Genomic DNA, 56866 nt, shown 5'->3' with positions numbered 1-56866 from the left:
ATTTCATAGCACAGGTTCACGCCCTCCTCGTCACAGGCATTGAGGATCGGCAGCCAGCGCTTGGCCAACTCGTCGAACGCCGAGTCGATCAGGCCCGCAGGGCGCTGCGGGAACGGGAACAGATAGGGCCAGGCAAACGAGCCGGAGAACGTGCCCATGTCCGTCAGCCCCAAGCGCCGGGAAGCCTTGGCCGACAACCGCAAGCGCTCGAGCGCCCACTCGGTCTTGGCGGCTGCATTACCCTGCAGCGCAGGCGGGGCGAACCCGTCGCACAAGCGGTCATAGGCCGGATGCACCGCCACCAGTTGCCCGAACAGGTGGGTGGTCAACTCGCTGATCACCAGGCCATGCTCTGCCAAGGTTCCGCTGACCTCCTCACAATAATCCTGGCTGTGCGCCGCCAGGCTCACATCGAACAGGCGCTCATCCCAGGCTGGAATCTGCAGCGCCTTGAATCCACGGTCCGCAGCCCAGGCCGCGATGGCCGGCAGACTGTTGAACGGCGGTGCAACGTCACTGAATTGCGCCAGGTGCAGGCTCGGTCCCTTGAGGGTTTTCATCGTTCACTCCATTTGTTTGTCGATCGACAAAGAATAGAGACGCTGAGCAAAGTCCGTCAATACGCCGACTTGCTTTTTTTGTCGATCGACCAATAATAGCGACAGGCCACACGCCCCTTCCCCCAAGAGACCCCAACCCATGGCTGGCAGACCCCGAGAGTTCGACCGCGATCAAGCCTTGCGCAACGCCCGCGATGTATTTTGGCGGCGCGGCTTCGAAGCCACGTCCATGTCCGACCTGGTCGAGGCGCTGGGCATCGCATCGGCGCGGATCTACGCCGCGTTCGGCTCCAAGGAAGCACTGTTTCGCGAAGCCGTCGCCCTCTACGAAGCCGCCGATGGGGCCTTTGCCGACGTCGCCCTGGCCGGGGAAAGCAGTGCGCGCGATGCCATCGAGCGCATGCTCAGGGACGCCGTCGAGCTGTACACCCTGCCCGGCCGGCCACAAGGCTGCATGGTGGTGTCATCCGCCACCAACTGCTCGCCCGACAACGACGGCATCCGCGAGTGGCTGGCCGGGCACCGACGCAACAGGACCCAGTCGATCATCGAACGCCTGGAGCAGGCAGTCCGCTGCGGCGAGTTGCCGGCCCGCACCGACGTCACGTCCTTGGGCGACTGCTACGCAACCCTGCTGCACGGGTTGTCGGTCCAGGCGCGAGACGGGATCGCCAAGGCCCGCCTGCTGGCGATGATTCCCATGGCGCTGGCGGCCCTGGATGCGGCGGTCGATAAAGCGCAGCGCTGATGTCGGCACAACTCACTTGCCAACCCGCCACGGTGACGCTAGTGTCTGGACCATGAATCAGCCCCGCACGACCTCAACCACCTTTACCACGACCGCCCAGGGCGGGTCGTCTGAGGTGCCGTGAGCGGCTAAGCACACGTTATCCCAAAGGCCCCGCCAGCAATGGACGGGGCCTTTTTATTGCGCCGCTGTCGCTGGTTTTACGACAAGGAAATGCCGCATGCACGCACTGTTGATTCTCGATATGCAAGTGGGCCTGTTCCACGGCCCGGACCCGCTTTGGCGCAGCGCCGCGCTGCTGGACGCGGTCAATCTGTTGCTGGACAAGGCGCACCAGGCCGGCGCGCCGGTGTTCCTGGCCCGGCATGTCGGCCCGCCGGGGTCGCCGATCGAACCGGGCAGCCCGCTGACTTGCCTGATCGATGAACTGCGGCTACAGGGCGATGAAATGGTCTTCGACAAAAGCCGCCCCAGCGCCTTTGCCGCCACGCCTCTGGTCGCCTGGCTCCGGGAGCGTTGCGCGGAGGGCGTGGTGATCGCCGGACTGAAGACCCAGTACTGCGTCGACAGCACCTGCCGTGCCGCCCGCGACCTGGGCCTGGACGCCGTGCTGGTCGAGGACGCCCACAGTTGCAGCGACACCGAGGTCTTGAGCGCCGAGCAGATAGTCGCCCACCACAATGCAACGCTGGCGGGGCCCTTCTGCCGCCTGGTAAGCGCCGCGGACTGGAACTTCCAGCCATAAGAAAAGGACAGCTGCCCGATGAACAGCCAGGTACGCCGCGCCCGCGCCGAGGACGCAACCGCTATCAGCCAAGTGGTGATCGCGGCGCTGCGCCACTCCAATGCCCAGGACTATCCGCCCACGGTCATTGCCCAGGTGGTGCAGCACTTTTCCCCGGCGGCGATCCTGCAATTTCTGGCGCAGCGCCAGGTTTACGTGGCGACCCTGCAACAGCGGGTCGTCGCCACGGCCAGCCTTGACCAGGACGTGGTGCGCAGCGTGTTCGTCGACCCGGATCACCAGGGCCGTGGCATTGGCCAGCAATTGATGGAAGTGATTCACACAGCGGCCGCCGATGCCGGCGTCGAGCAGTTGCGCGTGCCCTCCTCGCTCACCGCCGAGGGTTTTTATCGCCGACTCGGCTATGAAAAGGTTCGCGACCAGCAGCATGGCGCCGAACGCACCATCATCATGGGCAAGCGGCTGATGTGAACCCGAGGCCCCTCTGAATCTCTACAGCCGCTAAAACTTCCAGGGCTACCTCGACAAGCTGACGCTCGGCGGTGGTGCGCGCGGGCAAGGAAAAGGCTGGCAGGTCCTGACCCACCGGGCCAAAGCCATCGGCTTCTATAACGCCTCGGACTACGGCGACCCGCGCAATGTGCTGGTGACCCGCCCCACGACTTTCAAGCCATGGCCCACACGCCGAGCGGACACGGGGTGTCAGCTCGGCTCAAGCACCGGGCACCGGGCACCGCTACAAATACGGCTGGATATTGGCCATGGCGCGCTCGACATACCACTGTTTTTCTCCCACCGGGGCCACGTAGTGCACCGCATGGCTGGCCGCCTCCAGACCTTGCAGGCGGGCGATGATCCAGGCCGCCAGGTAGGTTGACGCCAGGCAGCCGCCGGCGGTCGCCACGTTGCCCCTGGCGAAGAACGCCTGGTTCAACACCTCCACCCCTGCGGCCTGGACCCAGGGTTTGGTGGTCAGGTCGGTGCAGGCCGGCACCCCTTCCAGCAACCCCAGCTTGGCCAGCACCAGGGTCCCGGAGCACTGCGCCGCCAGCAGTTGCCGCGTCGGGTCCAGGTGCAATTGGCCCATCAGTTGACTGTCCTCGACCACTTCCCGGGTCAGCGCACCGCTGCCGACAATCACCGCATCCGCCTCGTTCGCCTCCTGCAGCGTGGCCTGGGACTCGATCACCAGCCCGTTCATCGAGCGTACGCGCGGCGTCGGACTGGCAATCGACACACGCCAGCCCGGGGTCTTGATCCGGTTGAGCAGCCCGAGGGCAATCAGGGAGTCGAGTTCGTTGAAACCTTCAAACGTCAGAATCGCGATATGCATGGCCGGGTCGTCCGCTGAGTGGGCTGGGGTGCGCCTGTTGGGGGCGGTTGTGGGGTCTCAGGCTATGGCCAATAATCAGTACAATCAAATTATTGTACTGGATACAAGTCCATGGCCCGTTCCCGCTACAAGTCCCTGGTGGACGCCTTCGCCGCTGACATCCGCGCCGGCCGCCTGACGCCCGGCACCCGCCTGCCCACCCATCGCCAACTGGCCACCCGCGAAGGCCTGGCCCTGGCCACCGCGACTCGGGTGTATGGCGAACTCGAAGCCATGGGCCTAGTCAGCGGCGAGGCCGGCCGCGGTACTTTTGTGCGCGAGACCGCGCTGCCCGCCGGGCTGGGAGTCGACCAGCACGCCGTCGCCGCGGGCCTGCTCGACCTCAACTTCAACTATCCCGCGCTTCCCGGCCAGGCCGAACTGCTGCGCGGCGCCTTGCGGCAACTGGCGAACTGCGGTGACCTGGAAGCCCTGCTGCGGTATCAGCCCCACGGTGGTCGCCCCCATGAGCGGGCCAGTGTCGCCCGGCACCTGCGTTGTCGCGGCCTTGCGGTCAGTGAGGAGCAGGTGCTGATCGTCAGCGGCGCCCAGCACGGCCTGGCCGTCACCCTGATGGGGCTATTGCGGGCCGGCGATGTGGTTGCCACCGACGCCCTCACCTACCCCGGGTTCAAGGTCCTCGCCGAAAACCAGCGCCTGGAACTGGCGCCGATTGCCGCCGCCCATCAGCACCCGGACCTCGACGCCCTGGCGCGCCTGTGCCAGCAACGCAAGGTGCGCGCCGTGTATTGCATGCCGACCCTGCACAATCCGCTGGGCTGGGTCGCCAGTGCCGACTGGCGCCAGCGCCTGGTGCAGATCGCCCGCCAGCACGACCTGCTGATCATCGAAGACGCCGCCTACGCCTTTCTTGCCGAAGACCCGCCACCGCCCCTGGCCGCGCTGGCACCGGAGCGCACTGTCTACGTCTCGGGGCTGTCAAAAAATGTCGCCACCGGCCTGCGGGTTGGTTTTGTCGCGGCGCCCCTGCCGTGGATCCCGGCCCTGGAACGCAGCATCCGGGCCACCGTCTGGAACACTCCAGGCGTGATGACCTCGATCGCCTGCAACTGGCTCGACGACGGCACCGTGCTGCGCCTGGAACAGCAAAAACGCGAGGATGCCCGCCACCGCCAAGCCCTGGCCCGCGCCACCTTGCGCGGCCTGCCGTTCACCAGCCACCCCAACGCCTACTTCCTGTGGTTGCCCCTGGGTGAAGAAGTGCGCGCCGACCAGATCGCCATGGCCCTGCTGCGCGAGAACGTCTCGGTATCGACCGCCGAACCCTTTGCCACCTCCAGCCACGTGCCCCACGCCATCCGCCTGGCACTGGGCTCTCTGGCGCTTGATAGCCTGCAGACTGCCCTGGAAACGGTGAAGCGGGTGGTGGACGAGCATTCGTATTAAGCCGGCTTGAGCCCGCAAGCCTGCGGCTCCACCACCCCGCGCGCCTCCAGCATCCGCACAAACATACTCAGGCTTTGCGACACCGTGCCCCGGCGCCACACCAGCCAGGTGCGCAAGTAGCGGAACGACTCCGACAGCGGCCAGATGCTCACCGTGCTGCAACCGGGCATGCTCTCGAGCATGCTGCGGGGCATCAGGGCCAGGCCGGCGCCGGCGCTGACGCAGGCGAGCATGCCGTGGTAGGACTCCATCTCATGGATCCGCCCGGGCACAGCCGCGTCCTTGGCGAACCAGCTTTCGAAGTGGTGCCGGTAGGAACAGTTGGCGCGAAACGCGTAAATGCTCTCGCCATTGACCTCCCGCGCACGGTGGATCGGCGGGTGATTGAGGGGCGCGATCAGCACCATCTCCTCCTCGAACGCCGGCACCCCCTCCAGTGCCGGATGCAGCACCGGCCCGTCGACGAAGGCCGCCGCCAGGCGCCCGGACAGTACGCCGTCGATCATGGTCCCGGAAGGGCCGGTAGACAGGTCCAGCGCTACCTTGGCGTACTGTTGGTTGTAAGCCGCCAGCAATCCGGGAATACGCACCGCTGCCGTGCTTTCCAGCGAGCCCAGGGAGAACGAGCCCTGGGGCTCTTCCCCGGCGACCGTCGCCCGTGCTTCCCCGACCAGGTCGAGAATCCGCCGCGCGTAGTCGAGAAAACTCCAGCCGGCCGGCGACAGGCGCAAGCGACTTTTCTCGCGGATAAACAGATCCACCCCCAGGTCCTGCTCCAGTTGCTTGATCCGCGTCGTCAGGTTCGAGGGCACCCGATGGATGTGCTGCGCAGCGGCACTGATGCTGCCGTGCTCGGCCACGGCCTTGAAAATCTCCAGCTGAACCAGATCCAAGTCATTCTCCATTCGTGAACGATAGACTCAGCATTATTCAGTTTTCAGCAGCCAAGTGCCAGCGTAGCCTGCATCCATTCCCACCCAGCAGGACGGTGCCATGACCCAGATTTCCAGCCTCACCCATGCCCTCTCGATCAACCCCGCCACCGCCGAACAGATCGGCCACTACCCTTATCAGTCCCCGGCCGAGCTGGATGCCGCGTTGGCCCGGGCCAGTGCCGGGTTCGCCACCTGGCGCCGTACCCCGTTGGCCCAGCGTGCCCAGGCCTTGATCGCCCTGGCCCAGGCCCTGCGCGACAACGCCACGAACATGGCCCGGATGATCACCCTGGAAATGGGCAAGCCGCTGACCCAGGCCCGTGGTGAAATCGAAAAATGCGCCCAGCTCTGCCTGTGGTACGCCGAACACGGCCCGGCCATGCTCGCTGCCGAGCCGACCCAGGTGGAAGGCGGCAAGGCGCGCATCGAGTACCGTCCACTGGGGCCGATTCTCGCCGTGATGCCGTGGAACTTCCCGATCTGGCAGGTGCTGCGCGGCGCGGTGCCGGCCTTGATCGCCGGCAACACCTACGTGCTCAAGCATGCACCGAACGTGATGGGCAGCGCCTACCTGCTGCGTGATGCCGTGCGCCAGGCCGGGTTTGCCGAGGGCGTGTTCGACGTTATCAACGTCACGCCCGACGGCGTCTCCAGTGCGATTGCCGACCCACGGATCGCCGCCGTGACCCTGACCGGCAGCGTGCGTGCCGGCATGGCCATCGGCGCCCAGGCCGGTGCGGCCTTGAAGAAATGCGTGCTGGAACTGGGGGGCAGTGATCCGTTCATCGTGCTCAACGACGCCGACCTCGATGAAGCGGTCAAGGCGGCGGTGATCGGTCGCTACCAGAACACCGGGCAAGTCTGCGCCGCAGCCAAGCGCCTGATCATCGAACAGGGCGTGGTCGAGGCGTTCACCCGCAAGTTTGTCGAGCTGACCCGCCAACTGGTGGTCGGCGACCCCTTGGCCGCCGAAACCTACATCGGCCCGATGGCGCGTTTCGACCTGCGCGACGAGCTGCACGAGCAGGTGCGCGAGACCCTGGAACAAGGCGCGACCCTGCTGTTGGGGGGCACCAAGGCCGAAGGCCCGGGCAACTACTACCCGCCGACGATTCTGGCCGACGTCACCGACCAGATGACCGCCTTCCGCCAGGAACTGTTTGGCCCGGTGGCGTCGATCATCACCGCCCGCGATCCCGCCCATGCGCTGGCGCTGGCCAACGACAGCGAGTTCGGGCTGACGGCGACGGTCTTCAGCCGCGACCTCGAACGGGCCCGGCAACTGGCGGACGAGCTGGAGACCGGTGGCGTGTTCATCAACGGCTACAGCGCCTCCGACCCCCGCGTGAGCTTCGGCGGGGTGAAGAAAAGCGGTTTTGGCCGGGAACTGTCGCACTTCGGCGTCCGCGAGTTCTGCAACGCCCAGACCGTGTGGCTGGATCGCCGCTGAGGGCAACAAAAAACCCGGGAGCACCAGGCTCCCGGGTTTTTAGCGGTGCAAGGGGCTAACGATCAGTCCTTATCCTGGTTCAAGGCTGAGCCAAACACCCCGTGGTAGAACTCCCCGACCCAGGGACCAAACTCCGGTCCGTGGTTCTGCTGCAGGTCGATGTTGTACTGGCTGAACACACCGTTGACCAACTGCGGTTCATTGATCATGAACCAGGGTCCGCCGCTGCCGCCCGCCGTCAACTCATCGTGTTTGACCACGATGGACGGCGCGGCACTGGGCACCTGACTGCCAATGCTCTGCCATGGCACCTGGCCGTCGAACGGGAACAGCACCGTGGCTTGCGCCGGATAACCGGTGTTCCTCCAGCAACCGGCAACCATGCCCCACTGCACGCCCACCCAGCCGACCACATCCCCTACTCCGCGGCCATCGGGGCCGGGTTTGACCTTGCACAGACCCAGGTCCCAGGCCGGGCTCTGGGTGTGCTCCCAGGCTGTCGGCCAATTCCAGTTCTCCACTTGCCAGCCACCATAGGGGGCGTTGCCGTTGTCATAGGCAGGGACGAAATAGAGATTGCTGGCGTGATGCCCATCGAGCAGCAGGCAGTGGGCCGCCGTCAAGATCCCGTGTCGATGCACCACCACCGCCGACGCGGTGCACGGCCTGCCGTTCATGTCGAAGAACAGCTTGCCGACGGTACGCTGCGGGAACTCATGCAGATGCTGGACCCGCGAAGTGTCTGGTCCCAGGTGCACACTCAAGCTGCCCGTGGACGGCGTTGTCCCCCCGGCCAACAGACTGTTGGCGTCGCCGCCAACGATCGACCGGCCCGCCTCCGGCAGCGGGTATTCATCCAGCGCGTGAGTGGAGCGATCCAGTGGCTGTGCGCTGGCCATGCGTTCGGTGGTCCAGAGCGCGGCAAGGTCTTCGAGCGACTCGGTAACGCTCGCGGTAAAGTCCTGGGCATGCACGGCGGTAGCCAGCCATGGGCCCACCGGGTAGAGATTGGCGTCCACCAGGTACCAGACGATGTTCCAACTGTAGCCTCGGTCGTAGTCGCTCTTGACGAACACATCGCCAGTGCTGCGACCAATGACCTGCTCACTGACTTTATGCCAGTCGCCGCCCGTGCCATCGTCCCAGTTGCAGATGATGTCCCAGCCGACAATCACCTTGGTCGAGTCACGAAAGGAGAACACATGTTTGTTCCAGCCGATCCGCCACTTCGCCTCGACATGGTCCGAGACGCTCTGGATATTGACCCCCGGCATGTCGCACTTCTGGAACCCGAAGCTCCAGCGCACCGTGCCCTTGTCGGCGTCGAAGTTCTGGTCCTTCTGTGGCTCGTTTTTACCCGCCGCGACCACCTGGGTGTAGAACACCTGGCGGTTGTTGATCTCGCGCAGGCCGTTGAGCAGGCGATTGGTTTCCTCGGTCAACAGCTCGATCATTTTCGAGTCTTTGGGCAAGGAGGCTTGCTGCGCCTGGATTTTTGATTCCAGCCGGTGGTACGGCTCCTCGACCAGCCGCCGACCGAAGTCCGGACAGCTACTGAACAAGGCGCGCGCCAGCCAGAAACGGTTGTAGAGAAAGCTCAGCTCGGAAAACACCACCGGGCTGACCGGCACTTCGCCGGAAATCGACGGGTCGATCACTCGATAGTGCTGCAGGTAGGTTTCCAGCTGGTTGGCTTGCAGCGACTGGTTGAACCACGGCAGCAACTCAGTGACGATGGTCTCGGCGGTCCAGCCCGTTTTCGGTGGCGAGGGGATCGCGCTGTTCACCCCGGTGGCCTTGATCCGCACGGAGACGCTGGCGTTGTGTTCCTTGGAGATTCGCTCGAAGCTGGAACTGCCCTCGACGCTGAACACCTGGGGCACATCGGCGGCCATCGCGGCGGTGAACTTGCTGCGTTGCTCGGCGCTGGAGAAACGGCACTGGTAGATCGCATACAAGGATGAACCGGCCCGGTAGCCAGCGACAAAGTAGTCGCCGTACTTGCTGCGAAAATCCTCGCCCGGGGTGACGTTCAGTTCGTTCTTCTGCGCCAGCGCGTACTGGCTCTCCTCGATCGATACCTGGGCCACCAGTGTCACGCTCAGCTCGGAAACCGCCATCTCGTTGAGGAACGAGGTACTGGCCGAGACATTCACCCCTTCCAGGTTGTAGGCGGCCTTCACCGAGCCGGAAATCATGCTCTGCAAGTCGCTCTCGGACTGCACCAGCGAATAGATGAATTCCGTCGACTTCTGCCCCGCCGGGGTCACCGTGAACGGCTTGACCGCCGAGGCACGCAATTGACCGGTGATGGCATCGACACCCAAGCCGAGCTGGTAGCTCTTTTGCCACGGCTGGCCCACCACCGTGGTGTTGAGCAGGGAGGTCACTGGGTTGCTTGAGATCTGTTTCATGGGTCGTTCTCCTTAACAGTTTGAACCACAGAATCGTCACTGGCGCCCCGACACCCTTGCGGTGCACGTAGCGCGTCACCACCCTGGCAAGCTTGCGCCAGGCCTACAAGCAATGGCGCATGAGCACTGCGCACTTCGCGTGCGTGGCGCTCAGTAGCCGCTGGCAGGGTCCTGCAGAACACGCATCAGGTGCGCGCGCGCCCGATCGCACAGGTCGGGAAACGGCAGCTCGGCCGGCCATGGCGTCGGTTGTCGGTGCTGCTCCATGCCACCACGCCCCAGCAGCAGCCAGTCCGCTGATACGTCCAGGTACTCGCACAGGGTGATGACATTGGCCAGGGTCATGGGCCCGCCCTGGCACCAGCGCGATACCGCGCTCTCGCTGACCCCCATGGCGGCAGCCAGCGCGTAATGCTTGTTGATGTGGCGCTGCCCCATCGCTTTACGGATACGTCGTCCTCGATTCAGTGACATGTCAGCCTCGCAGCAGTGAATATCCTGTAGCCGCCCACAGCCTTTGGGCAGGAGCGGTCCGGGCTCCTGGCACGACGGCGAAGACCCTGTCGGGAAATCTGGCACGAAATCCGATCGCCAGTGAGCGATCACGAGGAGAAATGTGCGGCAGCTGGCAAAGCGCGGGGGGAGAGACAGCAAAAACAGAGGGGCAACGACTCATGCTGATCCGTTGGGCGATCAGCATCTGCTACAAGAGCGGCGCAAATCGCTTGAGTGATCGGTATGGCGGCCAGGCCGGGAATGGCTCCCGGCCCGCGCGCAACGCCTTAGTGCTGGAGGATTTTCGACAGGAAGCTGCGGGCCCGGTCCGAGCGTGGGGCGCCGAAGAACTCTTCGGACTTCACGTCCTCGATGATCTCGCCACCATCCATGAACACAATGCGGTCGGCCACTTTGCGGGCAAAGCCCATTTCATGGGTGACGCACATCATGGTCATGCCCTCGCGGGCCAACTGGACCATGACGTCCAGCACTTCGTTGACCATTTCCGGGTCGAGCGCCGAGGTTGGTTCATCGAACAGCATGGCGATCGGGTCCATGGCCAGGGCCCGGGCAATGGCGACCCGCTGTTGCTGGCCGCCGGACAACTGGATCGGGTACTTGTGCGCATGGCTCTTGAGCCCGACGCGTTCCAGCAAGGCCATGCCCTTTTTGGTCGCGGTGTCGCGGTCGCGGCCCAGCACCTTGATCTGCGCCAGGTTGAGGTTGTCGATGATACTCAAGTGCGGGAACAGTTCGAAATGCTGGAACACCATGCCAACCCGCGCACGCAGTTTCGGCAGGTCCACCCCCTGGCCCGTGACAGGCTGGTTCTCGATAAAGATCTCGCCTTCCTGCACCGGCTCCAGGCCGTTGACGCATTTGATCAGGGTGCTCTTGCCGGAACCGGACGGCCCGCACACCACCATCACTTCACCTCGCGAGAGCTCGGTGGTGCAGTTCTTCAGGACCTGGAAGTTGCCGTACCATTTGCTCAGGTTTTTCATCTGGATCATGCGGTTCTCCCTACATTTCTTTTCAGGCGTTTGGTCAGGCTGGAGAGCAGGTAGCAGATCACCAGGTAGACCAGGGCCACGAACAGGTACAGCTCCACCAGGCGCCCGTCTCGCTGGGCGAACTTGCTGGCCGCGCCGGTGAAGTCGGCGATGGACAGCACGTACACCAGTGAGGTGTCCTGGAACAGGATGATGGTCTGGGTCAACAACAACGGGGTCATGCGGCGCAGCGCCTGGGGCAGGATCACGTAGATCATCGATTGCGCCGGACGCAGGCCCAGGGCCGCCGCGGCCTGTCGCTGGCCGCCACTGACGCTCTGGATACCCCCCCGAATGATCTCGCTGTAATAGGCCGCCTCGAACATGCAGAAGGTCACGAAGGCGGTGACCACCGGGCCGATCTGCACCGGGCGTTCGGTGCCGAAGGCCATCTGCAGAAGCAGGGGCATCAGGAAGTAGAACCAGAAAATCACCAGCACCAGCGGGATGCTGCGCATCACCGTCACATAGCCCAGGGCAAAGCCGCGCAGCACGCGGTTGTGCGACAGGCGCATGAGCGCCAGGAAGGTGCCGGCGACGATGCCGACCGACATGGCCACCAGGGTCAGCAGCAGGGTGAATTTCAGGCCATTCCACAGGGCCGGCATGGCCCGGACAATGACGCTTGGGTCTAGATCAAACATGACTACCTCGTCGCGCCGCGAATGGCCAGGGAACGTTCGATATGACCCATGACAAAGGTCACCAGCAGCGAAATCACCACGTAGATCACGGTGGCGGCGGTGAACGCCTCAAAGGTGTTGAACGAGTATTCACTGACGTTGCGCGCCTGTGCGGTCAACTCCATCAAGCCGATGGTCAGGGCCACCGATGAGTTCTTCAGGGTGTTCAGGGCCTCGGAGGTCAGCGGCGGGAATACCACGCGGATCGCCTGGGGCAACAACACCTGCAGGTACATCTGGGTCGGGCGCAGGCCCAGCGCCAGGGCCGCGCCCCGCTGCCCGGCGGCAACCGACTCGATACCGGCCTTGAACAGCTCCGACAATTTGGCCGAGGTGAACAGGGTCAGCGCCACCACGGCACTGAAGAACGAGGGATAGGGCAAGTCCTGCTTGAGATAGTCCCCCATCGACACCGGCAGCAACTCGGGCACCACGAAGAAGCAGATGAACATTTGCACCAGCAGCGGGATGTTGCGAAACACCTCGGTGTACAGGTTGCACAGCCATACCAGTGGCCGCAGCGTGCTGGTGCGCAGGGTGCCGACCAGGCCACCGATCAACAGCGCGAGAATGAACGCGACCAAGGTGGTCGCCAGGGTCCAGCTGGTGCCGGTGACCAGCCAGTGCAGATACGACGAAGTTTCTCCGGGAGCGAAATCCCAGAACACGCTCCAGTTCCAGTTGTAATCCATCAACCACCAACCTTTCAGAAAAAGCACAACGCTTGCACGCTGAACACGCTCTCCCCTGCGCAGGAGCTGGCAAGCCAGCACCCACGCCTTAAAAAGCGCATCAGTTCATTGGCAAACCGGCATCAGACCCCGGTGTCGTTCGGGTGCGCGATAGCTTGTTTCAGCGCTTCGCTCATCGGCAGGTTGATCACGGCATTTTTCGGCGGGATCGGCTGCTCGAACCATTTCGGGTACTGGGCATCGATCACCCCGGTGCTGTAGAGATTGCGCAGCACGTCATCGGCAAAGGACTTGAACTGCGGGTCGTTCTTGCGGATGCCGATGGCATAGGGTTCGGCGGACATCGGCTCGGGCAGCAAGGTGTAGGCGTCCGGGCTGCGGCTTTGGGCGATGGTTGCCATCAACTGCACGTCGTCGTTGATGTAGGCCACGGCGCGCCCGGTTTCCAGCATCAGGAAGGCTTCGCCACCGTCCTTGGCATTGAGGATTTTCAGGCCCAGCTGTTTTTCCCGATTCAGGTTCTTGGTGATCCACTCGCCGCTGCCCCCGGTAATCACCACCACCGCCTTGCCCTTGAGGTCGGCCACGCTGTTGATGCCGGCGGTCTTCTTGACCGCGTACTTGGCGCTGGCCACATAGCTGGTGAGCAGGAAGCCAATCTGTTTCTGGCGCTCGACGGTGTTGGTGGTCACCCCACATTCCAGGTCGATGGTGCCGTTGATCAACAGGGGGGTGCGGGTCGCCGCGACGACCGAGACGTACTCGGTCTTGAGGCCCGGTTCGCCGACCTTGACCTTGATCTGGTCAACGATTTTCTGACACAGCTCGATGCTGTAGCCGATCGGTTGCTGGGCATCGTTGAGGTAGGAAAACGGCAACGAGGCGTCGCGGTAACCGAGGGTGACGGTGCCCGATTCCTTGATTTTCTTCAGGGTTCCGGTGAGGTCATCAGCCTGTGCAACGCTGGTGCCCAGACAAGCAGCGACGACGAGGGCAAGCAGCTGTTTCTTTTTATCGAGCATGGGGATCTCCGACTTTTGTTATGGCAGCTTTGGCACAGCGAAAGGGCGAAGCGTTTCAGCGCAAGGCATCCAGCGCTTCGCGGATACGAACGACCGCTTTTTGTAGGTTTTCCCGGGAGGTGGCGAACGACAGCCGGAAGTACCCCGGCAGCCCGAACGCCAACCCCGGCACGACGGCGACACCGGCATGGTCGAGCAGGTAGGCCGACAACTCGACGTCATCGATGATCACCCGTCCGTCCGGGCTGACCCGACCGAGCAACTGACTGCACTCGGGGAAGGCGTAAAAGGCCCCGGCCGGTGCGCTCAGACGCAAGCCGGCGCACTGGCTCAGGCCCTCGACCAACAGGCGGCCGCGCGCGGCGTACTCGGTGGCGCTGTGCTTGACGAAATCCTGCGGGCCTTGCAGCGCGGCGCGCGACGCCTCCTGGGAAATCGCGCTGGCGCCTGAGGTGCTTTGCGACTGGATCTTGCTGATCGCGGCGATCAGCGCCTTGGGGCCGGCGGCGTAACCGATGCGCCAGCCCGTCATGGCATAGGCCTTGGCCACGCCATTGATCAGCAGGGTGCGCTCACGCAGGTGCGGGCAGGCATTGGCGAAGGACACGAATGGCTGGTCGGCGAGCAGCACGTGCTCGTAGATTTCGTCGGACATCACCAGCACGTTGGGGAAGTCTTCCAGCACCTTGCCCAGCGCTTGCAGGTCGGCGAGGGAATAGATGGCACCGCTAGGGTTGGACGGCGAGTTGAGGACCAGCCAGCGGCTCTTCTCGGTCAGTGCGGCCTGCAGCGCCTCGGCAGTCAGCTTGAAGCCGACCTCGATGCCACAGGCAATCACCTGCGGGCTGCCGCCATTCAAGGTGACGATGTCGGAATAGGAGACCCAGTACGGCGCGGGGATGATCACCTCGTCACCGGCCTCCAGGGTGGCCATGAAGGTGTTGAAAATCACCTGTTTGGCGCCGTTGCCCACGGTGATCTCGTCGACGCTGTAGTCCAGGCCGTTCTCGCGCTGGAACTTGCTGACGATCGCCTGGCGCAAGGCCAAGGTGCCCTGGGGCGCGGTGTAGCGGGTATGGCCGTCACGCATGGCCTGGCAGGCGGCGTCGATGATGTGGGCCGGGGTATCGAAATCCGGTTCGCCCAGGCTCATGTCGACAATGTCGCGACCCTGGCTGGCCAGCTCCTTGGCACGCATGGAAATGATCATGCTCGGAGAAGAAGAGATCTGCTTGACGCGTTGACTTTCAAAACTCATGAAATGCCCGCCTTCCTTGGAGGTCCGCTGAAGATCATGGAGGATCGTCAAGCGCCTCGCTGTTGTTGTACGACGTAGTATGACATGCGTTTTTCTGATTTCGCAATCGCCAAGTGCCAGTGTTTTTTTTCCACGCAAAAAGGCCCGTCGCACCTCGATAACCAGTGGTTAGCGAGGTATGACAGGCCTGATGGGTCTAGATGAGGGGGTTGGGGAAGTCAGCCTCAAGCAGAAAAGAATCGCTGCCTGGGCTGACTAACTCTGAAAGAGGTACGATGACCTAACGACTTCTACCGGTAACAGCGGCCTTCAAACACCTAGGTCGGCGTATTGAGGCACACCACCTTGGGCTGGGTCATTTCTTCATAGGCAAAACGCACCCCTTCGCGCCCCAGGCTGCCGTACTTGGAGCCGCCGAAGGGCATCGCATCGAAACGGTAATCGGAGGAGTCGTTGATCATCACCCCCCCCGCCTCGATCCGCCGGGCGGCGCTCATGGCCGTGGCCAGGTTACCGGTGAAGATCCCTGCGTGCAGGCTGTACTCCGGCTCGTTGGCCAGGGCGATCGCCTCATCGAAGGTGTCGAAGGGTTGCAGGACCACCACCGGGGCGAACACTTCTTCGCGCCACAACCGGCTGGCGTGATCGACATTCTCCAGCACCGTCGCCCCATAGCAGGAGTCCTGGCGGCGATGGCCGCAGAGCAGCCTGGCGCCGTCTCGCAAGGCGTCGTTGACCACCTGCTCGGCATTCTGCGCCGCCTGCGGGGTGATCATCGGCCCGATATCGGTGCTCGCCAAGGCAGGGTCACCGGCGACCAGCGCCTCGGCCCGGCGCACGAACCCTTCGCGAAAGGCTTCATAGACCGACGCCTGGACCAACAGGCGCTGGGTGCCGATGCAGTTCTGCCCGGCAGCCCAGAATGCCCCGGACACACAGCTGTCGATCGCCGCCGGCAAGTCGCAGTCGCCCATCACGATCACCGGCGCATTGCCGCCCAGGTCCATGGCCAGCTTCTTCAGGCCGGCGGTGCGGGCAATCTGCTCGCCGGTGACAAAGCCGCCCGTGAAGGAAATCATCCGCACCTCGCGGGCGGCCACCAGCGCCCTGCCCAGCTCTGCCCCGCCCGTGGCGACCGTGACGACCGCCTCCGGCAGCCCGGCCTGCACCAGGTAATCCACCAGGCGCAGGGCCGACAAGGGCGCCAGCTCCGACGGCTTGAGGATCACCGCATTGCCGCCGGCAATGGCCGGACCAAGCTTGTGCGCCACCAGGTTCAGTGGGTCGTTGTACGGAGTGATCGCGACGATCAGGCCCAACGGCTCGCGGGTGAACCAGCCCTGGCGTGACTCGGAGCCTTCGTAGGCATCGAACGGCACCACTTCGCCGGCGTTGCGCTTGGCCTCCTCGGCCGACAACTTGAGGGTGTTGACGCAGCGCTTGACCTCCTTTTGCGCCTGCACCAGGGTCTTGCCGGCTTCGTCGACAATCAGCCGGGCAAAGCCATGGGCATCGCGCTCGATGGCCAGTGCGGCCTGTTCAAGAATCCGCGCGCGACGATGGCGCGGCAGCGCGGCGCAGAGGCGCGCACCCTGCCGGCCCTGTTCCAGCAGTTGCGGGACCTGGGCCGCACCCACCTTGGCAACCGTGCCGACGAGGCTGCCGTCAAACGGGTTCAACACATCGATAGGCGGCTCGACAACCGCCAGGGCCAGACGCGATAGGTTCACAGGCTTTCTCCTAGTGGGTGGCAACGGTTGAGTGCAGGCTGATGATGTCCGACAACAAGGCGTACGCGGTTTCCATACGCCCGGCGCCGGGCCCCGAGACCGTCACGGCGCCGAGCAATGGGCTGGTGAACGACACCGCGTTGGTGGCGCCGCTGATCGCGGCCAAGGGGTGGTCGTTGCGCAGCAGGCGCGGTTCGACCCGGGCACTGACCGAGCCGTCGGCCTGACGCGTGGCGGCGCCAATCAGCTTCCAGCGCGCACCCTCCTGGCGGGCCTTGGCGATGTCATCCAGGGTCAGGGCGCTGATGCCCTGGCAGCTGACATCACTGACCTGCAGTTTGGCGTCCAGTAATTCATTGGCCAGGATCACCACCTTGAGGCGCACGTCGTAACCTTCGACATCGGCGCTCGGGTCGGCTTCGGCGTAGCCCAGTTCCTGCGCCTGGCGCACCGCCTCGGCAAACCCCAGGCCGCCTTCCATGCAGGTCAGGACGAAGTTGGAGGTGCCGTTGAGAATGCCCTCGAATCCGTTGATCGCACTGCCGGCCAGGGTCTGTTTGGCCAGGCGGATCACCGGTGTGCCGCTCATCACCGAACCTTCGTATTCAAAGGCCACCTTGTTGCGCAGGGCCAGGGCCTTGAGCTCGGCACCGTGCAGGGCAATCGGTCCCTTGTTGGTGGTCACCACGTGCTTGCCCGCCTCCAGGGCCCAACGGCAGAACGAGGTGGCAGGCTCGCCGTCCACCGGATTGGTGAAGGTCGCCTCGGCAATGATGTCAGCCCCCGAGTCCTTGATCACCGCTTCGTTCAAGGCTTCGACCGTGCCGCCAGGAAGCTGGGCCAACGCCCCCTTGACCGACGGCAGCCGAGCCAGCACACCAGCGTCCAGACCTTCACGGCCCACCAGCGAGCCCAGGAACAAGTCGGTCACCCCGACGATCTTGAGGCTGAAACCCAGCTCGGTTTTCCAGCCTTCATTACGCTCGGCAATCATTTGGGCCAACGCCCGGTTGACACCACCGAAGCCGACCAGCGCCAGTTTGTATTCAGTCATTTTGTTATTGCCCTTGATCCGGGGGATGGGTTGTTGGGCACTAGATTAGGCGGCGGGCCTGGGCAGTGAAATAGGCCAATTTGCTCTATTTCCTGGGCGTTTTGCCCAGGGTTTGCGCAATTGCACGGACCGGTGTGGGGGGCTCCCAGAGTGTGGTTTTGGGTGTTCGCAGATTTTGTGTACAGCCACAAAATTTGTGTGGGAGCGGGCTTGCCCGCGATGGCGGTGTGTCAGGCAACATAGATGTTGGCTGTGCTGGCCTCATCGCGAGCAGGCCGCAAGCGGGCGCTCGCTCCCACAATGAATTTGGTTGCTCACAGATTTTGTGTACAGCCCGACTCGCCCTAAACCACCGACGACAACACAAACGAAGTCACGGTATTTTCCACCCCGGGCAGTGCCGAGATCTGGTTCCAGACTTTGTGCACCCGCTCGGGGCTGGCGGCGCCGACGCGCAGCATCAGGTCGAACTCGCCGCTCATCACATCGCACTGAATGACTTCCGGGATCGCCCGCAGCGCCTGCAGCACTTCGGCGCCGCGCATGCGGTCGTAACGGTAGACAAAAATCACCGCATTGATGTTCGAGGCGCCGGAATGGCCCTCTCCCGTGCGTACCGTATACCCCTGGATCGCACCGTCGCGCTCGAGTCGCTCGATGCGCTGGCGCACGGCATTGCGCGACAGGTTGACCTTGGCCGCCAGCTCCGCATGGGCTGCCCGGGCATTGAGCCGCAGCTCGGCGATGATGCGCTCATCGAGGGGATCGAGAATACGTTTCACCGGGCCTCCCGTTGCAGCGCGCCCACGCGTTGCTCAAGTGTGTGCAAATCATCCGCCTCGATCCGACATTCCCCATCGCCGCCCTGCTCCACCCTCGGGGCAGGCACCACGGGCAGGACGATCCCCAGCTCGCCGAGCAACTGCGCCGACTTGCCGGGAGCGATCTCGCCCAGGGTTACCATCGGCGCCACCAGGCTGCGGCGATAGAGCCGGGCCGCGAGCACTCCCGTCGCCGTGTGGGGATCGATGACGTAGCCGGTGTCGCGGTACAGCGCGCTGATTTCCTGCACCGTCTCGGCATCGCTGACCGCGTAGGAGTCAATGATCATCCGCGCCTGCAACCAGCACTCGTTGGCCATGCGCATGTCGCCACTGGCCTCGAACCCGGCCATCAGCGCACTCACCGCCTGGCCATCGCGCCCGTACAACGCCCAGAGCAATCGTTCGAGGTTGGAGAAAATCGACAGGTCCATGGCCGGCGACAGGGTCTTGTTGGCCTGCGAACGACCATAGTGGTTCTTCAGGAACAACTGGTGCAGCGCATCATTCTGATTGGTCGCGACAATGATCTGGGTGATCGGCAGTCCCATCTTCTGCGCAATGTACCCGGCATACACCTGGGCAAAGCTCGCCGCCGGCACACTGAAACCGATGGGCCGCTGACCACCCCCCAGTTGCAGCACCGCGTGGAAATAGAACACCAGTTGCGCCAGCACACTGACCCAGTTACTGGAGTTGAAGCTGACCGCCAACGCGTCGGCGCACGGCCACTGCTGGAACAGCTGGCTGACCAGGGTCTGGCACTGATCGAAGCTGCCGTTGACCGCGAACCGCTGGACTGCGGGTCGGTTCACCGCCTGCAACTGCTGCCACTGCTGCGGTGCCACGCCGGTCTGCGGATAGAGCAGCACCACGTCGACTTCTGCGCAGTGTTTGAACGCCTCGATGGCCGCCAGCCCGGTGTCGCCATTGGTGGCCCCCAGCACTACCGCCCGGCGCTGACGCTTGCGCAGGAAGTGTTGCACCAGTTGGGCCTGCAGTTGCGCGGCAAAGTCCTTCGAGGAACCGGTGGGCCCGTGGAACAGCTCCAGCACCCACTCGTTGCGGTCGACCTGGTGCAGGGGCGCAATCGCCCGATGGCTGAAGCCGCGGCAAGCGGCCTTGAGCAGCGGCCGCAAATCCGCTTCGGCAATTGCCTCGCCGATAAACGGCTGCAACACCCGCCAGGCCAGTTCGTCATAGGCCAGGGTCGACCAGTTGGCAATGTCCTGCGGGCTGAAGTGGGGAAGTTCGACGGGCACATACAATCCCCCATCGTCGGCCAGTCCGGATAACACGACCTTTTCGAAGTCAGCCTCTACGGCCCAATTGCGGGTACTTACATAACGCATGGTTGGCTCCGGCCATTCATTTGTGACGATGCGCCTGCTCCACCAGCCAGGTGGCAAACATGATCGCGTCGGGGTGTTCCTCGGTGCCGGCACCGCGCACCAGGTAAAACGACTCGCTGGCTTCGATGCGCTGGGCGAAGGGTTCCACCAGGCGTCCGTCCTCGAGCATCTCGAGCACCATCGACGAACGGGCCAGGGCAATGCCCTGCCCCAACTCGGCCATGCGCAAGGTGGAGATCAGGGTGTCGAACTGCATGCCGGTGGAGGAGTCGACGCTGTCGGCGCCGACCATCTTCAACCAGTAGCCCCACCCTTCTTCGTAACCCAGTACGTGCAGCAACGGGTGCTGGGCCACATCGGCCGGGACCTTGAGGGGCGAGCGCGCCATCAGCGCCGGCGAGCAGACCGGGAACAGGCTGTCCCAGGTCAGGCGCTGCGCCACCAGGCCGGGCCAATGCCCATGGCCCCAGCGGATCTCCATGTCGTCCTCGCCGTCCAGTTCCTTGACCCAGATGTTGCTGATGTAGCGGATGTCGACCTGCGGATGCGCCTGGCGGAACCCCACCAGCCTGGGCGCCAGCCAGTGCACGAAGAACGACAGGCTGCCGCGCACCTTGATCGGCCGGCGCTTGTGCTGGCCGAAAATTTCGTTGGTACCCACGGCCAGCCGAGTGATCGCGTCCTGCACCACGGGCAGGTAGGCCTGCCCTTCCTCGGTCAATCCCAGGCCACGGGGCAAGCGCTTGAACAGCGCCACCCCCAGATGGCTTTCGAGCTGGCGGATCTGCTGGCTGACCGCGCCCTGGGTCAGGAACAACTCGTCGGCGGCGTGGGTGAAGTTCAGGCAGCGGGCAGACACCTCGAAGGCCCGCAACCAGTTCAACGGGGGTAAGGTTTTTTGCTTCATGAACTGGACCTCTGTAACACCCCCGCACCGAGCGAATCTGCCCAGCCCGTCGACGGTTGCTAGAACGCATCGGACGGTTGTGCCAAGGGGGCAAGCGCCAAGCGGCGCTCACGGCTTTTGCGGGTAATGTAATACACGAAGTAGCACCAGGCGATGAAGGGCAGGCCGAAGTACAGGGCCACGCGCTGCTCGGGATCAAAGGCGATGCCGACGCAGGCCAGGCTGCAGCAGACCAACGCCCCCAACGGCACCCACGGGTAACCGCGGACCCGGAACTTGAGGTCACGGATGTCGCCGCCGTTGGCCACATAGTGCCGGCGAAAGCCGATCTGGCTGGCGGCGATGCTCATCCAGACCACCACCACGGCCAGCCCGGAAATCGACACCAATGCCAGGTAGATGGTGTCAGCGGCAAACACGCTGCTGAGCAGGGAGGCGGCGCCCCCGGCCATGCTCACGATGATCGCGTTGAGCGGCGTGCCCATGCGGGTCAGGGCCGAGAACTGCTTGGGCAGGTGCCCCTGGTCGCTGAGGGTCCAGAGCATCCGCGAGGCGGCGTACAACCCGGAGTTGGCTGCCGACAGCAAGGCCGTGATGATCACGAAGTTCATGATGTCGGCGGAGTACGGAATGCCGATGTAGGTGAACACCGTGACAAATGGACTCTCCACCAACCCGGCCTGCTCACGGGGCAGCAAGGTCGCGAGGACAAAGATGGTACCGACAAAGAAGATCGCCAGGCGCAGCACGGTGGTGCGGATGGCCCGCGGCACATTGCGTTGCGGGTCCTTGGTTTCACCGGCGGCGATGCCGATCAACTCGGTGCCGGAGAAGGCAAAGGCCACCGCCAGCAAGGTCATGGCAATCGGCATGAAGCCGGTGGGGAACAAGCCTTCACGGGTGAAGTTGCCCAGGCCGATGCTGTGCACCTGGTCGATGTTCAACAGGCCGAGGATCGCCCCGCCGCCAATCGCCAGGAACACCACCACGGTTATCACCTTGATCAGCGACAACCAGAATTCGGTCTCGGCAAACAGACGCACCGAAACCACGTTGGTCAGGAACACCACTCCGGCAAACAGGGCGCTCCAGATCCACACCGGGGTGTCCGGGAACCAGCGCGTCATGAGGATCCCGGCGGCGGTGAATTCCGAGCCGATGGCCACCGTCCAGGTCAGCCAGTAGAGCCAGGCCACCGTGTAGCCGGTGCCCGGGCCGAGAAAACGCGTGGCGTAGGTACTGAAGGAGCCGGTTTCCGGCATCTGCACCGCCAGCTCGCCGAGGCACATCATGACCATGTAGACCATCAGCGCGCCAATGATGTACGCAATCACCGCGCCCAGTGGGCCGGCCTGGTTGACGGTGTAGCCGGAGGTAAGGAACAAACCGGTGCCGATCACGCCGCCCAATGCCAGCATGACGATGTGGCGGGTCTGCATTTCCTGTTTGAAACCGGAACGGGGGTCGAGTTTTTGCTCTTTTATGGACATGGTTATTCTCATGAAAGGGTTTAGGGCACGCACTGGCGCCTGCGCACGGTTGCCCGGCAGAGGCGCACCCAGGTTTTATTGTTATGGCTCTTCATGAAGTCCCCACGGACGGACTCGCCGTGGGGCGGGTGATCCCTCAAACGTCAGCTTGCGACCTCGGCGCCAGACGGATGACTGGCGAGGTGTGCCAGGGATACGGGCGGCTCTTCCCGAACGCGCCGGACATAGGCGAACGCCTGCTGCAGGTCCGCGAGCAGGTCATCGGTGTCTTCGATGCCGACCGAGACCCGCACCAACCCTTCGGAGATCCCCAGGGCGAGACGCTCCTCCAGGGTGTTCTCGACGTGGCTGGTGGTGCGGGCCGGGCCGTAGATGGTTTCCACCGCCCCCAGGTTGCCCGCGCAATGGGCAAACCGCAGGCGTGGCAGCAGCACCTTGACCGTGTCCATGCCCCCCACCAGCACGAAGCTGACGATGGCGCCAAAGCCGCGCATCTGCGCAGCAGCGACACTGTGGTTCGGATGGCTGGGCAACCCTGGGTAGTTGACCGACTCCACCAGGGCTTCGGTGCACAGGTAATCCGCCAGGGCACGGGCGCTGTGCTGCTGTTGGCGCATGCGCAGCACCAGGGTCTTGATGCCACGGATGATCAGGTAGGCCGAGAACGGGTCGAGGGACGCGCCGTTGATTTCCCGGTAATGCCGGACCTGGGCCATCAGGGTTTCGCTGCCGCACACCAGGCCGCCGAGCACGTCGCCATGGCCGCTGAGAAACTTGGTCGCGCTGTGGATCACCACATCCACACCCAGCGCCAGGGGGTTCTGGTTCAGGGGGGTGGCAAAGGTGTTGTCGGCCACCACCAGCGCACCGACACGCTTGGCCGCGGCAACCAGACGCTGGATGTCGAGAATTTTCAGAGTCGGGTTAGTCGGCGTTTCCAGGTACAGCACGCGGCAGCCCTTGGCGATTTGCGCTTCGATCTCAACGTGATCGAAGGTCTCGCACAAGGTCACCTGCACCCCCATGCGCGGCAGGAATTCTTCGAAGATCTTGTTGGTGCCGCCGTAGCTGTCCTTGGTCGACACCACCCGGTCACCGTTGGCCAGGAAGGTGTAGAGCACGCTGCTGATGGCCGCCATGCCGCTGCTGAACGCCACCGCAGACTCGGCCTGTTCCAGTTGGCGGATCTTCGCTTCCAGGGTCTCCACCGTCGGGTTGCTCATGCGGCTGTAGATGAAGCCGGGCGCCTTGCCCAGCGCCACGTCGTACCAGACGTCGATGTCGTCGTAGGCGTAGGCGGCACTGGCAACGATCGGCGTTTGCGTGGCGTTGTAGGGATGTCCACCCTGCTCCCCGCCCCAGACCGCACGGGTCCCCGCGCCGGCTTGGGTGAGTCCTGCGCTGTCAGGTTTTTTATTCATAGAGACTACTCGCACTAAGGATGGCGAGCGTTCAGCCACTCACCGGGTATGGCGGCCAATATAGGGAAATAAGCCGCCCCCGAGAAACGATGGAATCGGTGGCAAAGGGGCGGTTTTTTTAATGGCTGGGCAGGTGCGAACTGCATCGGCTCGCTCTGCTGCGCCCCTGCGCACTCACGCCTGGTCCATAGCCTCGACCACGCCGTTGTCCTCTCCCAGAAACCCGCCGCTCTGATGCTGCCACAAACGCGCATAGACGCCGTTCTTGCCGAGCAATTCGCTGTGGGTGCCCTGTTCGATGATGCGTCCGTCATCCATGACGATGAGCCGGTCCATGGCGGCAATCGTCGACAGCCGATGGGCAATGGCGATCACCGTCTTGCCCTGCATCATTTCGTCGAGGCTTTCCTGGATGGCAACTTCGACTTCCGAGTCCAGCGCGCTGGTGGCCTCGTCCAGCAGCAGGATCGGGGCGTTCTTGAGCATTACCCGGGCAATCGCCACGCGTTGGCGCTGGCCGCCGGACAGCTTGATGCCCCGTTCCCCCACCAGGGTGTCGTAGCCGCTGTGGCCTTGCCGGTCGCTCAGTTGACTGATGAACTCATCGGCCTGGGCATTGGCCGCGGCGCGGCGGATTTGCGCGTCGGTCGCATCGGGACGGCCGTAGGCGATGTTGTCGCGGATGGAGCGGTGCAGCAGGGAAGTATCCTGCGTGACCATGCCGATGGCGCCACGCAGGCTGTCTTGCGTCACGTGTGCGATGTTCTGGCCATCGATGCGAATCTCCCCGCTGTCGACGTCATAGAAGCGCAGCAGCAAGTTGATCAGCGTGGACTTGCCCGCGCCAGAGCGGCCGACCAGGCCGATTTTTTCGCCCGGGCGGATGCTCAGGCTCAGGTCGTTGAGTACCTGGCGTTCGCCGTTGTAGTTGAAGCTCACCTTATCGAAGGTGACCGCCCCACCGCAGGTCACGAGCGCGCCGGCACCTGGCGCGTCCTGCACCTTGGTGCCCAGGGTCAGCGTTGCCATGCCGTCCTGTACGGTGCCGATGCTCTCGAACAGCGAGGTCATTTGCCACATGACCCAGTTCGACATGCCATTGATACGCAAGGCCATGGCAATGATTGCGGCCACGGCACCGGCGCCTACCTCACCGTGGTGCCATAGCCACAGGGCATAACCACCGGCCGACATGATCAACGCCACCACCAGTGCCTGGTTGACGATCTCGAACTGGCTGACCAGGCGCATCTGGCGAAAGCCGGTTTGCTTGAAATCCTCCATCGCTGCACGCGCGAAGTGCGCTTCACGATTGGAGTGGGAGAACAGCTTCACCGTCGTGATGTTCGTATAGGCGTCTGAAATGCGCCCGGTCATCATCGACCGCGCATTGGCCTGCTCCTGCCCGACTTTTCCCAGACGAGGCACGAAGTACCACATGGCCAGGCCGAACAACACGACCCAGGTCACGAACGGCAGCATCAGTTTCAGTGCGAAGCCGCCGGCCAGTGCAATGATCGCAATCAAATACACGCCGATCCCGGGGGCGATCTCGATCAGGGTGAACAGCACGTCACGCACCGCCAGCGCCGTTTGCATCACCTTGGTGGTGACCCGGCCGGAAAACTCATCGGAAAAAAACGACAGGCTTTGCCGCAGCATCAGGCGATGGAAATCCCAACGCAGGCGCAACGGCAAGTTAATCGCCAGGATCTGGTGCTGCACCATGGTGCGCAACGCCACCAATCCAACGCTGGTCACCATGACGATGCCCATGCCCCACAACACACGACTTTCCTGCGCCGCCGCTGCACCGCCTGCCTGCCAGGTCGAGAGCAGGTCCACGACCTGCCCAAGGAAGTAAAACAGCCAGGCTTCGTAAATCGACACACCGGCACTCAGTACCGCAAGCGCAAGGATGTAACCACGGGCGCCCCGGGTACAGGCCCACAGGAAGCGCGCCAGGCCGTTGGGGGGTGGTGGCACCTCATCGGGCGGAAAGGGGTCGAGCCTTCGTTCAAACGCACGAAGCATGGTGTTCTCCAGAACCATCAAGTTGAGGAGATTCTGCCACTGAACGGTTGCCTTGAGGGTTTTGCGACGGCTCGACTCGTCTTAACCATGACTCCTCGACGCCAGAAGGCCCCTGAGGCGATGGCGGAGGCTTGCCCACCTGTGAGCTGGCGAAGATGCGATGCAACGCGATGAGGTCAAGGCATTCGTGGAGTGGATGATGGAGGAAGCTACAGCTTGCGCACGCGTTGCCTGATATCTTTTGCGCGCACCGAATCGCGTCCACTCGACGCCCACCCCATCAAGGAAGATGAAAAACATGAAAATAGTGTTCATCGTTTCGCTAGGACTGTTCTCGCTGGCTCAGGCATCACTGTCGTTCGCGGACAATGCCAATGGGAAAAACCTCTATACCCAGCGATGCTCCATGTGCCACGGCACAGACATCAAGGGAACCGGACCGCTGGCCCATAAAAGCACCCCTCCTACACCCGACCTGACCACCGCCACGTTCAAACAACGCTTGCATGATTATCCGGGCGTCATTGTCTCCTCGATAATCCTGCGCCCCAATGGCGACTTGATTCCCAGGACCTTGCGTGAGAATGGTGTCAAGGTGGCGCCGCACGCTTGGAGCGTTAAGGATTTTCGCGATTTGAATCAATACATGATTGGTGTCATTTCAAACAACCGATGAGGGGAACACAAGAGCCGGGCGTCGATGCAACTGCAGTTCGCTGCATACAGCGTCGCGCCCCGACAAAAACATCGACCCCGTATAATTAACCGAGAGCGCCGTAAAGAAGTTGTATAGCCCCTTGAGTTCCACCGCAGGTATTTTATCCTGCGGGGCACATTCATCGGGAGAACACTATGAACAGCTCGGACTTGGGCATTATGGTCATTTCTATCATCGGATTGTTCGGGCTCGCATCTTTTATGTTTGAGCACTTGAGCAAACGTCATTCGAAAAACAAAACAGCAGAGGCACACCCTAAAACATCGACAAAAAGGGATCTCTCCAATAATAAACACCAAGCTTAGACCGACGCCCGTCCCTAGAACTTTTATAAGCGCGTTATTCTTTCGCCCCCCTTCTTTTAGTCATTGACCGGACATAAAACTTAGCGGCATTCGTCACCTGAGCGAATGCCGCGCGGTGCGTCCGGATTTGTCACTCAATACCCTGCCCGCCCGTCACCCGTCACCGGAGCGCGGGCTGGGTAGCGGGCACTCCACTGCTGGACTGCTCACGCGTATAAAGCGTCACTGAGGCGCGCAACTTGTTACCGCCGAACGCACACATGGTGTCGAACGCTTTGTGCGTCACGGGAATATGCTGGCAGTCGAGTGCCTGACGGTGCTGACTGTGATCGATGTCCGGGTCATGCAGGTACACGAAGTCTTCGTCGTAGTCAGTGACAATGACCCAGTGCGGGGCTTTGGAGCGAGTCAGACGGTAGCTGCTGATCAACACCAGAGGCTGACCGCCGGTCTTCAGGGTGTGCGCCAGGTCCAACTGGTGGCTGCTCACCTGCTCCACATCACTGTGTTGAAGTTCCGTGCAGAACTCTTCGTGTACCAGGCGAATGACCTCCTTTTTATGTTCGTCGCGCACCCCGTCGAGAAACAGCGGACCGGCGATACTCACTTGCAGGCGTACTCGAAACCCTCGACGCCAGGCCGCCAACGCCAACCCCTGGGGACTGCACCCGCCGTGCCCCGACGTCATGAACACCGTCGTGGCTTCACGCCAGATTTGCAGTTCGTCCCGGCGCTCGATAGAGCGCTCAGGTTGCAATGCCCTCATGGCCATCAACAGGCACGCCGGGCCGCAGGTAAATTCAGTGGTCTGTTGGTAGTAAGGCACCTGGAACTCGCGGTTTTCCCGATGTTGCACAATGCGCTTCTCCAAACGCAACGCATGGGCATGGTCTTCGTAGTAGTCGTGAACCACAGCAAAGCGTCGGTAACCGTTGCGCTCATAAAGACTGAGCGCCACGGGATTGTCCGGCCGCACTTCCAGTCGCAGGTAGGCGCAGTCGTGAGCGCGAGCGCAATGCTCGGCCTGATCCAACAGCTGTTTGCCAAGACCCAGGCCGCGGCTGTGGGTGGCGATTGCGATTGAATACAGACGTGCCAGGGAGGTGCCACGGTGGAACAGGACCAGGCAGTAGCCCATCAGTTGACTGCCGTCTTGCGCCACGATCAGGCTGCCATGGGCTCGGCTAATCATCCACTGGAAACTGCGCGGCGTCAGTCGATCAGAGGTAAAGCATTGGTTCTCCAGGTCCAGCAGCGACTTCAGATCATCCTGTGTCGCGTTGCGAAATAACAGACTCATAAGCCCACCGTAAAAGTTGCGTAACGAAACGAGACTTTTTAAAAGTATCGTGCTTAATAGATAAGGACTTGTTCTCCAACGGACCTTTTCATATGTCAGCGGTACAGGGCGGCTTGCGTGAAGTATCAGAGCAAAATCGGTTAACAGCAATATCAAACCTGACTTATTTACCGGACTCACCGGGAAGATCCAGCCAGGTGATTATTATTGTCGAACGAAAGGAAGACTGGGCCTCTTACTTCCCCTCGGAGGATGTGATGAGTGCGCAGGAATACCTGGAACAGCCGCTTGAGCGCGAAGCCGGCAAGCGCGTGCAGGTTATCAACCTGTGCCGAAGTTATAAGTACCTAGGGCACGGGTACTACTGTTCACTGCTGGCAGAAGCACGCGGCCATAAAGTTATTCCGTCCGTGCGCACTATCAGCGAACTGACCAAAAAATCACTGTATGGCCTGGCGCTGGATGACCTGGGCAAAACCCTGGACAAAGCACTGAACAACCATATCTACAGCAATACCGAAGGGTTCACGCTCACCCTGTACTTCGGTAAAACCAACCTTGAGCCCTTGCAGGAACTGGCTCGACAAATTTTCGAAATATTCCCGTGCCCGATCCTCCTGGTGGAGTTCCGTAAAAGTAATAGTTGGCGCATCGACGGAATAAAATCCGGGGTCCTGCAAAAATTACGCGAAGACCAGGAAGATCAGTTCGCCAACTCGCTGGACAGCTTTAGCCGCAAGGTATGGCGAATGCCACGCTCCCCCCGCGTGGCCCGCTACGACCTGGCCATTTTGCATGACTCGCAAGAAGCGCTGCCGCCCTCCAACGCCAAGGCGCTGGAGAATTTCATCCGGGTCGGCAAAGGCTTGGGGATCGATGTCGATCTGATCGAGAAGAAAGACTATTCACGAATCGCCGAGTATGACGCCCTGCTGATTCGCGAAACCACCAGCGTGGATAACCACACCTATCGCTTCGCCAAGAAGGCGGAAAGCGAAGGCCTGGTGGTGATGGACGATCCGACGTCGATCCTGCGCTGTACCAACAAGGTGTACCTGACGGATCTACTCAAAAGCCATCAATTGGGTATGCCGGCAACCGAGATTCTCTACAAGGAACGACCGGAAGACTTTGAACGCGTGGGTGAACGCCTGGGCTTCCCATTGGTGCTGAAGATTCCCGATGGCTGCTTTTCCCGTGGGGTGATCAAGGTCGAGAGCCAACAGGCCCTGCTGGAAGCCACCGCCGAACTGTTCGAACACTCGGTGTTGTTGCTGGCCCAAGAGTTCTTTTACACCGAGTACGACTGGCGCATTGGCGTGCTCAATCGCAAACCGATTTTTGCCTGCCAGTACTTCATGTCCAAAGGGCATTGGCAGATCTACAACCACAAAGCCAAGGGCCAGGACATCAATGGCGAATGCCGCACGCTTGCGGTTCACGAAGCCCCAAGGGCGGTGGTCGAACTGGCGGTGAAGACCGCGAATCTGATTGGTGATGGTTTGTACGGGGTCGACCTGAAGCAGTCAGGGAGCAAGGTGGTGGTCATCGAGGTGAACGACAACCCGAACATGGACGCGGGCATCGAAGACGCTTACTTGCAGGAAGACCTGTATGCCCTGGTTCTGGAAGAGTTCATTCGCCGTCTCGAACTGAAACGTCGTGGCCAGGCGTGGTGAATGCGGCTTGGGCAGCGGTTTGCGAGACGCTGAATTCCTCAATCGATAACGCCATAGGCCAGACGTGATCAAGAGTTTCAAACTCGCCAATGGGGCGCTGGTATCGGTTGAACACCTGGATGCCGATGTGATGTTGTTCAGCAATCCCGATGCGGCAGAACGGGATCTGCTGCGCAGCGATTTCAAACTGGATGATCACGCGCTGGCGTCGGCACTGGATCCGGACGAAGTTTCACGCATTGAATTCCACCCGGACAATTTGTTTTTGATCTGGAAGCGTCCGGAAAGCTACTCGGGCGGCGATAGCCTGAACTTTGAAGTGTCGTCGTTTGGCTTGCTGTTCTCTAAAACGCGCCTGGTGATCATCGCGACCGATGATTCCCAGTTGACGGGCCTGGGGGACCGGCACCCCTTGCACACGCCGCAGGATGTGTTGCTGGACATACTGTTCACCAACCTCCACCACTACCTGGGTCACCTCAAAGTCATCAAGATGGTGGCTCGGGAGTTGCAGCAGAAATTCAACGCCTCGATGGAGAATCGGCATCTGATCCAGATGTTCAATCTCAGCGAAAGCCTGATCTATTACATCAACGCCATTCACAGCAATGGCGCGGTCCTGACCCGGCTGCGCAACCATGCAGAAAAAGAGCACTTCAGCGCAGAGGCGATCGCGCTGATCGACGATCTGATCATCGAGAACACCCAGTGCAACAAACAGGCAGAAATCTACTCCAGGGTATTTGCCGGTTTGATCGATGCACGGGGCAATTTGATGAACAACACCATGAACAACCTGCTGCGCAAACTGACGCTGATCAATGTGGTCTTCCTGCCTCTGAACCTGATCGCCAGCATCGGAGGCATGTCCGAGTTCAGCATGATGACTTCCGCCGTCCCCTGGTGGATTGCCTATCCGCTGTTTCTCACAGGAATGCTGGTTGCAGGGGGCATGATGGTCATCGCGCTCAAGCGTCTGACGCGTGGTTCATCCAGCATCAATGGCCCACATTGAGCGCCGCCCCCTGCCCCCTCGGCTACAAGGTGAGGCTTCACATCTCAACCTGTGTACCCAACTCTATCACTCGATTCAGGGGCAACTTGAAGTACTTCAGATTGCTATTGGCATTCTTCAGCAAAAACGCGAACAGGCTTTCTCGCCAGCGGGCCATGCCGATGCGCTTGGTCGGGATCACCGTTTCCCGGCTGAGGAAATAGGTCGTGCGCATCGGGCTGAAATCCAGTTCTGGCAGGTGACAGAGACTCAGCGCCAAGGGGACATCGGGCTCCTCGATAAAGCCAAAGTGCAGGCTGACCCGGAAGAAGCCGTCACCATACGCTTGAACCTCGAACCGCTGTTGCGCACTCACACGAGGGCAGTCCTCAGACACCACCGTGAGCAATACCACCTGCTCATGCAACACCTGGTTATGCAGCAGGTTGTGCAGCAACGCATGCGGCACGGCGTCGGACCTGGCGGTCAGAAACACCGCCGTACCCTGGACCCGATGAGGCGGCTGCGTACGGATGCTGGCGATGAACAGGGGGAGCGGCAGCGCGGATTCGTCCAGCCGTTCAACAATGATCTTGCGACCCCGCTTCCAGGTGGTCATCAAAATGAACAGGCCAATGCCAGCAATCACTGGGAACGCGCCGCCCTGGAAAATCTTTGGCGCATTGGCCGCGAAATACAGACTGTCCACCAGCAGAAAACCGAGCAGCATCGGGATGGCCAACCAGCGCGGGGTTTTCCATAGCAGCAGGACAACCGCCGAGGACAAGATGGTTGTGATCAACATGGTTCCCGTCACGGCGACACCATAGGCGGCCGCCAACGCACTGGACGACTCGAAACCGATGACCAGCAGCACAACACCGACCATCAATGCCCAGTTAACCGTGCCGATGTAAATCTGCCCTTGCTCCTGGCTGGAGGTGTGCTGGATAAACATGCGCGGGATGTAACCCAACTGGATGGCCTGGCGAGTCAGGGAGAAAGCGCCGGAAATCACCGCTTGAGACGCGATGATGGTCGCCAGTGTGGAGAGCGCGACCATCGGCAGCAGGGCCCAATCAGGCGCCAGCAAATAGAACGGGTTGCGCACCGCTTCCGGGTCTCCCAGGATCAACGCGCCCTGGCCAAAGTAATTGAGCACCAAACCAGGCAGTACGAGCATGAACCACGCGCGCGAAATCGGTTTACGGCCAAAATGCCCCATGTCGGCATACAGTGCTTCGGCACCGGTCAATGCCAAGACGACAGCCCCCAGAATCGCCACCCCCATTCCCGGATGAACCACAAAGAACTGCACTGCCCAGGCCGGATTGAGCGCTAGCAACACCTCCGGGCGCTGCAATATCCCGAAGACCCCAAGCGCCCCCAACACGACAAACCACAGGACCATGATTGGACCAAACAGGATGCCGATGCGAGCCGTGCCGTGTTTTTGTATCAAGAACAGCGCCACCAGCACGATCACCGACAAGGGCACGACCCAGTGCTCGATCCCGTCAAATGCCAGTTGCAGCCCTTCAACCGCGGAGAGCACCGAAATTGCCGGGGTGATCATGCTGTCCCCGTAAAAAAGTGCCGCACCAAACAGACCGAGCAGCACCAGTACCCTGCTCATGTGCGGATAAGGCGCTGCCGCACGGCGGGCTAGCGCCGTCAACGCCATGATGCCGCCTTCGCCCTGATTGTTGGCACGTAGAATGAACAACACGTACTTGATCGACACCACCCAGATCAGCGACCAAAAGATCAACGACAGAATGCCTAGCACCCCGTCGTGATTGACCTGCACGCCGTAGTGGCCGGAAAAGACTTCTTTGAGTGTGTAGAGAGGGCTGGTACCAATATCACCGTAAACCACCCCGACGGCGGCGACGAGCAAGCCCACCCCTGACGTTTTGGATTGGGTATCTGCCTGCGCGCTGGTCACTGTTTTACTCAAGGGTTGCTTCTCACATAGGTCGGGGGAGAACGTTCACGCCATCCTTGAGCATTGCATCGCCAGCGTCTTCAGACATGCGGACGCATGGACGGCAAAAAATCGCGGCCAGTATCGTTGCCGACACATGCGCCTACCGTAAAGAAAGCGTAAAAATTAAAGGATAGCCCCGAAAAGCCTGGTGAGTTGACCTGCAGGTAATGGGTCATTGATGACCGGTTGAATCCACAGTCAATGGCGGCGGTTTGTGACAGGTCGTAATCGGCTGATTCTGTTGAAAAAGTCGACCATGGTTTGCGCAGCAGAAAAGTATGCGTCCGTGATGGAAATCTTTATTTTCGGCAGAGGCTTCCGGACTCAGATTTCACATAGCAGTGTGCAAAAAAGGCCTTTGGGCGAGCCGACTTTTTCAACAGAGTCGGTTGTTAGCAGTCAGTCAGCGTGGCCGTGAAAAAATTTAACTTCACCGCAAGGTCTGACGGTAGCAGCGCTAGTTCACTTGAGTTAATACAGGCTCCCCCGCGAAGTGAGCCGCGACGTTATCGAAAGTCAGATCCAGCATTACCTGAACTGTCGCATGAGTCGAACTGGCCATATGCGGTGTCAGCACCACGTTGGGTAGCGCTAGCAATGCCCGCGAAACGTACGGCTCATCACCAAACACATCGAGCCCCGCCGCGAGAATCTTGCGGTCGCGCAAGGCCTCCACAAGTGCATCTTCGTCGACGAAGGAGCCGCGCAGTCATCGGATAGCGGCCGCTTGTCCATTCACCTCGTCGCACAAACCGGTCAGCGCTGAGCACTTGGCGTGAAGCACACAGCAACAGTGCCATGGCAAAATCCGCGATGTCTTCGGTGGAAAGACCTGGCGTATGGGTAACACAAACATTGTGATCGCGCGCAGCCTCAAGGTCGATGCCATCGTAGCCGACACCCAGCACCGAGATGATCTCGAGCGCAGGCATTACGGGATATTTTTGCCAATATCATTCGCGTCGAAACACGCCTGTTCAAATTGAACAAGGCCTTTCACTTGCGTTACCACTCCGCCCTGCACCTGGGAATGTGGCGTGGCCCTTACCACACGACAGGGGAATTCATCGAAGCGACGTGGCTGCCGCTCCTGCATCTGTACGAGCATGAGATCACCACGGAGCACCCTGCCTTGGCGGCTTATTTGCTCGGACAGGGGTTGCGCAGTGTAATTCGCTCGGTGTTGGAGGATATGCCGGCGCAGTTGGAACAGCCGGCCTTGCTCGACAGTCTGGTCGCCATGGCTATCGGTTGCCTGCGTCCATCTGCACTCGACTGAAGGACAGCCGATCTACCCTATGCTCCATGATCAGCAGCCTCGCTCGCTTATCTGACTCGGCTTTGCCGTCAGACAGCATCGGTTGCGGGATCGAATCAATGGGTAGTAAATCCCTTTAGGATTCGCTGGGTAAATGCCTGCTGGTTAATACCCTGCTATCCACTCAGCAACGCTGCGCCCAACGCGACTAACGCGGTATTGAGACAGACCAGCATGAAGCCAAACCTCACCAGTTCGCCTTCCTCCTTGGCCTGGGTTTTAGCAAGTCCCAGGATCAGCATGACAACCGACAGCGAGCCCAGCGCTGCATGCCCTGCCGAGCTGTTCTGGACGGCAGCCAACAATAGGCGTGAGGATTCGGGCAACATCGCGATGGCCGGCATGAAGATCGCATTACCGCCAACATTCGACCCGGTCATGTAGCCTGACAGCGCGCCAAACATGGCAACCAGCGACGTCGCGGCCGTGGGCGACAGGCCCGCCAGCAGTTGCATCAAACCCGCGAGGAAGCCGGCCTTCACCATCATCTGCGACATCGCGAGAAAAAAGAAAATGGTCAACAATGGCCGCTTCGCCCGCGCCACCAGCGCAGCAGGCATGTTGACGTCGAGTGCTGTCTGGCGTTGTGTGTTGCGCGTGTAAAACCCTAGCCCGATCAGCACCAGAACCAGTGCCAGGCCTGGTGAGGCGAGTGGCTTCCAGGTGACCTGGGCGCCCTGTACAACCCAGTGATCCTGCCAAGAGGTGATCGTCCACACCATCTTCAACGCGACAATGCAGACAATCAGCACCAGATACGGCCATGCCTGACGCGGCCATTGCACCGCACCGCGCTCGCTATCGTTGCGGCGCAGGCGCCACAGCCCAACAGAGAGTACCGCTGCTGCCGTCACCAGGCCCGCGGCAACGCCGGCCACTTCCGGCCCCAGCCATCGACTAGCACTGTAAAGCACGCCCACAAACAGCAGCCAGAAAGCGCCCAACGCCCTCCACTCCCGCGAGTCACGAACGCCTGCAAGATAGAGCGCGATTGCACTGAGGGCCAAGAAAACCGGTGCGCTGGTCAGTGCCGAGGTCGATGCCAGCGCGGGTGCGTCCAGGTGAGCCAACGAAGCACCAATGACAGATGCCAAGCCCAGCGTTCCCCAGGGCATGATTGCCATGCCGGTCAGTGCTATTCGTAGCGCGACCCGACGTTCGAAGAGACTGAGCAGCAGAGGCACCGTAGCGATCAACGACACGCCGAAGCCGGTCATCGCTTCGAGCAACGGTGCCAGTCCAAGGACGATAAACACGACTTGATCGCCGCGTCCAAGCCCCAGTGACCGCACCCATTGGCTAAGCGCCAGGTTGACGCCCATGCGCTCGATAAAAATCACGAAGACCAGACCTGGAACGATCACGAAAGCCGTACTTGCAAACAGCACGGCCGTATCTTGAGCGGCGGCCACCATACTGCCTAGGCGCCACGCGTCGGCAGCGCCGGCGAGCCAGAGCACCATGACTAATAGAGTGCCTGCAATGGCGGCGTGAACGGGTGGCCGGCGCAGCACCACGAGCATGGCTGTAACCAACAGGACTGGGGAAAGATGGAACAGTGCGAGCATGCCAATAATATCCTGTGTGTGTTCCCGACTAAGGCTGCGTACGCAGACTGCTGGCAAGATAATATTTCTCTAGGCTAGATAAAGGGGCGCAGTTTTCTGATAGTTTTCGAGAAAATTTCTCACGGGTTTACCATGGCAAAAAACGACGCAGCACCTGAATCGTTGGACAAATTCGACCGTGCCATCCTGGACCTCGTTCAGCGCGACAACACTATGCCGCTGCGCCTTATGGCCGAGCAGGTCAATCTTTCCACGGCCGCCGTTCAGCGCCGCATCAAGCGGATGGAAGAGCGGGGAGTCATCACGGGCAACGTAGCCATCGTGGATCCCACCGCCGTAGGACGGCCGATCACGATCATTGTCGAAGTGATGGCAGAGCGCACTAGCATCGAGGCGCTGGAGGCGATGAAGGCACACTTCGCGGTCCCCGAAGTTCAGCAGTGCTACTACGTCACCGGCGAAGTGGATTTCGTCCTGGTGTTAACCGTTGCCAGCATGAAGGAATACCAGGCGTTGGCGCGGCGATTGTTTGCCGAAAATTCCAACGTTACCTGGTTCAAGACAATCGTGGCGCTGGACCGTGTGAAAGTCGGGCTCAATGTGCCGAGCGTGCCTGGGTAACCGCTCATTCAAGAACGTCTTGCGGATCGAACCTCTTGAAATTCGCCAAGACAGTCAGCCTGATACTGGAAGGGAAAGGTATTGTTTAGTGGTTAACTTTGGACCCGCTCTTGGCGCAAGCAGACGCTGGCGGCAGGCCGCTACCGGCTTAGTCGACCTTCATTGAAGCTTGCAGGTATCTATGGAATTGGGGGGCGATTACGCTTATGGATAAGGCAGATTGTGCTATGAGATAAATGCATAACTCTATCGCGCACTGATTAAAAAAAAGCAAAATTAAAAACCATGCCTTAGGTGAATCCATGAAAAATCTTTTGATTGCATCTGCATTGTTTGGGCCTGCGCTTTCCTTACAGGTTCTTGCGAGCGAATTAGAAGTCGAGCACAAACTAATTGAGCAGCGCTGGTATTCTTTCAATGAGGTAATAGAAAAGAGAAATAGATACAGCATGGTAGATATTTCGAAAGGATACATCGAATATTACTTCGAAGGTGATGAATACACCCCCAAATACCCAGAAGAAAACTTGTCGCCGCGTGCAAAATTCTATTCCGACCATGGGCGCGTTGGAACATATGCGGCTGCGGATTATGAGACTGCGCTAGACAAGGCGTGCATAGATGTTGTCTCTGGCTCTCTAGGATCATTTAGAGGCAGCTATGAAAACTCCAGAAGACCTGACAGACAACAATATAAGCGCATGGTTGTTGGTATAAAATCTTTAACATACAAAGGCCCTGAGTATAATTTCAAGAGCCCTTCATCTTGGTCGCCTGTAGAGTTACCCAAGAACAAAAGAAGTCTTCTTTGCGAGATCTATGAAGTCAAGAGTGACGTGAGTGATGTGAAATACATCGTTTATGCTGCCGCGGTGGCGACCGCTATGTTTGACGAGATTCATACCGCGCCACTGCCAAACAATAAAGTCGAGTAATCAAGGTTCTTCGCGCTAATGCTGCGGTATTAGCTGGATCAACCTTGAGGCTGTGACTGAATAATGGGTTTTGAGTAACTAGCTGAGCTACGTGACCGACTTCGGGCTGGGAAAGTGAATCGCCTCTGATTTCTTAGGCACATCCGAATGCCTGCTTTTGGCGATTTCTGCCAGCCGCCACGGGCAGCTTTTGGGGCGGGATTTAGCCCGCCCCAGTGAGCGAAGCGAATGGTTTGAACCCGCCGTCATGCATGTTTTACTAGCCGCTTCTTTGACTGCGACAGCTATCAACCAGCCCCCACTAAGGTTTGAAGAACCTGTCGGGGCGGCAAGGGCTGAGGGCGGGTGCCACCTTTGCGTCCAGTATCTCTTCGCTGGCAAGACGGCCAACGATCGGGGCGAGGATTACGCCAGGGTGCATCGTGCAGACATAGACACCGCTGACATTTGGCAAGTAGCCGACAATGGGAATGCCATCGGCGGGAAATGGTCTCAGCCCGACACAGGCCAATTGCAGTCTCGAGGGAATCGGCGCCATGAAGCTGCTCCTGAATGGCCTTGGTTGTTCGCAGCGCTACCGCTTCTGGCTGGTGTTCCAAGGCATCCCCCAGATAATCCTCTGCGGCGAGCAACGCACCATCGGCGTCTTGCCTGACTTCCATTGCGGGGCTGGAGATAATGGAATGCACGAGGTTGGCGGGCGCCTTGTAACGAATGAAAATGGCGGGCGACTCTTCTATAGGAAGAGAGACGTCAAGCATGTCGGTGAGCTGTTTGGTACCCGTCCCCGCTGCGATGACCACCAGATCGGCGTCAATGTTTCCGGCTGCAGTGTTGAGTCCCGTCACCCGTGCGTTCAGCGTTGTAAAACCGAGCACCTGAGTGTGCGTTAAGACATTGGCGCCTTGAGCTTTGGCGGCAGCAATCAAGGCGTGGGTTGTTTGTACCGCATCCACAGCCCCCACTTGCGCGTCATACAAGGCAAATTCAGGGGGATGTTTGAGATTGGGTTCAATAGCGAGAACCTGGGTACGAGTCAGCACATTTTCCGTCGTGTTATTACCTGATGCTTGTAGCGTTTCCTCAGGGCTCGTGCCGTAAGTCAGGGCACCTGTCCATCGAATGTTCAGGTCAGGCACCTCCACTTCGAGTCGACGGAATTCATTGACGGCTAGACTGCGCAATTGCGCGATAGGGTCGACCCCCGCGTGAGAAACGTTGATCCAGGCGAATGAAGTACCCGTCACGCCGCACGCTATATCTCCAGCGTCTAGCAACGTAACCTGTGCGCCTTTGCGTGACAGGTTATAAGCCAGGGACGCGCCCACTATGCCGGCGCCTATGACGACCACCCGATTGTGCTTATGATCTTGCACATCAACCTCCAGTTTGTTGATCCGCCGATTGTAAGAGCATTGGGGATGACATGCATGAGATACCTGTGGCCTTTCAGGGATGGGCCCCGCCGTATGACAAGCGCCAGGAAAAAGGATGAACACGATGACCCGCACTAGCCATATCCACCTGATGGCGACCTATAACGAGTGGATGAACAACAAGCTCTATGAGGCGGCCAGAAGCCTGTCAGATGAAGAACTCTGCGCGGACAGGAAAGCCTTCTTTGGTTCAATTCTCGGGACGTTGAACCACCTGGTGGCCGGCGACACTGTCTGGCTGCAGCGATTCGCCACCCACCCCGCGAACTACGTGACACTGGGGCCGATTCGCCAGCTTCCAGTCAAAAGTCTCGACCAGTTGCTGTTCCCGAATATCCGAGAACTGTCGGCGCATCGCGTGTGGCTCGATCAGCAAATGGTCGAGTGGTCTCGCTCCATTACAGAGTCAGACCTGGATCACACCCTTCATTACACCAGCATGAAGGGTGTCCCCGCTGACAGGAACTTCTACGGGTTGCTCATGCATTTCTTCAACCACCAGACCCATCACCGCGGACAAGTCACGACCTTGCTTTCACAAGCGGGTGTCGACATAGGGGATACAGACCTGGTTATTCTCATTCCATCCGAGCCTGGCGTACTGTAACGCTCGTTCCTGCAGAACGACGGAATCAAGGAAGACACGACATTGAAAATAGCTTTTGGCGCCCTGCTGTTGACCTGCCTGACGACTGTCGCACTCGCTGAGGAAAGCGCCGTCGGCTTCCAATCCTCGACACTGGCGGACGCGCAGAATGAGCGCGCACTGGAAATGGTTGTCTGGTACCCCAGCACAACGACCGCCGCCGCGCAGCTGATTGGCGATGATGTGGTGTTCGTCGGCGCGGCTGCCGTGCGTGACGCGCCGCCGGCTGCGGGCAAACATCCATTGCTGGTCCTTTCCCACGGGTACAGAGGTAACTGGAGCAACCAGATCTGGCTGGCCAGTGCGCTGGCTCACCAGGGTTACATCGTCGCTGCCATCAATCACCCCGGCTCCACCACTCATGACCGCAGCCCTAACGCCGCCGCGCAGTTATGGCAGCGACCGGTTGATCTGAGCCGAGTCATTGATCGGGTTACGGCTCAACCTGGAAAATTCGGCGCGGTCGCCCATGAGCGAATCGCCGTGGTCGGCCATTCACTTGGCGGCTGGACTGCCCTGGAGATCGGCGGTGCGCGATTCGACCCCGACCGCTTCGCCCAAGACTGCAAGGCACACCCGCAGTTGGCGAGCTGCAGCGTCTATGCCCAGATGAACCCGGCAAGCACCGCACCAGCCAAGGCCGCGTTGGCCGCCGATTGGCGCGATAAACGCGTCACGGCGGTGGTCACCCTAGACCTGGGGCTGTCACGGGGCATGACCGACGCAAGCCTGGCCGCGCTGCCGGTGCCCGCGCTGGTGATCGCCGCCGGCGCGCCTTCGCGCGAGCTTCCTGCCGAGCTGGAGTCTGCCAACCTGGCCAGCCGCCTGCCTGCGGCGTCAAGCCGTTACGTCGAAATCAGCGACGCCAGCCACTTCACTTTCTTGTCGGTGTGCAAACCGGGTGCGCAGGCAATGCTCGAAGAGGAAGTACCAGGCGATGGCATCATTTGCCAGGATGGCGACAGCGCTCGTGAGCGCGGGGTGATTCAACAGCAGGTTGCTTCGCTGATCGCGCAGTTTCTTGAGTCATCTCACGCCGGGCAACCCTAACGGCGCCCAACATCACCCCAAGTAACAGGCGGCGCTCAAACAGACCAGAAGCCACTCAATATCGCCATCAACCCTGGCAATGAAACCGTCCACACTGGCCGCGACGAAGACCGAACATTTTGCACCCATGGTCTGTGAGACGCCTGTCTGGATGGCGTCTCTTGCATGAGCTGAAGCCCGAAGTTCGCAGGAAAAATGTCTCTGTTACGAACTGGTTTCATCAGCGATGCTTGCCCGCCCAGTGCCCGCGCGCTTCCAGGACCGCGCACAAAAAGTCCAGCGCTCGACGAAACACAGGATGGCAATCGTCATAGGGCAAGTGGTCGAGCGAAGCCCAGAAAAACTCGAAGACGTGACCATGGTCATCGAGCGTCTGGTGTGACCATTGTTCAGGCATGGGGCCATCCGTCTTGCACAGGTGAAACGACCAGCTCTGGCCGTGATGACCGGAGTCCCAACATCCCAGGTCGTCCACGACTTCGGCAGCGCGTATACCCGACTCTTCCGCCAGTTCACGCAGGGCAGCTCGACCCGGTGTTTCGCCCTTCTCAATGGTTCCCTTCACCAACTGAACCCCGGCTTGAGGATGCCGAAACAGAAGGATCCTGGGTGGCCACGTGGCGGAAAGAACGACTGAACAGGCCTTGTCAGGCTGCATGGCGATTTCCTTATCGGAAATGATGGCCCGCCATCATACGCATTCAGCTGTCACAGGTAGCTGGTCACCTCGGACCAGCGCCTGGCCTCAGGCCTCCAACCCGAACGGGTCGTCGATGGAATGGCTCGGCTGGGTAAACCAGCGAGGGCCAGTGGCGGTCATGTAGAAATGATCCTCCAGGCGGATGCCGAACTCGCCCGGCACACAAATCATCGGCTCATTGGAGAAGCACATGCCTTCGGCCAGCGGCGTCTGGTCACCCCGCACCAGGTAGGGCCCTTCGTGAATGTCCAGGCCGATGCCATGCCCGGTACGGTGCGGCAGGCCCGGTAACTGGTAGTCCGGGCCGAGGCCGGCGGCTTCCAGGCTAAGCCGCGCGGCGGCATCCACCACCTGGCAGGGTTCGCCCAGGCGCGCGGCGTCGAAGGCGGCCAACTGGGCGTCCTTTTCCAGGTTCCACATGGCGCGCTGGCGGTCGCTCGGGGTGCCAAACACATAACTGCGAGTAATATCCGACTGGTAGCCGTGGAGCAGGCAGCCCGTGTCGATCAGCACCATGTCGCCGTCCTTGAGCACCTGCGCGTGCTTCACCCCATGGGGGAAGGCGCTGGCCTCGCCGAACAGCACGATGCAGAAGGTCGAACCCGGCGCGCCGACCTTGCGGTGCGCCTCGCGGATGAACTCGGCAACCTCGGTGGTGCTGATGCCTGCGCGCAGGATGCTGGCGGCAGCCTTGTGCACGTGCAAGGTCATGTCTTTGGCGCGCTGCATCAGCGCCAGTTCTGTCGCGCTCTTGTGATAGCGACACGGGTTTATCACGCAAGAAGCGTCTACGAACGTCAAATCCGATCCGAGGCGGCGGATTGCTTCGAACATGAAGAACGCCAGGGACGGGCACAGGCCCACCACGGCGTCGGCGGCGACGCCCATTTCAGCGAACAGGTCGAGCAGCAGGCGGTAGGGACTCTCGTGTTCCTGCCAGCCATGAATAACCCCATCCACCTCGCGGAAGTCGCGGATGGTGCCCTCTTCGAAGGCCGGGGCGATATAAGCCAGCGGGCCGCTGGCGGGCAGCACGGCGCCGACCATGCGTTCGCTCGGGCTCCACTTCACCCCGGTGAAGTAGTAGAGGTTGCTACCAGCGTTCAGGTAGAGCGCTGCGATGCCCTGCTCGAGCATCAGACGCTGGGCCTTGGCAATGCGTGACTGGTATTCGTCCAGGCCAATGGGCGTCATGCCCGCGGTCATCTTCGCCAGGCCGGCCAGCGCCTGCTCCGGAGTTTTGCCACCTACGCCCACTGTCATCTCGCTCTCCCGAATTGTTTTGCGGTGTTGGAAATTTAAGCACGACTTAAACTTGCGTCAATGGGTTTTTTCAGTCCAGCTTAATTTCGGTGAGGCGAAAAGCCTTTTCTGCACGGCGTCGCCCGCTATACTGGCGCCTTTCAGAATACGAGCCACGCCAATGTCCGTAGAACAGATCGGGGAACGGTTGCGCCGCTACCGCCGCGCCGCCAACAAGACCCTGAACCAAGTCGCGACTGAAACCGGCCTTACCGCCAGCTTCCTGTCCCAAGCGGAACGTAACCTCACTGGCGTGTCCATTTCCTCGCTGGCGAGAATCGCAAATGCCCTGGGCATTCCGCTCAACAGCCTGTTCAACCAGCCCTCCCAGCCCCAGCCCGATTCCCACCAGGGCCAGCGCGTGCGGTACAGCATCGGCAGCCAGCCGCTGGTCTACGAGCGCCTGTCCAGCAACTTCCCTGGCAACCTGGTCAACGCGATGAAGATGACCATGGCGGTGGGCTACCAGTCCGAGCTCATCTCCCACGAAGGCGCAGAGTTTACCTATGTGCTCTCCGGGCAAATCGTCTACACCATCGAAGGCCAGACCTACCCGCTCGGCCCGGGCGGATCGGTGCACTTCGATTCCACCAAGCAGCATTCCATCGCCAACGCTGGCGACGAGGTTGCCGAAGTGCTGGTCGTCACCACCATGGCCGGGCTGCTCGACGACCACTCCACGACCTGAGCGTGCGCCGGCAAAAAGTAAGCCCCACTGAATTTAAGTTGTAATTAATTTTAGAATAACTTAAGTTTTTCCTCGGCCGGTGGCGGTGCGAGCATTCCCCTCTCCCCCCTTCAGCGCTACCGCCCGAGCCGGTACGTCGGCCTTCGGCTACCTGTTCACATGACGGGCTGCCTACAGCCCGTAAAACCGCAGGGTCAGGTGCATCCCCCTGAAAGGGACGACCTGATCTGCCGCCCTCAAAATAATAACAATGAGGTTCGCATGCGTAAAAAAGCCACGTTCAAGACCATCGTTGCCGCCAGCCTGATCCTCGGCTGCGGCGTCACCCACGCCGCCAGCAATCTGGTGTTTTGCTCCGAAGGCAGCCCAGCGGGCTTCGACCCAGGCCAATACACCACAGGGACCGACTTCGACGCCTCAGCCGAAACCGTGTTCAACCGTCTCTCGCAGTTCGAACGTGGCGGCACCCAGGTCATCCCAGGCCTGGCAACCCGCTGGGACGTATCTCCCGATGGCCTGACCTACACCTTCCACCTGCGCGAAGGGGTCAAGTTCCACACCACCGATTACTTCAAGCCGACCCGCGACTTCAACGCCGACGACGTGCTGTTCACCTTCAACCGCATGCTCGACAAGGACATGCCGTTCCGCAAGGCCTACCCCACCGAGTTCCCCTACTTCACCGACATGGGGATGAACGAAAAGATCACCCAGGTCGAAAAGGTCGACGACCATACCGTCAAGTTCACCCTCAAGGGTGTCGACGCCGCCTTCATCCAGAACCTGGCCATGAGCTTCGCCTCTATCCAGTCAGCCGAATACGCCGACCAGTTGCTCAAGGAAGGCAAGGCCAAGGACATCAACCAAAAGCCGATCGGCACCGGCCCGTTCGTGTTCAGCAAGTACCAGAAAGACGCCCAGATTCGCTACAAGGGCAACAAGGATTACTGGAAGCCTGAAGACGTCAAGATCGACAACCTGATCTTCGCCATCACCACCGACGCCTCGGTGCGCATGCAAAAGCTGAAAAAGAACGAATGCCAGATCACCTCCTTCCCGCGCCCGGCCGATATCAAGCCGCTGCAGGAAGACCCGAACATCAAGATGCCGAGTCAACCAGGCTTCAACCTTGGCTATATCGCCTACAACTTCACCCGCAAGCCGTTCGACACGCTCGAAGTGCGCCAGGCGCTCGACATGGCAGTCAACAAAAAAGCCATCATCGAGGCCGTTTACCAGGGCGCCGGCCAGTTGGCCGTCAACGGCTTGCCGCCGACCCAGTGGTCCTACGACGAGACAATCAAGGACGCCGACTACAACCCGCAGCAGGCCAAGCAGTTGCTGACGGCTGCAGGTGTGAAGGAAGGCACGCAAATCACCCTGTGGGCCATGCCGGTGCAGCGCCCCTACAACCCCAACGCCAGGCTGATGGCCGAAATGCTCCAGGCCGACTGGGCCAAAATTGGCATCAAGGCCAACATCGTCAGCTACGAATGGGGCGAGTACATCAAGCGCGCCCACGCCAGCGAGCACGACGTCATGCTGATCGGCTTCACTGGCGACAACGGTGACCCGGACAACTGGCTGGGCACCCTCTACACCTGTAACGCGGTCAACGGCAACAACTTCGCCAAGTGGTGCAACGATGACTACGACAAACTGGTGAAGGCCGCCGGGGCCACCGCCGATGTGGAGAAGCGCACCGCGCTGTACAAACAAGCGCAGCATGCCCTCAAAGCCCAGGTGCCGATCACCCCGGTCGCCCACTCCACGGTCTACCAGCCGATGCGCACCAGTGTGGAGGGCTTCCAGATCAGCCCCTTCGGACTCAGCAGCTTCTACGGCGTCAACAACGCCCAGTGAGTGACAGGGGCCGGCCAAACGGCCCCTTCGCCTTCCTCGAGCCGGCGCCAGACCGGCGAGGACTGCCTCACCGGCTCCAACCAGAACAATTAGCGCCACACCGGGAATCGTCGAGCAGCAGCCTTGACCCACGCAGCCTGAACGGCTGAGAACGGCCAGCACGATAACCGCCATTACAAAAAAGATAAGGAGTGAGTCGCCCAAATGCTGAGTTTTATTGCCCGCCGATTGGGGTTGTTGATCCCCACGTTCTTCGGCATCACCCTGCTGACGTTCGCGTTGATTCGCATGATTCCCGGCGACCCTGTGGAAGTCATGATGGGCGAACGCCGGGTCGACCCCGAAATGCACGCTCAGGCAATGGAACGCCTTGGTCTGAACAAGCCACTGTATGCCCAGTACCTGGACTACATCGGCAAACTGGCCCAGGGCGACCTCGGTGAATCGCTGCGCACCCGTGAAAGTGTGTGGAGCGAGTTCACGTCGTTGTTCCCCGCGACCCTGGAGCTGTCCATGGCCGCCCTGCTCTTCGCCGGCATCCTCGGCCTGCTGGCCGGGGTGATCGCGGCCCTCAAGCGAGGATCGCTGTTCGACCATGGGGTCATGGGCATCTCCCTGGCCGGGTATTCGATGCCGATCTTCTGGTGGGGCCTGATCCTCATCATGTTCTTCTCGGTGTCCCTGGGCTGGACCCCGGTTTCCGGGCGGATCGACCTGCTCTACGACATCGAGCCGGTCACCGGCTTCATGCTCATCGACACCCTGCTGGCCGATGACACCGGCGCGTTCCTCGACGCCCTGCACCACCTGATCCTGCCGGCCATCGTGCTCGGCACCATCCCGCTGGCGGTGATCGCGCGCATGACCCGCTCCTCGATGCTCGAAGTGCTGCGCGAAGACTACATCCGCACCGCGCGGGCCAAAGGCCTGTCGCCGTCGCGCGTGGTGTTCGTCCACGGCCTGCGCAACGCCCTGATCCCGGTGCTGACCGTGGTCGGCCTGCAGGTCGGCACCTTGCTCGCCGGGGCGGTCCTGACCGAGACCATCTTCTCCTGGCCCGGCATCGGTAAATGGCTGATCGAAGCCATCGGCGCCCGGGACTACCCCGTGGTGCAGAACGGCATCCTGTTAATCGCCTGCCTGGTGATCCTGGTCAACTTCGTGGTGGACATCCTCTACGGCTTTGCCAACCCACGCATCCGTCATCAGCGCTGAGATCATTACCCATGAGTACGCCAACCCCCTCGGCAGCAGTCGATCAAAGCCTGCTGTATCCGTCCCCGTACAAAGAATTCTGGCACGCCTTCTCCCGCAACAAGGGCGCGGTGGCCGGCCTGATGTTCATGCTGCTGGTGATCTTCTGCGCGATCTTCGCGCCCTGGGTCGCCCCGCATAACCCCAGCGAGCAATACCGTGACTTCCTGCTGACCCCGCCGGCCTGGCTCGAAGGCGGGCAACTGCAGTTCCTGCTCGGCACCGACGAACTGGGCCGCGACCTGCTGTCGCGCTTGATCCAGGGGTCGCGCCTGTCGCTGCTGATCGGCCTGTCATCGGTGGTCATGTCACTGATCCCGGGGATCCTGCTGGGCCTGTTCGCCGGGTTCTTCCCGCGCCTGCTGGGCCCTACCATCATGCGCCTGATGGACATCATGCTGGCCCTGCCATCCCTGCTGCTGGCCGTGGCGATTGTCGCCATCCTCGGCCCTGGCCTGATCAACACCGTGATCGCCATCGCCATCGTGTCCCTGCCCTCCTACGTGCGCCTGACCCGCGCCGCGGTGATGGGCGAGCTGAACCGTGACTACGTGACCGCCGCGCGCCTGGCCGGTGCCGGCCTGCCACGCCTGATGTTCATCACCGTGCTGCCTAACTGCATGGCGCCGCTGATCGTCCAGGCCACCTTGAGTTTTTCCTCGGCGATTCTCGATGCCGCTGCCCTGGGCTTCCTTGGCCTTGGCGTACAACCGCCAACGCCGGAGTGGGGCACCATGCTGGCCTCGGCTCGCGACTACATCGAACGTGCCTGGTGGGTGGTGAGCCTGCCCGGCCTGACCATTTTGCTCAGCGTGCTGGCAATCAACCTGATGGGCGACGGCCTGCGCGACGCGCTGGACCCGAAACTCAAGAACGCCGCCTGAGGAGATTCCCATGTCACTGTTAGAAATCAAGAATCTCAACGTGCGCTTCGGCGACAAGACCGCCGTCCCCGTGGTCGACGGCCTCGACATTAGCGTGGACAAGGGCGAAGTCCTGGCCATCGTGGGCGAATCGGGGTCGGGCAAATCGGTGACCATGATGGCGCTGATGGGCCTGATCGAGCACCCCGGCATCGTCACCGCCGACGCCCTGAACTTTGACGGCAAGAACATGCTCAAGCTGAGCAACCGTCAACGCCGGCAAATCGTCGGCAAGGACCTGGCCATGGTCTTCCAGGACCCGATGACCGCCCTGAACCCGAGCTACACCGTCGGCTTCCAGATTGAAGAAGTGCTGCGCCTGCACCTGAAAATGTCCGGCCGCGCGGCGCGCAAACGCGCCATCGAACTGCTGGAAAAAGTCGAGATCCCCGGCGCCGCCAGCCGCATGGACGCCTACCCGCACCAACTCTCCGGCGGCATGAGCCAGCGCGTGGCCATTGCCATGGCGATTGCCGGCGAACCCAAGCTGCTGATCGCCGACGAACCGACCACCGCCCTCGACGTGACCATTCAGGCGCAGATCATGGACCTGCTGCTGGCCCTGCAGAAAGAGCAGGACATGGGCCTGGTGCTGATCACCCACGACCTCGCCGTGGTCGCCGAAACCGCCCAGCGCGTGTGCGTGATGTACGCCGGTCAAGCGGTGGAAGTCGGCCAGGTGCCACAGCTGTTCGACATCCCCGCGCACCCCTACAGCGAAGCCCTGCTCAAGGCGATTCCGGAGCACAGCCTGGGCGAATCGCGCCTGGCCACGCTGCCGGGCATCGTGCCGGGCCGTTATGACCGTCCGCAGGGTTGCCTGCTGTCGCCACGCTGCCCGTACGTGCAGGACAACTGCCGCACCCAACGTCCGGCCCTCGACCCGAAAAGCAACAGCCTCGCTCGCTGCTTCTATCCCTTGAATCAGGAGGTGGCGTAATGGCCGTCGTTCTCACCGCCCGTGACCTGACCCGTCACTACGAAGTCTCCCGCGGCCTGTTCAAGGGCCACGCCACCGTGCGGGCGCTCAACGGCGTGTCGTTCGAACTGGAAGCCGGCAAGACCCTGGCCGTGGTCGGCGAATCCGGTTGCGGCAAGTCGACCCTGGCCCGCGCCCTGACGCTGATCGAAGAGCCGTCCTCCGGCTCGCTGAAAATCGCCGGGCAGGAAGTCTCCGGGGCCAACAAGGCCGAGCGCAAGCAGTTGCGCAAAGACGTGCAGATGGTGTTCCAGAGCCCCTATGCGTCGCTCAACCCACGGCAGAAAATCGGTGACCAACTGGCCGAGCCGCTGCTGATCAACACCGACCTTTCGGCCGCCGAGCGCCGTGAAAAAGTCCAGGCGATGATGAAGCAGGTCGGCCTGCGGCCCGAGCACTACCAGCGCTATCCGCACATGTTCTCCGGCGGCCAGCGCCAGCGCATCGCCCTGGCCCGGGCGATGATGCTGCAACCCAAGGTGCTGGTGGCGGACGAACCGACCTCGGCGCTGGACGTGTCGATCCAGGCTCAGGTGCTGAACCTGTTCATGGACCTGCAGCAGGAATTCAACACCGCCTACGTGTTCATCTCCCACAACCTGGCGGTGGTGCGCCACGTGGCCGACCACGTGATGGTGATGTACCTCGGCCGGCCAGTGGAAATGGGCCCCAAAGAGGACATCTACACCCGTCCCCTGCACCCCTACACCCAGGCCCTGCTGTCGGCCACACCGACCATCCACCCGGACCCGGACAAGCCGAAAATCAAGATCGTCGGCGAACTGCCCAACCCGCTCAACCCACCGTCCGGCTGCGCCTTCCACAAGCGCTGCCCGTACGCCACCGAGCGCTGCAGCAGCGAAGAGCCGGCCTTGCGTGTGCTCGACAATCGGCAGGTGGCGTGTCATTACGCCGAGGACATGAACGACTGAGCCACCGTGCTTGGCAGGGCGCCTCTTTGCCCAGCCTGGAGATCTGCGTCAATGTCCGCCCCCCGGCCGATGCTGGTGAAAAAGTAGCCCTGGGCCTGTCCCCTGCCTGGCCTTCAGCAAAATCTCTGCATTGGCCAGCAGGGCTCCTTACAGAGCTTGAAGATCACGTAGTCTCCACGAGTCCTATCCGGCAATAAATTTGCTGTCAGGAGCACTGGATAAATGGATCAATCGATCAATCACTGCACGCAGTTTTGGCTGGATATAAGGCGTCTTGATCCAGATGGCGTGCATGGGTACATCGTCTCCCGCAAGCTCATCAAGTACGGATACCAAGGCGCCTGATTGAAGGTGCTCTTCCACTAACCATGTGGGCACTTGGGCAAGCCCGCAGCCCGCCAGAGCGGCTGAAAGGATTGCTTCGCAGTCTCCGATTTCATGCCGTACTGGAATCTCATAGGGCTCAGTCACACCCTCGTGGCTCTTGAGCAGCCAGCTATGCCGCAATGTCATTGGCCACCCGGTAACACACGAATGCTGCTGGAGATCTTCCTTGATAAGCGGGAAACCTCTTTGAGCAAAGTAGGCGGGAGAGCCACAGATAACCCTTCGTTGCTCACCCAGGCGACGTGCAACCAGATCTACGTTGTCATCAAGGTGTCCCACACGCACAGCCAGGTCTATACCGTCCCCCATCAAATCAACAGTTCGATCACTGAACGTAATTGATAGGTCAAGCTGTTGATGTTCTTTCGACAGCTCCAGCAAAGAAGGCAGGATATATCTACGACCAAATGCCGAGGGCAGATCAATCCGAACTCTGCCTGCCGGTACCCGCTGCTCGCTACCCAGTCGACTTTCGGCTTCATCCAGGATCGCCATCGCGTTTTGGCAGTCCGTGAGGTAAGAGTCACCATCGTTAGTCAAACTCACCCGCCTGGTAGTCCTGTGCAACAGCTTTGTTCCCAGGCGAGCCTCAAGGCGCAGGATGCTTTTACTCAGCGCTGAACCGGTCATTCCTAACGCCTGCGCGGCTACGGTGAAGCTACCCGCCTGCGCGACAGAAACGAAATTTCGAATCTCAAAAAATTGGTTCTTGACCATCACCATTGATTCCACGCAGGACTTAGAGATTGGAATTCTAGGGACTTAATCAACGTCTGTGAATCGCTTAGCCTTATCCAACGATACGAAATGAACTTCAAAGGTAAGGACTGAGCAGACATGAACCCAGTAAAGAATCTTCAAGACAAGATTGCCTTCGTACAAGGCGGCTCCCGAGGCATTGGCGCAGCGATCGTGAAACGCCTGGCCAGTGAAGGCGCTGCTGTCGCGTTTACCTATCAATCGTCAACGGTCGCGGCGGAAAAAATAGTCAGTGAGATCGTAGGTGCTGGCGGGAACGCCATCGCTATCCAAGCCGACAGCGCGAATCCAGAATTACTGCAGCAGGCTATCCGTCAGGCAACGGAACATTTCGGCGGGCTGGACATCCTGGTCAACAATGCAGGCATTCTTCCATGGGGCCCTTTGGAAGAACTCACACTCGCGCAGATCGACCTCACACTGGCCATCAACGTCCGCAGTGTCATCATCGCTAGCCAAGAAGCAACCCGTCACATGCGAGCCGGTGGACGCATTATCAATATAGGAAGCATTAACGCCGACCGAACCCCCATCGCTGGTGGTGCTGTTTATGCGATGAGTAAAGCTTCGCTTGTCGGCTTCACCAAAGGTTTGGCTCGCGACTTAGGCCCGCGCTCGATCACGGTCAATAATGTTCAGCCAGGCCCAGTAGAAACTGATATGAATCCGGCCAGTAGCGAAACTGCTGCGCAACTTAAAAAGCTAATGGCACTCGGTCGCTACGGAAAGGATAGTGAAATTGCCAGCTTCGTCGCCTACCTCGCAGGCCCTGAAGCTGCGTACATCACTGGCGCCAGCCTGAGCATTGACGGTGGATTTTCGGCTTAACGCTTAAAACCATTTCAGTGACCGACCTTGCAGCGATGTATGCAGGGGCGGGACAGCTTTGCCGTCATGCTGAGCCTCTCAACAGGCAGGCGCTTTCAACCAGAAGCAGCCTCCTTATCAGCGATCCGGGCGGCAATGCCCATAGATGACCCAGGCAAATCGAACGTCACTGGGCCTGACGCACCGGATAAATACCGGCAAGCCGCGCGATCACCACCCCCACGTAAAAGACGCCTGAAAATTCTTCCACCATCACCAGTGAGCGGGCGTGGTTGGTCAAGGGGATAACATCGCCATAACCGGTGGTCGTAAGCGTCGTGAAGCTGAAATAGATCAGCTTGAAGAAAGTACCGGGGTCTCTGAAATCGAAGTTCCCAGGGCCGAATGAACCCGCGGCGGAAATCTCCACCAGGGCATACATGAAGGACCAGACGAAGGCCAGCATGATGTAGCCCGCCAGCGCACCGTGCAGCTTGTCGGCTGTAATGTGGCCGCGCTTGAGGAGGTAGCGAAGCACGCCGCTGAGCGAAATGGCGAGAGACGTGGCATAGGTTATCCCGGCCAGTTGAAGAGTCGCGACACTCTCAGTCCACAAGGCCGCCCATTGAAGGCCGATCCCGAACAACGCCAGGCACACTTTGAGGATGAACCCCAACCGGGTCTGCCGGGTGGCGAATGCGCCCACCAGCAGCACGGCCGAAAACAGAATGCCGAGCAACAGGCGAGCAAGCAGCCCCTCCTCAAGAAAGGGAAACAGCAGGATCAGCCCCAGCAAGAGCAGCAATAAATAAGTGCAAGGCCCCAGCCCGATCACCATCTGAGCTAAATCCGCCTCGGATTCGGCTTTATCTTGCGGATCTGTCATAGCGGTTTCCCTAATGCCGAAGTCATCCTCGACACCTGACGTTGCACGGGTGAATCCTGATTGGCTTGAGAATAGTTGGGAGTCGCGACTACCTATAAAAGAATTGAACCTGGCAGGTAGCCATAGGGTCGAAAACACCAGTTCGAAGAACTTCACGCTCAAGCACCAAGCTCAATGGCGAGAATGGACGGCAGAGCGCGACCAGCGGGTTTTCCTCAAAGAACGACAAGGACGGACATGGGCATTTTAGATCGGTTGTTTGGTGGACGCTTTACCCTCCCGCCACCTGAGGAAACCAACCTCAGCGCTTCAGCAATCATGAAAGAACTGCGACCCGAGCGAAGCGATCCCACCGAGAAAAAAGCACTCGAGGCTTTTGCCCAAGCGCTGGTAGCGCTCATTCCGGAAAAGGAAGGGGGCAGACTGGTCCGGCGCGTTATGCGCAGATACGCAATGGGAGATGACGCACCCGGTGCCCTCTCGGAAGGGTTTCTGAATGACCCAAAGGGACAAAAACTTGAACACCTCGTTCTCCTCAGCGTGGAGTGGAAGGGTTATGACGTGTTCGAGTATCAAGCGCCCTATTTGGTCAGTGCCAGCGGCGTGAAAGAACCCTACGTTTACGTGAGGCAAGAGGCGTCATCGATGCCAGAGGTTCTCCAACACTTTGATCAGTGGCTGGCGCGGTTCGATAAACGTTATCTCCACCTGGACTGCACGGGTGACAATTACGAAGGTGTGATTGTTGACACCCAGAAGCTGGGAGAAGTCATTGAGTTGGCGCAACGCGCTGGAATCAAAGCCAGCCTCGAGAGCTTCTAGCGATGGCGACTGGCGCAAACAATCGCCAGCCTTGATTCGGCACCTTCAACGGCCTTGAGGTGCCGAACGCGACCTCCCGAGCAGGCTCCCCCCGCTCAGGCCCAGCAACCCTGAGGATGCCCGGTGCGCTCTCAGGTGACGGTCCGCCTTCAACCCATCGCCGCGCTTGATGCCTGTTTGCTATCGCCCTAGATTGTCGGCTTTCATGGAGGATACTGACTGATGGCACGCGTAAGTTTGGTACTGACACCCGGTTTCGCAGACTGGGAATATGCATTCATCGCGGGAACTGGGTCGCCGTTCTACGGGATCGACGTCAGGTTTTTCGCCCCGGCGGCGGGGCAGTTCCACTCGCAGGGTGGATTGCCTGTCACCGTCGACAGCAATCTGCAGCACTGCCTGGACTGGCAATCGGATGTGGTGGTGATCATTGGCGGAACGGTCTGGGAAGGTGCCCATGCACCGGATATTTCAGACTTTCTTCAAGCCAGTCGTTCACGTGGCGCGACCATTGCCGGCATCTGTGGGGGAACGCTGGCACTTGCCAGGGCCGGGCTTCTGGACACCGTGCCGCACACCTCGAACACCCCTGAGTTCCTGCAGGACAATGCCCAAGGTTATGCCGGGCACTCGTTCTATCGAAGCAGTCCGCTCGCGGTCGTTGCAGACCGCATCATTACCGCGCCCGGCCCGGCCCCCGTCAGCTTCACCTGCGCAGTGTTCGAGGCGGCCGGGCTGCCTTCAGAGACCCTTGCGCAGTTCAGGTCGATGTTGGCGGCGGAGCATGGCACCGGGGCCGAGTAATCTGTTGTCGGTCAGCAACGCCACCCGCTATGGCTACCGCGCGTCGTGCCTGATCGGCGTCGGGCGGTTGCTGGCTTTCCTGCGGCAAGTCATTTGACCACCACCCATGCACCTCTTAGACAAAGAGCCCGAAAATGTAGGTCAATATCGCCAGAAAACGGGAGTGATTAGCACCAACACAGTCAGAATTTCCAGTCGCCCTAGCAGCATTCCAACGGTCAGTAGCCATTTGGCAGCATCCGGTAATGTTGAAAAATTACCGGCCGGCCCAATGATCGTGCCAAGCCCCGGCCCGACGTTACACACCGCAGTAGCGGCGCCGCTCAATGCGGTTGTCCAATCCAGTCCAATGAGAGCCAGGCCCAAGGCGATGGCGGCAATCGTGATGGTGAAAAAAAACGAGAAGGTCAAAAGCGAGCGCACGATCTCCTCATCAATGGGATGACCGTTGTATTTCTTCTGAATCACGGCTCGAGGATGGATCAACTGCTTCAAACTACTGACCAGCAGTGCGGCAGCCACCTGAAAACGGAAGATCTTAAGACCGCCTGCAGTGGAGCCGGAACATCCACCGACAAAGGTCAGATAGAAAAACAGCAAGACAGCGAAGCTGCCCCACAAGGTGTAGTCACCCACTGCAACTCCGGTGGTCGTGACGACCGAGGTCACATTGACTGCCACGATACGAAACGCATCCCACCATCCGTAATCGCTGTGAAAACACAGCCAGGTACCCACCGCCAGCGATGTGACGAGCAAGAACCCAATAAATCCGCGTACCTGGTGATCCTTGATCAGCGCACGCCGATTGCCCCGCAATGTCGCGACATACAAGGTGAAAGGCAGGCTGCCCAGAATCATGATGGCCACCGCCACCCAGTGAATCGCGGGTTGTGTCCAATGCCCAAGTGAGGCGTCCGACGTTGAGAACCCCCCCGTAGAGATCAACGACATTGCGTGGTTGACCGCTTCAAATGGCGTCATTCCAGCGAGCCAGAGTGCCAGAGCGCCGATGCCGGTAAGCCCCAGATAGAGCAAAAGGATGTACTTGGCCGCCACATGGGAACGTGGCGTCACTTTCTCCGACCAGTCTGAGGACTCCGTCTGGAACAGGCGCATGCCGCCTACTCGCAACAGCGGAAGGATCGCCACAGCCATGCCGATAAAACCGATACCTCCCAACCAATGCAGCATGGAGCGCCATATCAACAAACCGGGAGATGCGGTATCCAGACCGGTGATTACAGTCGAGCCTGTGGTGGTGATGCCGGACATGGTTTCAAAAAACGCGTCGGTGTAGCTGATATCGCTGATGAACACCATTGGCAACGCTGCGAAGGTGCACACAACCACCCAACTGCCAGTCGTCAGCAGGTACATATCCCTGGGACGCAGCTGGCCGGTATCCGGGCGTCCTCGCACGATCAACAGGAGGCCACAGATAAAGGTAATCAAACTCGACCAGAGAAAGGCCGACAGATCGTCGCTACGCTCATAGGCCACCAGTGTGATCATGGGAATAGCCATGCTTATGGCCAGCGTGATCAGAAAAATGCCTAGGATGAAGCCGATAAGTCGAATTGCAGCGAGGGACATAACAGAGCGTTCCAAATGATCACCGCGCAGTATTAGATACCGATACTCAAGCCCCCGTAAATTTTACGTAAAATTTCTACCGGCAATCCCCCGGACTGCATACGCCAGAGGATTTTCAATGAGCCCGTGTTCACCATCGAACGTGGTCAAACGATCGCCGATCTGCATTAGCCAAAAAAGTTCGTCGTGGGGTAGACAGGTAACTACACGCCGACCCCGTGATTGCACCCGCTAGTTACCCCGCCCTCCCCCAAACGACCACTCATCGCCGGCCGTCGTGGTGATGACCACCATGACGTCCTCCGCGTTCAGGCCCGTCGAACGCCCCAACTTCTCGACCAGGTCGCGGTAAAAACCCTGCTTGGTCTCGACACTTCGTGGACGGCCTGCGGTGATCGCGATGAGCACAAAGTCATGGCTGCGCGGCCCGCCCAAGTAGTGCGGATCAAATATCAGCTCGCCGACCTCATGCTGGTGTATGACCTGGAAACGGTCTGCCTTCGGCACTTCGAAGCTCTCGACCAAGGCATCGTGCAACCCCTCGGACAACGCCTGTAAATACTCGAGCGACTTCCCGCGGTGCAGTGAAATTCGTGCAAAGGGCATCAGCGGTTACTCCTGGTGTTCTGCAAGGCAAGCCTGAAGTTCACTGAGCACATTCAGCGCCGAAGCCGCCGTCGGCCAACCGGAATAAAACGCCAGGTGGGTGATGACTTCGGCCAGTTCGTCGGCACTCAACCCGTTATCCAGCGCACGTTGCAAATGGAACGGCAATTGCTCGAGCCGGTACAGCGCCACCAGCGCGGCCACCGTCGCCAGACTGCGCTCACGAGGCCCCAATTGCGGGCGTGTCCACATGTCGCCAAACAATACGTTGTCGGTCAGTTCGGCAAACTTCTGCGGGTAGCTGCTCTGCTGTTCCCGCCCCGTGACCCTCGATGCACTCATGATGTTTTCCCCCGAATGTCCCAATTGACGGGGGCAAACTATCAAGTCGCGACAATGCCGAATATCAGATTTAATGGCACCCATCATCCCGAATTAGTGGACCATTTCATGCGCCGCCCAACCTTCGACCTCGACGTACTGCGCACCTTCGTCACAGGCGTGGAGTTCAACAGTTTTGCCAAAGCGGCGGATCGCCTCGGTCGGTCGACGTCTGCCGTCAGCGCTCAATTGAAGAAACTCGAGGAGCAGATCGGCACGCCGGTACTGGCTAAATCCGGTCGCGGACTGGTCTTGACCCCCACGGGAGAAGCCCTGCTCAGCCATGCCCGTCGGCTGCTGGAGCTGAACGACGGCATCTTCCAGACCCTGCGTGAAAGAGAGACTGCCGGCAGCCTCTGCTTCGGGCTTCAAGAGGACTTTGGGGAACACTTCCTGAGCGAAATCCTGCGGCGCTTCGTCCAGACGTACCCGAGAGTGAAACTGGAGGTCCGGATCGCCCGTAATGCCGAATTGCTGGCGCTGATCCAAAGCGCCGATCTTGACCTGGCCCTGACCTGGGACACCGGGCACCAGTCGCCCTATGCCACGCGTCTGGGCGAGACACCGATGCACTGGATCGGGGCCCGCGATACGCCATTGCTGGGGGCCCTTGAAGCATCACCGCTGCCCTTGATCATGTTCGACGCGCCGTGCGTCATGCGCAGCGCCGCCACCCAGGCGCTGGATGCCGCGCAAATACCCTGGCGGATCGCCCTCACCAGCCCTAGCGTTGGCGGCATCTGGGCGGCCGTCACCGCCGGGTTGGGCCTGACCCTGCGCACCCGCATCGGCCTGCCGAGCCATCTCACTGTGGTTGCCGGCTTACCCCCCGTGCCAAGCCTTGGTTATGTGCTCCACAGCAATGGCGATGACCCCACGCCGGCCGCCCGCCAATTGGCCGCATTGATCAAAACGAGCCTGCAAGAACAGGCGTTTCGTTTCACGATGGCCAAGTAATCGACGGTACCCAAG

At 60.6% G+C, this 56866-nt stretch carries 53 protein-coding genes and 3 pseudogenes (1 of these 56 running past the window's edge); 24 read left to right on the top strand and 32 right to left on the bottom strand.

Features of this window, described 5'->3' with window-relative positions:
• Positions 1-560: the 5' portion of a sugar phosphate isomerase/epimerase family protein gene (locus Q1W70_RS21270; protein WP_166590651.1), read on the bottom strand. Its footprint begins 520 nt before the window's first position; 560 of the gene's 1080 nt are visible here — the first part of the coding sequence; its start codon is at positions 558-560; the stop codon falls past the left edge of the window.
• Positions 561-699: 139 nt separating this feature from the next.
• Between Q1W70_RS21270 and Q1W70_RS21265 the strand changes: the two genes are divergently transcribed.
• The 3 genes from Q1W70_RS21265 (at position 700) to Q1W70_RS21255 (ending at position 2524) form a co-directional block, all read left to right on the top strand.
• Entirely contained in the window at positions 700-1308 is a 609-nt protein-coding gene (locus tag Q1W70_RS21265) for a TetR/AcrR family transcriptional regulator (protein ID WP_302097866.1), read from the top strand.
• A gap of 220 nt (positions 1309-1528) precedes the next feature.
• Positions 1529-2053, top strand: coding sequence for a cysteine hydrolase family protein (locus Q1W70_RS21260; RefSeq protein WP_302097865.1), 525 nt, complete (start codon positions 1529-1531; stop codon positions 2051-2053).
• Positions 2054-2071: 18 nt separating this feature from the next.
• Complete coding sequence (locus Q1W70_RS21255; protein WP_166590654.1) at positions 2072-2524, top strand: GNAT family N-acetyltransferase; 453 nt, start codon at positions 2072-2074, stop codon at positions 2522-2524.
• 265 nt (positions 2525-2789) lie between these two features.
• On the opposite strand, the gene Q1W70_RS21250 is transcribed toward Q1W70_RS21255, so the two are convergent.
• The gene (locus Q1W70_RS21250; protein ID WP_166590655.1) at positions 2790-3386 is read right to left on the bottom strand and encodes a DJ-1/PfpI family protein; all 597 of its coding nucleotides are present in this window, start codon (positions 3384-3386) and stop codon (positions 2790-2792) included.
• A 111-nt stretch (positions 3387-3497) separates the two neighbouring features.
• Here Q1W70_RS21250 and Q1W70_RS21245 point away from each other — a divergent pair, with 111 nt between their 5' ends.
• Entirely contained in the window at positions 3498-4832 is a 1335-nt protein-coding gene (locus Q1W70_RS21245; RefSeq protein WP_185818496.1) for an aminotransferase-like domain-containing protein, read from the top strand.
• Here the strand turns inward: Q1W70_RS21245 and ptrR are convergent.
• Positions 4829-5725: a putrescine utilization regulator PtrR gene (ptrR, locus tag Q1W70_RS21240; protein ID WP_166590657.1), complete on the bottom strand. Its 897-nt coding sequence runs from the start codon at positions 5723-5725 to the stop codon at positions 4829-4831. The two genes, Q1W70_RS21245 and ptrR, sit on opposite strands and share 4 nt — an antisense overlap.
• Positions 5726-5825: 100 nt before the next feature.
• On the opposite strand from ptrR, the gene Q1W70_RS21235 reads away from it, so the two are divergent.
• Positions 5826-7217, top strand: coding sequence for an aldehyde dehydrogenase family protein (locus tag Q1W70_RS21235; RefSeq protein WP_166590658.1), 1392 nt, complete (start codon positions 5826-5828; stop codon positions 7215-7217).
• 62 nt (positions 7218-7279) lie between these two features.
• On the opposite strand, the gene Q1W70_RS21230 is transcribed toward Q1W70_RS21235, so the two are convergent.
• The 15 genes from Q1W70_RS21230 to Q1W70_RS21160 all read right to left on the bottom strand — a co-directional run bounded on the left by Q1W70_RS21230 (position 7280) and on the right by Q1W70_RS21160 (position 25645).
• Positions 7280-9631: a trypsin-like serine peptidase gene (locus Q1W70_RS21230; protein WP_265537892.1), complete on the bottom strand. Its 2352-nt coding sequence runs from the start codon at positions 9629-9631 to the stop codon at positions 7280-7282.
• Between the two features lie 150 nt (positions 9632-9781).
• Positions 9782-10105 carry a helix-turn-helix domain-containing protein gene (locus Q1W70_RS21225; protein WP_166590660.1) on the bottom strand — a complete coding sequence of 108 codons (324 nt, stop codon included), beginning with the start codon at positions 10103-10105 and terminating at the stop codon, positions 9782-9784.
• Positions 10106-10413: 308 nt separating this feature from the next.
• The gene (locus tag Q1W70_RS21220; protein WP_166590661.1) at positions 10414-11142 is read right to left on the bottom strand and encodes an amino acid ABC transporter ATP-binding protein; all 729 of its coding nucleotides are present in this window, start codon (positions 11140-11142) and stop codon (positions 10414-10416) included.
• Positions 11139-11825, bottom strand: coding sequence for an amino acid ABC transporter permease (locus tag Q1W70_RS21215; RefSeq protein WP_182340809.1), 687 nt, complete (start codon positions 11823-11825; stop codon positions 11139-11141). Before Q1W70_RS21215 ends, Q1W70_RS21220 begins: the two co-directional genes overlap by 4 nt.
• Positions 11826-11827: 2 nt before the next feature.
• Positions 11828-12556 carry an amino acid ABC transporter permease gene (locus Q1W70_RS21210; RefSeq protein ID WP_095169862.1) on the bottom strand — a complete coding sequence of 243 codons (729 nt, stop codon included), beginning with the start codon at positions 12554-12556 and terminating at the stop codon, positions 11828-11830.
• 122 nt (positions 12557-12678) lie between these two features.
• Positions 12679-13578 (bottom strand): transporter substrate-binding domain-containing protein, encoded by a 900-nt coding sequence (locus Q1W70_RS21205; RefSeq protein WP_166590663.1) that lies wholly within the window; start codon positions 13576-13578, stop codon positions 12679-12681.
• A 55-nt stretch (positions 13579-13633) separates the two neighbouring features.
• The gene (locus tag Q1W70_RS21200; RefSeq protein WP_182340812.1) at positions 13634-14836 is read right to left on the bottom strand and encodes a pyridoxal phosphate-dependent aminotransferase; all 1203 of its coding nucleotides are present in this window, start codon (positions 14834-14836) and stop codon (positions 13634-13636) included.
• 317 nt (positions 14837-15153) lie between these two features.
• Positions 15154-16566, bottom strand: a complete 1413-nt coding sequence (locus Q1W70_RS21195; RefSeq protein WP_166590665.1) for an aldehyde dehydrogenase family protein — start codon at positions 16564-16566, stop codon at positions 15154-15156.
• 10 nt (positions 16567-16576) lie between these two features.
• Entirely contained in the window at positions 16577-17620 is a 1044-nt protein-coding gene (locus Q1W70_RS21190; RefSeq protein WP_302097863.1) for a homoserine dehydrogenase, read from the bottom strand.
• Between the two features lie 344 nt (positions 17621-17964).
• Complete coding sequence (locus Q1W70_RS21185) at positions 17965-18402, bottom strand: Lrp/AsnC family transcriptional regulator (RefSeq protein WP_166590667.1); 438 nt, start codon at positions 18400-18402, stop codon at positions 17965-17967.
• On the bottom strand, positions 18399-19793 hold the full coding sequence (gene thrC / locus Q1W70_RS21180; protein WP_185818490.1) for a threonine synthase: 1395 nt from the start codon (positions 19791-19793) through the stop codon (positions 18399-18401). The genes Q1W70_RS21185 and thrC overlap by 4 nt, the downstream gene beginning before the upstream one ends.
• Before the next feature lie 16 nt (positions 19794-19809).
• Positions 19810-20700 carry a LysR substrate-binding domain-containing protein gene (locus Q1W70_RS21175; RefSeq protein ID WP_166590669.1) on the bottom strand — a complete coding sequence of 297 codons (891 nt, stop codon included), beginning with the start codon at positions 20698-20700 and terminating at the stop codon, positions 19810-19812.
• A gap of 59 nt (positions 20701-20759) precedes the next feature.
• Entirely contained in the window at positions 20760-22190 is a 1431-nt protein-coding gene (locus tag Q1W70_RS21170; protein ID WP_166590670.1) for an amino acid permease, read from the bottom strand.
• Between the two features lie 143 nt (positions 22191-22333).
• Positions 22334-23611, bottom strand: a complete 1278-nt coding sequence (locus Q1W70_RS21165) for a cystathionine gamma-synthase family protein (protein ID WP_182340824.1) — start codon at positions 23609-23611, stop codon at positions 22334-22336.
• A 174-nt stretch (positions 23612-23785) separates the two neighbouring features.
• Positions 23786-25645 (bottom strand): ABC transporter ATP-binding protein, encoded by a 1860-nt coding sequence (locus tag Q1W70_RS21160; RefSeq protein ID WP_302097862.1) that lies wholly within the window; start codon positions 25643-25645, stop codon positions 23786-23788.
• Between the two features lie 298 nt (positions 25646-25943).
• Here Q1W70_RS21160 and Q1W70_RS21155 point away from each other — a divergent pair, with 298 nt between their 5' ends.
• The gene (locus tag Q1W70_RS21155) at positions 25944-26321 is read left to right on the top strand and encodes a c-type cytochrome (protein WP_166590673.1); all 378 of its coding nucleotides are present in this window, start codon (positions 25944-25946) and stop codon (positions 26319-26321) included.
• 507 nt (positions 26322-26828) lie between these two features.
• Here Q1W70_RS21155 and Q1W70_RS21150 read toward each other — a convergent pair.
• Positions 26829-27968 carry a GNAT family N-acetyltransferase/peptidase C39 family protein gene (locus Q1W70_RS21150; RefSeq protein ID WP_302097861.1) on the bottom strand — a complete coding sequence of 380 codons (1140 nt, stop codon included), beginning with the start codon at positions 27966-27968 and terminating at the stop codon, positions 26829-26831.
• Positions 27969-28060: 92 nt separating this feature from the next.
• Here Q1W70_RS21150 and Q1W70_RS21145 point away from each other — a divergent pair, with 92 nt between their 5' ends.
• On the top strand, positions 28061-29647 hold the full coding sequence (locus Q1W70_RS21145; RefSeq protein ID WP_302097860.1) for a RimK family ATP-grasp domain-containing protein: 1587 nt from the start codon (positions 28061-28063) through the stop codon (positions 29645-29647).
• A gap of 64 nt (positions 29648-29711) precedes the next feature.
• Positions 29712-30662 (top strand): magnesium transporter CorA family protein, encoded by a 951-nt coding sequence (locus tag Q1W70_RS21140; RefSeq protein ID WP_302097859.1) that lies wholly within the window; start codon positions 29712-29714, stop codon positions 30660-30662.
• A gap of 37 nt (positions 30663-30699) precedes the next feature.
• On the opposite strand, the gene Q1W70_RS21135 is transcribed toward Q1W70_RS21140, so the two are convergent.
• The 3 genes from Q1W70_RS21135 to Q1W70_RS27165 form a co-directional block, all read right to left on the bottom strand.
• Entirely contained in the window at positions 30700-32601 is a 1902-nt protein-coding gene (locus Q1W70_RS21135) for a potassium transporter Kup (protein WP_166590677.1), read from the bottom strand.
• A 487-nt stretch (positions 32602-33088) separates the two neighbouring features.
• Complete coding sequence (locus Q1W70_RS21130; protein ID WP_232534539.1) at positions 33089-33307, bottom strand: NAD(P)-dependent oxidoreductase; 219 nt, start codon at positions 33305-33307, stop codon at positions 33089-33091.
• Entirely contained in the window at positions 33252-33563 is a 312-nt protein-coding gene (locus tag Q1W70_RS27165) for a Rossmann-fold NAD(P)-binding domain-containing protein (RefSeq protein ID WP_367186758.1), read from the bottom strand. Before Q1W70_RS27165 ends, Q1W70_RS21130 begins: the two co-directional genes overlap by 56 nt.
• A 68-nt stretch (positions 33564-33631) precedes the next feature.
• Between Q1W70_RS27165 and Q1W70_RS21125 the strand changes: the two genes are divergently transcribed.
• Positions 33632-33910: a hypothetical protein gene (locus tag Q1W70_RS21125; RefSeq protein ID WP_244647710.1), complete on the top strand. Its 279-nt coding sequence runs from the start codon at positions 33632-33634 to the stop codon at positions 33908-33910.
• Positions 33911-34065: 155 nt separating this feature from the next.
• Here Q1W70_RS21125 and Q1W70_RS21120 read toward each other — a convergent pair whose 3' ends face one another.
• Entirely contained in the window at positions 34066-35517 is a 1452-nt protein-coding gene (locus Q1W70_RS21120; RefSeq protein ID WP_185818485.1) for an L-lactate permease, read from the bottom strand.
• A gap of 132 nt (positions 35518-35649) precedes the next feature.
• Here Q1W70_RS21120 and Q1W70_RS21115 point away from each other — a divergent pair, with 132 nt between their 5' ends.
• Together Q1W70_RS21115 and Q1W70_RS21110 are read left to right on the top strand one after the other, a co-directional pair.
• Positions 35650-36138, top strand: a complete 489-nt coding sequence (locus Q1W70_RS21115) for an Lrp/AsnC family transcriptional regulator (protein WP_166590679.1) — start codon at positions 35650-35652, stop codon at positions 36136-36138.
• 302 nt (positions 36139-36440) lie between these two features.
• Positions 36441-37073, top strand: a complete 633-nt coding sequence (locus Q1W70_RS21110) for a hypothetical protein (protein WP_302097856.1) — start codon at positions 36441-36443, stop codon at positions 37071-37073.
• Positions 37074-37374: 301 nt separating this feature from the next.
• On the opposite strand, the pseudogene Q1W70_RS21105 reads toward Q1W70_RS21110, so the two are convergent.
• Positions 37375-38449, bottom strand: a pseudogene (locus Q1W70_RS21105) (NAD(P)/FAD-dependent oxidoreductase).
• A 124-nt stretch (positions 38450-38573) separates the two neighbouring features.
• Here Q1W70_RS21105 and Q1W70_RS21100 point away from each other — a divergent pair.
• Together Q1W70_RS21100 and Q1W70_RS21095 are read left to right on the top strand one after the other, a co-directional pair.
• Entirely contained in the window at positions 38574-39116 is a 543-nt protein-coding gene (locus Q1W70_RS21100; RefSeq protein WP_166590689.1) for a DinB family protein, read from the top strand.
• Positions 39117-39158: 42 nt separating this feature from the next.
• Positions 39159-40205 carry an alpha/beta hydrolase family protein gene (locus tag Q1W70_RS21095; protein WP_302097855.1) on the top strand — a complete coding sequence of 349 codons (1047 nt, stop codon included), beginning with the start codon at positions 39159-39161 and terminating at the stop codon, positions 40203-40205.
• Between the two features lie 48 nt (positions 40206-40253).
• Here the strand turns inward: Q1W70_RS21095 and Q1W70_RS27160 are convergent.
• The 3 genes and pseudogenes from Q1W70_RS27160 to Q1W70_RS21085 form a co-directional block, all read right to left on the bottom strand.
• Positions 40254-40334 (bottom strand): annotated as a pseudogene (locus Q1W70_RS27160) (dihydrofolate reductase family protein); the annotation flags it as partial.
• A gap of 91 nt (positions 40335-40425) precedes the next feature.
• The gene (locus Q1W70_RS21090; RefSeq protein WP_166590683.1) at positions 40426-40863 is read right to left on the bottom strand and encodes an NUDIX hydrolase; all 438 of its coding nucleotides are present in this window, start codon (positions 40861-40863) and stop codon (positions 40426-40428) included.
• Positions 40864-40950: 87 nt separating this feature from the next.
• Positions 40951-42168: a M24 family metallopeptidase gene (locus Q1W70_RS21085; RefSeq protein WP_166590684.1), complete on the bottom strand. Its 1218-nt coding sequence runs from the start codon at positions 42166-42168 to the stop codon at positions 40951-40953.
• A gap of 160 nt (positions 42169-42328) precedes the next feature.
• Between Q1W70_RS21085 and Q1W70_RS21080 the strand changes: the two genes are divergently transcribed.
• The 6 genes from Q1W70_RS21080 to Q1W70_RS21055 all read left to right on the top strand — a co-directional run bounded on the left by Q1W70_RS21080 (position 42329) and on the right by Q1W70_RS21055 (position 48846).
• The gene (locus tag Q1W70_RS21080; RefSeq protein WP_166590685.1) at positions 42329-42895 is read left to right on the top strand and encodes a helix-turn-helix domain-containing protein; all 567 of its coding nucleotides are present in this window, start codon (positions 42329-42331) and stop codon (positions 42893-42895) included.
• A 261-nt stretch (positions 42896-43156) separates the two neighbouring features.
• Complete coding sequence (locus tag Q1W70_RS21075) at positions 43157-44758, top strand: ABC transporter substrate-binding protein (RefSeq protein ID WP_166590686.1); 1602 nt, start codon at positions 43157-43159, stop codon at positions 44756-44758.
• Positions 44759-44962: 204 nt separating this feature from the next.
• Positions 44963-45973 (top strand): ABC transporter permease subunit, encoded by a 1011-nt coding sequence (locus tag Q1W70_RS21070; protein ID WP_159995088.1) that lies wholly within the window; start codon positions 44963-44965, stop codon positions 45971-45973.
• A gap of 11 nt (positions 45974-45984) precedes the next feature.
• Complete coding sequence (locus tag Q1W70_RS21065; RefSeq protein WP_166588792.1) at positions 45985-46896, top strand: ABC transporter permease subunit; 912 nt, start codon at positions 45985-45987, stop codon at positions 46894-46896.
• Between the two features lie 10 nt (positions 46897-46906).
• Positions 46907-47875, top strand: a complete 969-nt coding sequence (locus Q1W70_RS21060; RefSeq protein WP_302097854.1) for an ABC transporter ATP-binding protein — start codon at positions 46907-46909, stop codon at positions 47873-47875.
• Positions 47875-48846 (top strand): peptide ABC transporter ATP-binding protein, encoded by a 972-nt coding sequence (locus Q1W70_RS21055; RefSeq protein ID WP_302097853.1) that lies wholly within the window; start codon positions 47875-47877, stop codon positions 48844-48846. Before Q1W70_RS21060 ends, Q1W70_RS21055 begins: the two co-directional genes overlap by 1 nt.
• A gap of 183 nt (positions 48847-49029) precedes the next feature.
• Here Q1W70_RS21055 and Q1W70_RS21050 read toward each other — a convergent pair whose 3' ends face one another.
• Positions 49030-49950, bottom strand: a complete 921-nt coding sequence (locus tag Q1W70_RS21050; protein ID WP_166591953.1) for a LysR family transcriptional regulator — start codon at positions 49948-49950, stop codon at positions 49030-49032.
• Between the two features lie 120 nt (positions 49951-50070).
• Here Q1W70_RS21050 and Q1W70_RS21045 point away from each other — a divergent pair, with 120 nt between their 5' ends.
• Positions 50071-50820: a 3-oxoacyl-ACP reductase family protein gene (locus tag Q1W70_RS21045; RefSeq protein ID WP_185818814.1), complete on the top strand. Its 750-nt coding sequence runs from the start codon at positions 50071-50073 to the stop codon at positions 50818-50820.
• Positions 50821-50986: 166 nt separating this feature from the next.
• Here Q1W70_RS21045 and Q1W70_RS21040 read toward each other — a convergent pair whose 3' ends face one another.
• On the bottom strand, positions 50987-51685 hold the full coding sequence (locus Q1W70_RS21040) for a potassium channel family protein (protein WP_166591955.1): 699 nt from the start codon (positions 51683-51685) through the stop codon (positions 50987-50989).
• 237 nt (positions 51686-51922) lie between these two features.
• Here Q1W70_RS21040 and Q1W70_RS21035 point away from each other — a divergent pair, with 237 nt between their 5' ends.
• From Q1W70_RS21035 to Q1W70_RS21025, 3 genes and pseudogenes are all read left to right on the top strand, one after another.
• Entirely contained in the window at positions 51923-52507 is a 585-nt protein-coding gene (locus tag Q1W70_RS21035) for a DUF6630 family protein (RefSeq protein ID WP_302097851.1), read from the top strand.
• A 222-nt stretch (positions 52508-52729) separates the two neighbouring features.
• Complete coding sequence (locus tag Q1W70_RS21030) at positions 52730-53311, top strand: DJ-1/PfpI family protein (protein ID WP_166591957.1); 582 nt, start codon at positions 52730-52732, stop codon at positions 53309-53311.
• Positions 53292-53390: pseudogene (locus Q1W70_RS21025) on the top strand (LysE family translocator); the annotation flags it as partial. The gene Q1W70_RS21030 and the pseudogene Q1W70_RS21025, both read left to right, overlap by 20 nt.
• A gap of 62 nt (positions 53391-53452) precedes the next feature.
• Here the strand turns inward: Q1W70_RS21025 and Q1W70_RS21020 are convergent.
• From Q1W70_RS21020 to Q1W70_RS21010, 3 genes are all read right to left on the bottom strand, one after another.
• Positions 53453-54907, bottom strand: a complete 1455-nt coding sequence (locus Q1W70_RS21020; RefSeq protein ID WP_166591958.1) for a TrkH family potassium uptake protein — start codon at positions 54905-54907, stop codon at positions 53453-53455.
• Positions 54908-55138: 231 nt separating this feature from the next.
• A complete protein-coding gene (locus Q1W70_RS21015) occupies positions 55139-55513 on the bottom strand; it encodes a tautomerase family protein (RefSeq protein ID WP_166591959.1) in 375 nt (124 codons plus the stop codon).
• A gap of 6 nt (positions 55514-55519) precedes the next feature.
• The gene (locus tag Q1W70_RS21010) at positions 55520-55855 is read right to left on the bottom strand and encodes a carboxymuconolactone decarboxylase family protein (protein WP_166591960.1); all 336 of its coding nucleotides are present in this window, start codon (positions 55853-55855) and stop codon (positions 55520-55522) included.
• Between the two features lie 108 nt (positions 55856-55963).
• On the opposite strand from Q1W70_RS21010, the gene Q1W70_RS21005 reads away from it, so the two are divergent.
• A complete protein-coding gene (locus Q1W70_RS21005; protein ID WP_166591961.1) occupies positions 55964-56851 on the top strand; it encodes a LysR substrate-binding domain-containing protein in 888 nt (295 codons plus the stop codon).
• Positions 56852-56866: the final 15 nt, after the last annotated feature.

The organism is Pseudomonas kielensis (assembly GCF_030505375.1).
GTDB classification, from domain to species: domain Bacteria; phylum Pseudomonadota; class Gammaproteobacteria; order Pseudomonadales; family Pseudomonadaceae; genus Aquipseudomonas; species Aquipseudomonas kielensis.
The sequence above is the reverse complement of the archived record's forward strand: the minus strand, read 5'-3'. Positions and strand labels throughout refer to the sequence as shown.

Bases quoted from the DNA above. Each gene is read 5' to 3' on its own strand.
- Q1W70_RS21265 (WP_302097866.1), top strand. From the start codon at position 700: ATGGCTGGCAGACCCCGAGAGTTCGACCGCGATCAAGCCTTGCGCAAC.
- Q1W70_RS21260 (WP_302097865.1), top strand. From the start codon at position 1,529: ATGCACGCACTGTTGATTCTCGATATGCAAGTGGGCCTGTTCCACGGC.
- Q1W70_RS21255 (WP_166590654.1), top strand. From the start codon at position 2,072: ATGAACAGCCAGGTACGCCGCGCCCGCGCCGAGGACGCAACCGCTATC.
- Q1W70_RS21250 (WP_166590655.1), bottom strand. From the start codon at position 3,386: ATGCATATCGCGATTCTGACGTTTGAAGGTTTCAACGAACTCGACTCC.
- Q1W70_RS21245 (WP_185818496.1), top strand. From the start codon at position 3,498: ATGGCCCGTTCCCGCTACAAGTCCCTGGTGGACGCCTTCGCCGCTGAC.
- Q1W70_RS21235 (WP_166590658.1), top strand. From the start codon at position 5,826: ATGACCCAGATTTCCAGCCTCACCCATGCCCTCTCGATCAACCCCGCC.
- Q1W70_RS21230 (WP_265537892.1), bottom strand. From the start codon at position 9,631: ATGAAACAGATCTCAAGCAACCCAGTGACCTCCCTGCTCAACACCACG.
- Q1W70_RS21225 (WP_166590660.1), bottom strand. From the start codon at position 10,105: ATGTCACTGAATCGAGGACGACGTATCCGTAAAGCGATGGGGCAGCGC.
- Q1W70_RS21220 (WP_166590661.1), bottom strand. From the start codon at position 11,142: ATGATCCAGATGAAAAACCTGAGCAAATGGTACGGCAACTTCCAGGTC.
- Q1W70_RS21215 (WP_182340809.1), bottom strand. From the start codon at position 11,825: ATGTTTGATCTAGACCCAAGCGTCATTGTCCGGGCCATGCCGGCCCTG.
- Q1W70_RS21210 (WP_095169862.1), bottom strand. From the start codon at position 12,556: ATGGATTACAACTGGAACTGGAGCGTGTTCTGGGATTTCGCTCCCGGA.
- Q1W70_RS21205 (WP_166590663.1), bottom strand. From the start codon at position 13,578: ATGCTCGATAAAAAGAAACAGCTGCTTGCCCTCGTCGTCGCTGCTTGT.
- Q1W70_RS21200 (WP_182340812.1), bottom strand. From the start codon at position 14,836: ATGAGTTTTGAAAGTCAACGCGTCAAGCAGATCTCTTCTTCTCCGAGC.
- Q1W70_RS21190 (WP_302097863.1), bottom strand. From the start codon at position 17,620: ATGACTGAATACAAACTGGCGCTGGTCGGCTTCGGTGGTGTCAACCGG.
- thrC (WP_185818490.1), bottom strand. From the start codon at position 19,793: ATGCGTTATGTAAGTACCCGCAATTGGGCCGTAGAGGCTGACTTCGAA.
- Q1W70_RS21175 (WP_166590669.1), bottom strand. From the start codon at position 20,700: ATGAAGCAAAAAACCTTACCCCCGTTGAACTGGTTGCGGGCCTTCGAG.
- Q1W70_RS21170 (WP_166590670.1), bottom strand. From the start codon at position 22,190: ATGTCCATAAAAGAGCAAAAACTCGACCCCCGTTCCGGTTTCAAACAG.
- Q1W70_RS21165 (WP_182340824.1), bottom strand. From the start codon at position 23,611: ATGAATAAAAAACCTGACAGCGCAGGACTCACCCAAGCCGGCGCGGGG.
- Q1W70_RS21160 (WP_302097862.1), bottom strand. From the start codon at position 25,645: ATGCTTCGTGCGTTTGAACGAAGGCTCGACCCCTTTCCGCCCGATGAG.
- Q1W70_RS21155 (WP_166590673.1), top strand. From the start codon at position 25,944: ATGAAAATAGTGTTCATCGTTTCGCTAGGACTGTTCTCGCTGGCTCAG.
- Q1W70_RS21150 (WP_302097861.1), bottom strand. From the start codon at position 27,968: ATGAGTCTGTTATTTCGCAACGCGACACAGGATGATCTGAAGTCGCTG.
- Q1W70_RS21145 (WP_302097860.1), top strand. From the start codon at position 28,061: ATGTCAGCGGTACAGGGCGGCTTGCGTGAAGTATCAGAGCAAAATCGG.
- Q1W70_RS27165 (WP_367186758.1), bottom strand. From the start codon at position 33,563: ATGCCTGCGCTCGAGATCATCTCGGTGCTGGGTGTCGGCTACGATGGC.
- Q1W70_RS21120 (WP_185818485.1), bottom strand. From the start codon at position 35,517: ATGCTCGCACTGTTCCATCTTTCCCCAGTCCTGTTGGTTACAGCCATG.
- Q1W70_RS21115 (WP_166590679.1), top strand. From the start codon at position 35,650: ATGGCAAAAAACGACGCAGCACCTGAATCGTTGGACAAATTCGACCGT.
- Q1W70_RS21110 (WP_302097856.1), top strand. From the start codon at position 36,441: ATGAAAAATCTTTTGATTGCATCTGCATTGTTTGGGCCTGCGCTTTCC.
- Q1W70_RS21100 (WP_166590689.1), top strand. From the start codon at position 38,574: ATGACCCGCACTAGCCATATCCACCTGATGGCGACCTATAACGAGTGG.
- Q1W70_RS21090 (WP_166590683.1), bottom strand. From the start codon at position 40,863: ATGCAGCCTGACAAGGCCTGTTCAGTCGTTCTTTCCGCCACGTGGCCA.
- Q1W70_RS21085 (WP_166590684.1), bottom strand. From the start codon at position 42,168: ATGACAGTGGGCGTAGGTGGCAAAACTCCGGAGCAGGCGCTGGCCGGC.
- Q1W70_RS21080 (WP_166590685.1), top strand. From the start codon at position 42,329: ATGTCCGTAGAACAGATCGGGGAACGGTTGCGCCGCTACCGCCGCGCC.
- Q1W70_RS21075 (WP_166590686.1), top strand. From the start codon at position 43,157: ATGCGTAAAAAAGCCACGTTCAAGACCATCGTTGCCGCCAGCCTGATC.
- Q1W70_RS21070 (WP_159995088.1), top strand. From the start codon at position 44,963: ATGCTGAGTTTTATTGCCCGCCGATTGGGGTTGTTGATCCCCACGTTC.
- Q1W70_RS21065 (WP_166588792.1), top strand. From the start codon at position 45,985: ATGAGTACGCCAACCCCCTCGGCAGCAGTCGATCAAAGCCTGCTGTAT.
- Q1W70_RS21060 (WP_302097854.1), top strand. From the start codon at position 46,907: ATGTCACTGTTAGAAATCAAGAATCTCAACGTGCGCTTCGGCGACAAG.
- Q1W70_RS21055 (WP_302097853.1), top strand. From the start codon at position 47,875: ATGGCCGTCGTTCTCACCGCCCGTGACCTGACCCGTCACTACGAAGTC.
- Q1W70_RS21050 (WP_166591953.1), bottom strand. From the start codon at position 49,950: ATGGTCAAGAACCAATTTTTTGAGATTCGAAATTTCGTTTCTGTCGCG.
- Q1W70_RS21045 (WP_185818814.1), top strand. From the start codon at position 50,071: ATGAACCCAGTAAAGAATCTTCAAGACAAGATTGCCTTCGTACAAGGC.
- Q1W70_RS21040 (WP_166591955.1), bottom strand. From the start codon at position 51,685: ATGACAGATCCGCAAGATAAAGCCGAATCCGAGGCGGATTTAGCTCAG.
- Q1W70_RS21035 (WP_302097851.1), top strand. From the start codon at position 51,923: ATGGGCATTTTAGATCGGTTGTTTGGTGGACGCTTTACCCTCCCGCCA.
- Q1W70_RS21030 (WP_166591957.1), top strand. From the start codon at position 52,730: ATGGCACGCGTAAGTTTGGTACTGACACCCGGTTTCGCAGACTGGGAA.
- Q1W70_RS21020 (WP_166591958.1), bottom strand. From the start codon at position 54,907: ATGTCCCTCGCTGCAATTCGACTTATCGGCTTCATCCTAGGCATTTTT.
- Q1W70_RS21015 (WP_166591959.1), bottom strand. From the start codon at position 55,513: ATGCCCTTTGCACGAATTTCACTGCACCGCGGGAAGTCGCTCGAGTAT.
- Q1W70_RS21010 (WP_166591960.1), bottom strand. From the start codon at position 55,855: ATGAGTGCATCGAGGGTCACGGGGCGGGAACAGCAGAGCAGCTACCCG.
- Q1W70_RS21005 (WP_166591961.1), top strand. From the start codon at position 55,964: ATGCGCCGCCCAACCTTCGACCTCGACGTACTGCGCACCTTCGTCACA.